The sequence below is a fragment of the Kitasatospora sp. RG8 genome (assembly GCF_017813315.1).
Taxonomy (GTDB): Bacteria; Actinomycetota; Actinomycetes; order Streptomycetales; family Streptomycetaceae; genus Kitasatospora.
Window position 1 is genome coordinate 1 of sequence record NZ_JAGIYX010000039.1, and the last position, 57671, is coordinate 57671.

General features: G+C 73.2%; 42 protein-coding genes (1 of these 42 running past the window's edge). 9 read left to right on the forward strand and 33 right to left on the reverse strand.

Annotated elements, in window-relative coordinates; genetic code table 11:
* Window positions 1–325: 325 nt before the first annotated feature.
* The 9 genes from J5Y04_RS36300 to eccD form a co-directional block, all read right to left on the reverse strand.
* Complete coding sequence (locus J5Y04_RS36300; RefSeq protein WP_209416802.1) at window positions 326–2011, reverse strand: ribonuclease J; 1686 nt, start codon at window positions 2009–2011, stop codon at window positions 326–328.
* A gap of 170 nt (window positions 2012–2181) precedes the next feature.
* Window positions 2182–3081 carry a 4-hydroxy-tetrahydrodipicolinate synthase gene (gene dapA, locus J5Y04_RS36305; protein ID WP_148645120.1) on the reverse strand — a complete coding sequence of 300 codons (900 nt, stop codon included), beginning with the start codon at window positions 3079–3081 and terminating at the stop codon, window positions 2182–2184.
* A 238-nt stretch (window positions 3082–3319) separates the two neighbouring features.
* Window positions 3320–4051, reverse strand: coding sequence for an FAD-dependent thymidylate synthase (thyX, locus tag J5Y04_RS36310; protein WP_209416803.1), 732 nt, complete (start codon window positions 4049–4051; stop codon window positions 3320–3322).
* Window positions 4048–4536 carry a hypothetical protein gene (locus tag J5Y04_RS36315; RefSeq protein ID WP_209416804.1) on the reverse strand — a complete coding sequence of 163 codons (489 nt, stop codon included), beginning with the start codon at window positions 4534–4536 and terminating at the stop codon, window positions 4048–4050. Before J5Y04_RS36315 ends, thyX begins: the two co-directional genes overlap by 4 nt.
* 7 nt (window positions 4537–4543) lie before the next feature.
* Complete coding sequence (gene dapB / locus J5Y04_RS36320; RefSeq protein ID WP_209416805.1) at window positions 4544–5290, reverse strand: 4-hydroxy-tetrahydrodipicolinate reductase; 747 nt, start codon at window positions 5288–5290, stop codon at window positions 4544–4546.
* A gap of 14 nt (window positions 5291–5304) precedes the next feature.
* Entirely contained in the window at window positions 5305–6681 is a 1377-nt protein-coding gene (locus J5Y04_RS36325; protein ID WP_209416806.1) for a pitrilysin family protein, read from the reverse strand.
* 85 nt (window positions 6682–6766) lie between these two features.
* A complete protein-coding gene (locus J5Y04_RS36330; RefSeq protein WP_209416807.1) occupies window positions 6767–8974 on the reverse strand; it encodes a polyribonucleotide nucleotidyltransferase in 2208 nt (735 codons plus the stop codon).
* 457 nt (window positions 8975–9431) lie between these two features.
* Entirely contained in the window at window positions 9432–9722 is a 291-nt protein-coding gene (rpsO, locus tag J5Y04_RS36335; RefSeq protein WP_209416808.1) for a 30S ribosomal protein S15, read from the reverse strand.
* Window positions 9723–9905: 183 nt separating this feature from the next.
* Window positions 9906–11366, reverse strand: coding sequence for a type VII secretion integral membrane protein EccD (gene eccD, locus J5Y04_RS36340; protein ID WP_209416809.1), 1461 nt, complete (start codon window positions 11364–11366; stop codon window positions 9906–9908).
* 452 nt (window positions 11367–11818) lie between these two features.
* Between eccD and eccCa the strand changes: the two genes are divergently transcribed.
* Window positions 11819–15766 carry a type VII secretion protein EccCa gene (eccCa, locus tag J5Y04_RS36345; protein WP_209416810.1) on the forward strand — a complete coding sequence of 1316 codons (3948 nt, stop codon included), beginning with the start codon at window positions 11819–11821 and terminating at the stop codon, window positions 15764–15766.
* A gap of 483 nt (window positions 15767–16249) precedes the next feature.
* The gene (locus J5Y04_RS36350; RefSeq protein WP_209416811.1) at window positions 16250–17656 is read left to right on the forward strand and encodes an APC family permease; all 1407 of its coding nucleotides are present in this window, start codon (window positions 16250–16252) and stop codon (window positions 17654–17656) included.
* 88 nt (window positions 17657–17744) lie between these two features.
* Here the strand turns inward: J5Y04_RS36350 and J5Y04_RS36355 are convergent, their stop codons facing one another.
* From J5Y04_RS36355 to J5Y04_RS36380, 6 genes are all read right to left on the reverse strand, one after another.
* Window positions 17745–18998, reverse strand: coding sequence for a hypothetical protein (locus tag J5Y04_RS36355; protein ID WP_209416812.1), 1254 nt, complete (start codon window positions 18996–18998; stop codon window positions 17745–17747).
* Between the two features lie 65 nt (window positions 18999–19063).
* A complete protein-coding gene (locus tag J5Y04_RS36360; RefSeq protein WP_148645111.1) occupies window positions 19064–19606 on the reverse strand; it encodes a SigE family RNA polymerase sigma factor in 543 nt (180 codons plus the stop codon).
* 91 nt (window positions 19607–19697) lie between these two features.
* Window positions 19698–20924, reverse strand: a complete 1227-nt coding sequence (mycP, locus tag J5Y04_RS36365) for a type VII secretion-associated serine protease mycosin (RefSeq protein ID WP_307853481.1) — start codon at window positions 20922–20924, stop codon at window positions 19698–19700.
* Window positions 20925–21039: 115 nt separating this feature from the next.
* The gene (locus J5Y04_RS36370; protein WP_209416814.1) at window positions 21040–21333 is read right to left on the reverse strand and encodes a WXG100 family type VII secretion target; all 294 of its coding nucleotides are present in this window, start codon (window positions 21331–21333) and stop codon (window positions 21040–21042) included.
* A 71-nt stretch (window positions 21334–21404) separates the two neighbouring features.
* Entirely contained in the window at window positions 21405–21701 is a 297-nt protein-coding gene (locus J5Y04_RS36375) for a WXG100 family type VII secretion target (protein ID WP_148645108.1), read from the reverse strand.
* A 181-nt stretch (window positions 21702–21882) separates the two neighbouring features.
* Window positions 21883–23565: a type VII secretion protein EccB gene (locus J5Y04_RS36380; RefSeq protein ID WP_209416815.1), complete on the reverse strand. Its 1683-nt coding sequence runs from the start codon at window positions 23563–23565 to the stop codon at window positions 21883–21885.
* Window positions 23566–23735: 170 nt separating this feature from the next.
* Here J5Y04_RS36380 and eccE point away from each other — a divergent pair, with 170 nt between their 5' ends.
* From eccE to J5Y04_RS36395, 3 genes are all read left to right on the forward strand, one after another.
* The gene (eccE, locus tag J5Y04_RS36385; protein WP_209416816.1) at window positions 23736–25139 is read left to right on the forward strand and encodes a type VII secretion protein EccE; all 1404 of its coding nucleotides are present in this window, start codon (window positions 23736–23738) and stop codon (window positions 25137–25139) included.
* Window positions 25139–25906, forward strand: coding sequence for a hypothetical protein (locus J5Y04_RS36390; protein WP_209416817.1), 768 nt, complete (start codon window positions 25139–25141; stop codon window positions 25904–25906). Before eccE ends, J5Y04_RS36390 begins: the two co-directional genes overlap by 1 nt.
* A 294-nt stretch (window positions 25907–26200) precedes the next feature.
* The gene (locus tag J5Y04_RS36395) at window positions 26201–28636 is read left to right on the forward strand and encodes a MinD/ParA family protein (protein ID WP_307853482.1); all 2436 of its coding nucleotides are present in this window, start codon (window positions 26201–26203) and stop codon (window positions 28634–28636) included.
* A gap of 76 nt (window positions 28637–28712) precedes the next feature.
* Here J5Y04_RS36395 and J5Y04_RS36400 read toward each other — a convergent pair whose 3' ends face one another.
* The 10 genes from J5Y04_RS36400 to rimP form a co-directional block, all read right to left on the reverse strand.
* Window positions 28713–29657: a bifunctional riboflavin kinase/FAD synthetase gene (locus J5Y04_RS36400; protein ID WP_148645104.1), complete on the reverse strand. Its 945-nt coding sequence runs from the start codon at window positions 29655–29657 to the stop codon at window positions 28713–28715.
* A 66-nt stretch (window positions 29658–29723) separates the two neighbouring features.
* Window positions 29724–33587, reverse strand: coding sequence for a serine protease (locus tag J5Y04_RS36405; protein WP_209416819.1), 3864 nt, complete (start codon window positions 33585–33587; stop codon window positions 29724–29726).
* A gap of 294 nt (window positions 33588–33881) precedes the next feature.
* The gene (truB, locus tag J5Y04_RS36410; protein WP_209416820.1) at window positions 33882–34811 is read right to left on the reverse strand and encodes a tRNA pseudouridine(55) synthase TruB; all 930 of its coding nucleotides are present in this window, start codon (window positions 34809–34811) and stop codon (window positions 33882–33884) included.
* 22 nt (window positions 34812–34833) lie between these two features.
* Complete coding sequence (locus J5Y04_RS36415; protein WP_209416821.1) at window positions 34834–35937, reverse strand: bifunctional oligoribonuclease/PAP phosphatase NrnA; 1104 nt, start codon at window positions 35935–35937, stop codon at window positions 34834–34836.
* Window positions 35938–35939: 2 nt separating this feature from the next.
* A complete protein-coding gene (gene rbfA, locus J5Y04_RS36420) occupies window positions 35940–36380 on the reverse strand; it encodes a 30S ribosome-binding factor RbfA (RefSeq protein WP_209416822.1) in 441 nt (146 codons plus the stop codon).
* Window positions 36381–36533: 153 nt separating this feature from the next.
* A complete protein-coding gene (locus J5Y04_RS36425; RefSeq protein WP_148645100.1) occupies window positions 36534–36830 on the reverse strand; it encodes a DUF503 domain-containing protein in 297 nt (98 codons plus the stop codon).
* A 134-nt stretch (window positions 36831–36964) separates the two neighbouring features.
* The gene (gene infB / locus J5Y04_RS36430; protein ID WP_209416823.1) at window positions 36965–40123 is read right to left on the reverse strand and encodes a translation initiation factor IF-2; all 3159 of its coding nucleotides are present in this window, start codon (window positions 40121–40123) and stop codon (window positions 36965–36967) included.
* Between the two features lie 250 nt (window positions 40124–40373).
* Entirely contained in the window at window positions 40374–40622 is a 249-nt protein-coding gene (locus J5Y04_RS36435) for a YlxR family protein (RefSeq protein WP_241002778.1), read from the reverse strand.
* 162 nt (window positions 40623–40784) lie between these two features.
* Window positions 40785–41819, reverse strand: a complete 1035-nt coding sequence (gene nusA / locus J5Y04_RS36440; protein ID WP_209416824.1) for a transcription termination factor NusA — start codon at window positions 41817–41819, stop codon at window positions 40785–40787.
* Between the two features lie 57 nt (window positions 41820–41876).
* A complete protein-coding gene (rimP, locus tag J5Y04_RS36445) occupies window positions 41877–42431 on the reverse strand; it encodes a ribosome maturation factor RimP (protein WP_209416825.1) in 555 nt (184 codons plus the stop codon).
* 304 nt (window positions 42432–42735) lie between these two features.
* On the opposite strand from rimP, the gene J5Y04_RS43055 reads away from it, so the two are divergent.
* A complete protein-coding gene (locus J5Y04_RS43055) occupies window positions 42736–43881 on the forward strand; it encodes a ferritin-like domain-containing protein (RefSeq protein ID WP_209416847.1) in 1146 nt (381 codons plus the stop codon).
* 181 nt (window positions 43882–44062) lie between these two features.
* Entirely contained in the window at window positions 44063–44980 is a 918-nt protein-coding gene (locus tag J5Y04_RS36455; RefSeq protein ID WP_209416826.1) for an aminoglycoside phosphotransferase family protein, read from the forward strand.
* Here J5Y04_RS36455 and J5Y04_RS36460 read toward each other — a convergent pair.
* From J5Y04_RS36460 to dxr, 5 genes are all read right to left on the reverse strand, one after another.
* Window positions 44953–45528 carry a GNAT family N-acetyltransferase gene (locus J5Y04_RS36460; protein WP_209416827.1) on the reverse strand — a complete coding sequence of 192 codons (576 nt, stop codon included), beginning with the start codon at window positions 45526–45528 and terminating at the stop codon, window positions 44953–44955. The two genes, J5Y04_RS36455 and J5Y04_RS36460, sit on opposite strands and share 28 nt — an antisense overlap.
* A 74-nt stretch (window positions 45529–45602) precedes the next feature.
* Window positions 45603–46478 (reverse strand): GNAT family N-acetyltransferase, encoded by an 876-nt coding sequence (locus J5Y04_RS36465; RefSeq protein ID WP_209416848.1) that lies wholly within the window; start codon window positions 46476–46478, stop codon window positions 45603–45605.
* A gap of 137 nt (window positions 46479–46615) precedes the next feature.
* Complete coding sequence (gene ispG / locus J5Y04_RS36470) at window positions 46616–47776, reverse strand: flavodoxin-dependent (E)-4-hydroxy-3-methylbut-2-enyl-diphosphate synthase (protein WP_209416828.1); 1161 nt, start codon at window positions 47774–47776, stop codon at window positions 46616–46618.
* Window positions 47777–47918: 142 nt separating this feature from the next.
* Complete coding sequence (locus J5Y04_RS36475) at window positions 47919–49223, reverse strand: RIP metalloprotease (RefSeq protein ID WP_209416829.1); 1305 nt, start codon at window positions 49221–49223, stop codon at window positions 47919–47921.
* A gap of 87 nt (window positions 49224–49310) precedes the next feature.
* Entirely contained in the window at window positions 49311–50540 is a 1230-nt protein-coding gene (gene dxr / locus J5Y04_RS36480) for a 1-deoxy-D-xylulose-5-phosphate reductoisomerase (protein ID WP_209416830.1), read from the reverse strand.
* A 68-nt stretch (window positions 50541–50608) separates the two neighbouring features.
* Here dxr and J5Y04_RS36485 point away from each other — a divergent pair, with 68 nt between their 5' ends.
* Window positions 50609–51274 (forward strand): NAD(P)-binding oxidoreductase, encoded by a 666-nt coding sequence (locus J5Y04_RS36485; protein ID WP_209416831.1) that lies wholly within the window; start codon window positions 50609–50611, stop codon window positions 51272–51274.
* Between the two features lie 82 nt (window positions 51275–51356).
* On the opposite strand, the gene J5Y04_RS36490 is transcribed toward J5Y04_RS36485, so the two are convergent.
* The 3 genes from J5Y04_RS36490 to J5Y04_RS36500 all read right to left on the reverse strand — a co-directional run bounded on the left by J5Y04_RS36490 (window position 51357) and on the right by J5Y04_RS36500 (window position 56699).
* Window positions 51357–52799 (reverse strand): aldehyde dehydrogenase family protein, encoded by a 1443-nt coding sequence (locus J5Y04_RS36490; RefSeq protein ID WP_209416832.1) that lies wholly within the window; start codon window positions 52797–52799, stop codon window positions 51357–51359.
* A 197-nt stretch (window positions 52800–52996) separates the two neighbouring features.
* On the reverse strand, window positions 52997–54562 hold the full coding sequence (locus J5Y04_RS36495) for a PucR family transcriptional regulator (protein WP_209416833.1): 1566 nt from the start codon (window positions 54560–54562) through the stop codon (window positions 52997–52999).
* A 235-nt stretch (window positions 54563–54797) separates the two neighbouring features.
* On the reverse strand, window positions 54798–56699 hold the full coding sequence (locus J5Y04_RS36500; RefSeq protein WP_307853483.1) for an ATP-binding protein: 1902 nt from the start codon (window positions 56697–56699) through the stop codon (window positions 54798–54800).
* Between the two features lie 435 nt (window positions 56700–57134).
* Between J5Y04_RS36500 and gabT the strand changes: the two genes are divergently transcribed.
* Window positions 57135–57671: the start of a 4-aminobutyrate--2-oxoglutarate transaminase gene (gabT, locus tag J5Y04_RS36505; RefSeq protein WP_209416835.1), read on the forward strand. It continues 819 nt past the right edge of the window; the window shows 537 of its 1356 coding nt (coding positions 1–537); its start codon is at window positions 57135–57137; its stop codon lies off the right edge, out of view.

A 57671-nucleotide genomic window follows, 5' to 3' on the forward strand; every position in this document is an offset into this window, starting at 1 on the left:
ACATATCTGGCGTTGACTTTTGGCACGCTGTTGAGTTCTCAAGGAACGGACACTTCCTTCGGACCGCCTTCCAGCGGGCCCTCCGGGCGCTTCGTTCTTTCGTGTTTCAAGCTTATCAGATGTTTTCCGCTCCGTTTTCCGGAGTTTCATTCATCGGATTTACTCGGGCCTTTCGGCGCTCCCGAACTCTATCAGAGTTTCTCGGGCCGTTTTCCCGCTCCACACTCGAATTTCATTCGAGTGTTCTTGCGGGGGCCGTCCCGTGGGGCAACCCGGAGAACATTACGCACCGGGCTGCCCCACGTCAAACCGACCAGCGGGAGGATCAGACCTCGACGACGACCGGCAGGATCATCGGACGGCGGCGGTAGTTGTCCGCCACCCACTTGCCGATGGTCCGGCGGACCAGCTGCTGGACCTGGCGAACCTCCAGGACGCCGTCGCCGGCCGAGCGGTCCAGCGCCTCCTGGAGCTTGGCGGCCACCGGGACGAACGAGTTGTCGTCGATGCCGGAGCCGCGGGCCTGGATGGTCGGGCCGCCCACGATCTTGCCGTTGGTGGAGTCGACCACCACGAAGACCGAGATGAAGCCCTCCTCGCCCAGGATCCGGCGGTCCTTGAGCGAGGCCTCGGTGATGTCGCCGACCGACGAGCCGTCCACGTAGACGTAGCCGGCCTGCACCTTGCCGACGATCCGGGCGACGCCCTTCTCCAGGTCGACGCAGACGCCGTCCTCCGCGATGACCGTGCGGTTCTTCGGCACACCGGTCGCGATGCCCAGGTCGGCGGCGGCCCGGAGGTGGCGCCATTCGCCGTGGACCGGCATCAGGTTGCGCGGCTTGCAGATGTTGAAGAAGTACAGCAGCTCACCGGCCGAGGCGTGGCCGGAGACGTGCACCTTGGCATTGCCCTTGTGCACGACCTTGGCGCCCCAGCGGGTCAGGCCGTTGATCACCCGGTAGACGGCGTTCTCGTTGCCCGGGATGAGCGACGACGCCAGCACGACGGTGTCGCCCTCGACGATGCGGATCTGGTGGTCGCGGTTGGCCATCCGGGACAGCGCGGCCATCGGCTCGCCCTGCGAACCGGTGCAGATCAGCACGACCTCCTTGTCCGGCAGGTCGTCCAGCTGCTTGACGTCCACGACCATGTTGCCGGGGACCTTCAGGTAGCCGAGGTCGCGCGCGATGCCCATGTTGCGGACCATCGAGCGGCCGACGAAGGCGACCTTGCGCTTGTACTCGTGCGCGGCGTCCAGCACCTGCTGGATGCGGTGCACGTGGCTGGCGAAGGAGGCGACGATGATGCGCTTGTCGGCGTTCGCGAAAACGTTTCGCAGCGCGGCCGAGATGTCCCGCTCGTGCGGGATGAAGCCGGGGACCTCGGCGTTGGTGGAGTCCACCAGCAGCAGGTCCATGCCCTCCTCGGCCAGCTTGGCGAAGGTCGGCAGGTCGGTCAGGCGGCCGTCGAGCGGCAGCTGGTCCATCTTGAAGTCACCGGTGGCGACGACCATGCCGGCGGGCGTGCGCACCGCGACGGCCAGCGCGTCCGGGATGGAGTGGTTGACCGCGATGAACTGGCAGTCGAAGGGGCCGATCCGCTCGCGGTCGCCCTCCGCCACCTCCAGCACGTACGGCCGGATGCGGTGCTCGGCGAGCTTGGCCTCGATCAGGGCGAGGGTGAGCTTCGAACCGATCAGCGGGATGTCCGGGTTCTCCCGGAGCAGGTACGGGACGGCGCCGATGTGGTCCTCGTGCCCGTGGGTCAGGACGATGCCGTCGATCTTGTCGAGGCGGTCCCGGATGTAGCTGAAGTCCGGCAGGATCAGGTCGACGCCGGGCTGCTCGTCCTCGGGGAAGAGGACACCGCAGTCGACGATGAGAATGCGGTCCCCGTATTCGAAGACCGTCATGTTGCGGCCGATCTCGCCGAGACCGCCGAGCGGGGTGATGCGGAGGGCGCCCTCCTTCAGTGCCGGGGGCGCGCCGAGTTCGGGATGCGGGTGGCTCAAAAGACTCTCCTCACGACGCACGCCATATGCCCGGGGTCCTCCCCCACGAGACATATGGCGTGCGTACTCAGTGTCGGTTTCCTACTGGGTCGGTGCTCTCGCGCCTTCGTCCGGTTCAGCGGCAGACCTCGGGGAGGTCCGGCGAGCCGGGGCGCGCACGTCTGTGTCTGCTACAGGTGTACCCCGCCTGCGGCGAGATCCTTCTTCAATTGCGCGACCTCCTCGGGGGTCGCGCCGACCAGCGGCAGCCGCAGCGGGCCGGCCGGCAGGCCCTGGAGCTCAAGGGCGGCCTTGGTGAGGATGACACCCTGCGTGCGGAACATACCGCTGAAGACCGGCAGCAGGCTCTGGTGGATCGCCGTGGCCTTGGCCACATCGCCGCCCAGGTAGGCGTCGATCATGCTGCGCAGTTCACCGGCGACCACGTGCCCGACCACGCTGACCACACCGGCGGCTCCGACGGACAGCAGCGGCAGGTTGAGGATGTCGTCCCCGGAGTACCAGGCGAGGTCCGAGCGGGCGATCGCCCAGGCGGCGGCGCCGAGGTCGCCCTTGGCGTCCTTGTTGGCGACGATCCGGGGGTGCTCGCCGAGCCGGACCAGCGTCTCGTGGCTCAGCGCGACGCCGCTGCGGCCGGGGATGTCGTAGAGCATGACCGGCAGGCCGGTGGCGTCGGCGATGTGCGTGGTGTGCCGGTACAGGCCCTCCTGCGGGGGCTTGCTGTAGTACGGCGTGACGACCAGCAGGCCGTGCGCCCCGGCGGCCTCGGCCTGGCGGGCCAGTTCGGCGCTGTGGTGCGTGTCGTTGGTGCCGACGCCGGCCACCACGTGGGCGCGGTCCCCCACGGCCTCCACCACGGCACGGACGAGCTCGGCCTTCTCGGCGTCGCTGGTGGTCGGGGATTCGCCGGTGGTCCCGTTGACGACGAGGCCGTCGTTGCCGGAGTCGACGAGGTGTGCGGCGAGGCGCTGGGCGCCGTCGAGGTCGAGCCCGCCGTCAGCGGTGAACGGCGTCACCATCGCGGTCAGGACCCGGCCGAAAGGCGTCTGGGGGGTGGAGGTCGGAGCCATGCGTCCAAAGCTACTCGTAGGCGGTGGGGCGATACCCAGGCCGGTCCAGGGTTCGGACAGGTGTAGCACTGTGCAGCGCGCGGCCGCGGCGCGCGGGGCGGCGGAAACATGGGATTCCGGTGCTGCGTGCTCGGGGGTTCAAGCAGCACCGGAATCCGTGTCACGAGCGTAGGGAGCGGCTAGAAAAGCCGCAATCCAGACATGCCAGGCAAGCCGCCCATATGCCTATCACCCCAGGTCAGGGGGCGACTCGGCCGTGCTTCTCGAAGGCCGCATGGGTGAGCGGCATGAGCGCGGCCCACTGCTCCTCCATCTGCTCGGCGACCATCTCGATCTCGCGCTGCGGGAAGGACGGCACGGCGGCGTTCTCCTTCTTGGTCCGCAGCGACAGGAAGTGCATCAGCGAGCGGGCGTTGCAGGTCGCGTACATCGAGGAGAACAGGCCGACCGGCAGCACGGCCCGGGCCACCTCGCGGGCGACGCCGGCCGCCAGCATCTCCTGGTAGCGGCCGTACGCCTCGCGGTAGGCCGCCTCCATCGCCCCGGTGACGGTCTTGTGCTGCTCCGGGGTGCCGTCGAGGAACTCGTACCGGCCGGGGCGGCCCTCCTGGACCAGCTTGCGGTCCTCACCCGGCACGTAGAAGACCGGCTCCAGCTGGCGGTAGCGGCCGGACTCCTCGTTGTACGACCAGCCGCTGCGGTGCCGGTGGAACTCGCGGAAGACGAAGATCGGCGCACTGATGAAGAAGGTCATCGAGTTGTGCTCGAACGGCGTGCCGTGCCGGTCCCGCATCAGGAAGTTGATCAGGCCCTTGGACTTCTCCGGGTCCTGCTGGAGCGCCTCCAGGGACTGCTCCCCCGCCGTCGAGACCCGCGCCGCCCAGATGACGTCCGAGTCGGCGGCGGCGCTGCGGACCAGCTCGACGGTGACGTCGCTGCGGAACTGGGGTGCCGTGGTTTCGTCGCTCACGCGTTGCTCCTCGCAGATTCGGTGGTGCTGGTGGTGCTGGTGGTGCCGGTGCTGCTGTGCAGCCGGATCGCGTGCTGCATGGTCTTGCGGGCGCGCGGGGTGTCGCCGGCGTCGGCGTAGGCCACCGCGAGACGGAAGAAGACCCGCCAGTCGCCGGGCGACTCCTCCGCCTCGGCCCTGCGGCGGGCGAACACCTCGTCGGCCGAGGCCCGGTCGATCCGGCCGCCGACCGTGCGCCTGAGCTCGTCGACCGGCAGCCCGCCCTCGGCCTCCAGCTCGCGGGCGAGCCGCTCACTGGCCCGGCCGAAGCGGACGGTCTGGCGCAGGAACCAGACGCCGATCAGCGGGATGACGAAGGCGCACACGCCCATGCCGATGCCGAGCGGCTTGCCGGTGGCGATCAGTTGGACGCCCTCGCCTATGCAGACCAGGGCGACCAGCAGCAGCACGCCGGACAGGACGAAGAAGCCGGTACGGGAGGTCATGCCGCGCTCACAGGTCCAGGAAGTGTTCGAGGCCCAGAGTGAGCCCGGGGGTCTCGACGACCTTGCGGACGCCGAGCAGGATGCCCGGCATGAAGCTGCTGTGGTGCAGCGAGTCGTGCCGGATGGTGAGGGTCTCGCCGGTGTCGCCGAACATCACCTGCTGGTGGGCGAGCAGACCGCGCAGCCGGACGGCGTGCACCGGCACCCCGTCCACGTCGGCGCCGCGGGCACCGGGCAGGCCGTGCGTGGTCGGGTCCTGCTGCGGCGGGAGGCCGGCCTCGGCGCGCGCGGCGGCGATCAGCTGCGCGGTGCGGGTGGCGGTGCCGCTGGGCGCGTCGGCCTTGCGGTCGTGGTGCAGCTCGACGACCTCGACCGACTCGAAGTACCGGGCGGCGGTCTGGGCGAACTTCATGCCGAGCACCGCGCCGATGGAGAAGTTCGGCGCGATCAGCAGGCCGAGCCCGGGCGCCTCGTCCAGCCAGCCGCGGACGGTGGCCAGCCGCTCGTCCGTCCAGCCGGTGGTGCCGGTGACCACGTGGATGCCGTGGTGCAGGCAGTAGTCGAGGTTGCCCATCACCGAGTCGGGGTGGGTCAGCTCGACGGCGACCTGCACCCCGGCGTCGGTGAGCTCCGCCGACTTCGAGTCGCGGCCGAGCGTGGCGACGAGTTCCATGTCCGGGGCGGCCTCGACGGCCTTGACGGCCTCGGATCCGATCCGGCCCTTGGCGCCGATCACGGCGACACGCAGCGTCATGAGCGAAATTCCCTTCAGACCAGCAGGTCGGCGAGCCCGGCGGCCCGCTTGGTGTTGACCGGGCCGATCAGCGCGAGCGACGGCCGGTGCGCGCCCAGCACATCACGGGCGACCGCGTGGACGTCGTCCAGGGTCACGGCCGCTATCTTCGCCAGCATGTCGTCCACCGAGAGGTGGTGGCCGTAGCTGAGCTCCGCCTTGCCGATCCGGTTCATCAGCGAGCCGGTGTCCTCCATGCCGAGCACGGTGGAGCCGGAGATCTGGCCGATCGCGCGCCGCAGCTCCTCCTCGGTGATGCCGTCGGCGACCACCTTGGCGAGCTCCTCGCGGCAGATCCGCAGCACCTCCTCGACCCGCTTGGGCTGGCAGCCGGCGTAGATGCCGAACAGGCCGCTGTCCGCGTACGACGAGGAGTACGAGTACACCGAGTAGGCCAGGCCGCGCTTCTCCCGGACCTCCTGGAAGAGCCGGGAGCTCATGCCGCCGCCCAGGGCCGCGTTGAGCACGCCCATCGCCCAGCGGCGCTCGTCGTGCCGGGGCACGCCGGGCACGCCCAGCACCAGGTGGGCCTGCTCGGTGGAGCGGTTGAGCACCTCGACCCGGCCGGCCGTGCGCAGCGCCTTGACGCCGCGGCGGGCCTCGGCGGGGACCGCGTCCGACTTGGCGAGCAGCGGTGCGAAGGCCCGCTCGACCTGCTTGACGACCTTGCGGTGGTCCAGGTTGCCGGCTGCCGCGACCACCAGGTGCTCGGGCTTGTAACGGCGGTGGAAGAAGCCGGCGATCTGGTCCCGGGTGAGGGCCTGGACGGTCTCCTGGGTGCCGAGGATCGGGCGGCCGAGCGGGCCGCTGCCGAAGATCACCTTGGCGAAGAGGTCGTGCACCACGTCGCCCGGGTCGTCCTCGGCCATCGCCATCTCCTCGAGGATGACGCCGCGCTCGGCCTCAACGTCCTCGGGGCGGATCAGCGAGCCGGTGAGCATGTCGCAGACCACGTCGATGGCCAGCGGCAGGTCGGTGTCCAGCACCCGGGCGTAGTAGCAGGTGTTCTCCTTCGCGGTGAAGGCGTTCATCTCGCCGCCGACCGCGTCCAGGGCGGCCGAGATGTCCAGCGCGCTGCGCCGCTCGGTGCCCTTGAAGAGCAGGTGCTCCAGGTAGTGGGTCGCGCCGTTGAGCTGCGGGGTCTCGTCGCGCGAGCCGACGCCGACCCAGATGCCGAAGGTCGCGGAGCGCACCGTCGGCAGGGTCTCGGTGACGACCCGAAGGCCGCCGGGGAGCACGGTGCGGCGCACCGTGCCGGCGCCGTCCGCGCCCTTGAGCAGGGTCCGGGTGGAGCCGGGGCGCTGCGTCGCCGCCGAGGCCTGGGCCACGGGGGTACCTCCGTAGAGAAACATGGGGGAACAACGGGACGCGGCCCGCACGCCGACGGGGGCGTGCGGGCCGCGATCGCGTCTACTGGATGGGGAGGCTAGCGGCGCTTCACTCGGAAGCGGCCTCGCCACCCTCCTCGCCCTCGATGACCGGGATCAGGGAGAGCTTGCCGCGCGGGTCGATCTCGGCGATCTCGACCTGGACCTTGGCGCCGACGCCGAGCACGTCCTCGACGTTCTCGACGCGCTTGCCGCCGGCCAGCTTGCGGATCTGCGAGATGTGCAGCAGGCCGTCCTTGCCCGGCATGAGCGAGACGAACGCGCCGAACGTCGTGGTCTTGACCACGGTGCCCAGGTAGCGCTCGCCGACCTCCGGCATGGTCGGGTTGGCGATCTGGTTGATCGTCGTACGGGCAGCCTCCGCCGAGGGACCGTCGACCGCACCGATGTAGATGGTGCCGTCGTCCTCGATGGTGATGTCCGCGCCGGTGTCCTCCTGGATCTGGTTGATCATCTTGCCCTTGGGGCCGATGACCTCACCGATCTTGTCCACCGGGATCTTGATGGTGATGATGCGCGGCGCGTTCGGCGACATCTCGTCGGGCGCGTCGATGGCCTCGTTCATCACGTCGAGGATGTGCAGACGGGCGTCCTTGGCCTGCTTCAGCGCGGCGGCCAGCACCGACGCCGGGATGCCGTTGAGCTTGGTGTCCAGCTGCAGCGCGGTGATGAAGTTGCGGGTACCGGCGACCTTGAAGTCCATGTCGCCGTACGCGTCCTCGGCACCGAGGATGTCGGTCAGCGCGACGTAGTGGGTCTCGCCGTCGATCTCCTGCGAGATCAGGCCCATGGCGATGCCGGCGACGGCGGCCTTCAGCGGCACACCGGCGTTCAGCAGCGACATGGTGGAGGCGCAGACCGAGCCCATCGAGGTGGAGCCGTTGGAGCTCAGGGCCTCGGAGACCTGGCGGATCGCGTAGGGGAACTCCTCGCGGGTCGGCAGCACGGGCAGGATCGCCCGCTCGGCCAGCGCGCCGTGGCCGATCTCGCGGCGCTTGGGCGAGCCCACGCGGCCGGTCTCGCCGACCGAGTACGGCGGGAAGTTGTAGTTGTGCATGTAGCGGCGACGCGTCTCCGGGGAGAGCGTGTCGAGCTGCTGCTCCATGCGCAGCATGTTCAGCGTGGTGACACCCAGGATCTGGGTCTCGCCGCGCTCGAACAGGGCCGAGCCGTGGACGCGCGGGATGGCCTCGACCTCGGCGGCCAGGGTGCGGATGTCGGTGACACCGCGGCCGTCGATGCGGACCTTGTCCTTGATGACGCGCTCGCGCACGACCTTCTTGGTCAGCGCGTTGTACGCGGCGCTGATCTCCTTCTCGCGGCCCTCGAACTCCGGCAGGAGCTTCTCGGCGGCGATCGCCTTGACGCGGTCCAGCTCGTTGTTGCGCTCCTGCTTGCCGGCGATGGTGAGCGCCTGGGCCAGCTCGTCCTTGACCGCGGCGGTCAGGGCGGCCAGCACGTCGTCCTGGTAGTCCAGGAAGACCGGGAACTCGCCGGTCGGCTTGGCGGCCTGGGCGGCCAGCTGCGACTGGGCGGCGCAGAGCACCTTGATGAACGGCTTGGCGGCGTCCAGACCGGCGGCGACGACGTCCTCGGTCGGCGCCTCGGCGCCGCCCTCGACCAGCTTGATGGTCTTGTCGGTGGCCTCGGCCTCGACCATCATGATCGCGACGTCGCCGTCCGGCAGGACGCGGCCGGCGACGACCATGTCGAAGACGGCCGACTCCAGCTCGCTGTGGGTCGGGAAGGCCACCCACTGGCCCTTGATCAGCGCGACGCGGACGCCACCGATCGGGCCGGAGAACGGCAGGCCCGCCAGCTGGGTGGAGGCGGAGGCGGCGTTGATGGCCACCACGTCGTACAGGTGGTCCGGGTTGAGCGCCATCACGGTGACGACGACCTGGACCTCGTTGCGCAGGCCCTTGACGAAGGACGGGCGCAGCGGGCGGTCGATGAGGCGGCAGGTGAGGATGGCGTCCTCGGAGGGCCGGCCCTCGCGACGGAAGAACGAGCCGGGGATGCGGCCCGCGGCGTACATCCGCTCCTCGACGTCCACGGTCAGCGGGAAGAAGTCGAAGTGCTCCTTCGGCTGCTTGGACGCGCTGGTGGCCGACAGCACCATGGTGTCGTCGTCCAGGTAGGCCACGGCGGAGCCGGCGGCCTGACGGGCCAGGCGGCCGGTCTCGAAGCGGATGGTACGGGTGCCGAAGGAACCGTTGTCGATCACGGCCTCGGCGTAGAACACGTTCTCTTCCACCTGGAAGATCTCCTCTTTCGTACGTCTCCGGGAGAGCGTCCCCGCGCATCGCCTGCCGGTGGCCCTGGACCCTCTTTCGCGAAGAGGAAGGCAGTCCTGGCCGGTCTTCGATCGAAGCCTCCGGTGCGCCCCGCTCGGTCTGCGGGACTTCCGGCGGCCACTACCGAGGACCGGCGCCTCTCGGCTGCCAGGCCTGGACGGGCGGTCCGCGTCTGGACGCTCTCTCGGATGCGGGCGGCTTCCGTTTGAAGCCTTCGTCCCGCGGGGGTTGGGGTCTTTCCGCCTGGGTGGCGCGCTGTCGCGCCATCACCCGGCATGCCCACAACCCTACGGTGCAATCCTCGGCCACCTGGGGAGGTGCGCGCGAGTTGTTATGTCAGGGTGCCGCGGGTCACCGGCCGCGGCATACGCGCGAGGGGCGGCTCCCCGGTGTGGGGAGCCGCCCCGAGCGGCGGTCTTAGCGGGCGCCGCCGGCGGCACCGCGGCGGATGCCCAGGCGGTCGACGAGCGTACGGAAGCGCTCGATGTCCTTCTTGGCCAGGTACTGCAGCAGGCGGCGACGCTGGCCGACCAGGATCAGCAGGCCACGACGCGAGTGGTGGTCGTGCTTGTGGGACTTCAGGTGCTCGGTCAGGTCCGAGATGCGGCGGGAGAGCATGGCCACCTGGACCTCGGGGGAGCCGGTGTCGCCCTCCTTCTGGCCGAACTCGGCGATGATCTGCTTCTTGACGTCAGAGGCGAGAGCCACTGCAACTCCTTCGGGGTGATACCGAGCGGTCCTGGTCTACGGCACAGGACTCTGTGAGAACTCGGTGTCGTCTGCGAGCACGGCCGGTGGTCTGCGACCCTCGTGGGGCGGACACACTGGTGCACTCGAAGGGCAAGCGTACCAGTGCCGCCCGGTGGCCCGGCGCCGGGCCACCGGGCCCGGTCAGCCGGTGATGCCGCCGCGGACCAGGCGGTAGACGTCCAGCACGCCCAGCGCCAGCGGCACGAGGGCCATCAGGGTGAGGCTGTCGACCAGGTCCAGGATGCGCCCCCAGAACGGCGAGACGCCGAGCCGCGGCACCACCAGGGCGATCGCGGTCAGGATCGCGGCGCCGAAGGCGATCGCGGTGCCCAGCCAGATGGTGCGCAGGTCGACCTCGGTCGAGCTGGCGGCCTTGAGGATGAACAGCGGGGTGTGCAGCGAGAGGCCGACGATCAGCAGCGACAGGCCGAGCAGGCCGGCGATGGTGAGGCTGAAGACCTGCGCGGTGTAGCGGAACAGCCGGGCCCGCAGCATGGTGGCGATGCCGAGGGTCAGTGCGAGCAGCTCGGGGAAGAGCTCGTCGGTGAAGCCGAGCACGGCGCAGGCGCCGACGATCACCGCGGCGCAGCCGCCGACCAGGCCGACCAGCACCTCGTGGCCGCGGCGGGCCTGGTGGGCGATCCGCTCGTACTGGACGGCCTCGGCGCGGCCGGCCTCCTCGTCGTAGTCGCGGCTGCGGGTGCGGGTCTGGCCGGGGGCGCTGAAGCCGACGGGCAGCCGGGCGAAGCGGGCCGAGAGGCCGGGCAGGAAGCCGATCACGGCGGTGGCGGCGACGCCGGTGACGGCGGCGATGTGGTTGGCCGGGGTGCCGGGCAGCAGCACGGCGGCGAAGGTGGCGAACGCGCCGGCGGCGGCCAGGAAGGCGGCGGCGACGAACAGCGAGTCCTTCTCGGGCAGCAGGCCGACCAGCAGGACGGCGACGACCAGCACGGCGACGCAGCCGGTGAGGAACTGGAGCCGTCCCGGGCCGTCCCACGCGTGGGCGGGGGCGATGATGCCGCTGCCGCCGATCAGGGCGTGGGGCAGCGCGCCGAGGCCGAGCGCGAGGGCGGCCCAGGCGTCCTGGTAGACCCGGGCGCGGACGCCGGCCAGGGCGGTGAGCAGGACGGCGGTGACGCCGGAGAGGACGCCGGGCAGGCCGTGCATGTCGTGGCGCAGGTCGGAGAACCAGAGCGCGAAGCCGAGCAGGGCGAGCAGCACGCCGGCGCCGATCAGGCCGAAGGCCCGCATCAGCTCGGGGCTCCAGAAGCGGCGGTCGGCCTCGACCGCGCTGGCGATCGCGTCGGCCACGTCGTCGTAGACGGCGGGCGGCAGCGACTCGGCGAAGGGGCGCAGGCTGAGCAGGTCGCCGTCGCGGACCTGCTGGGCGGCGAGCGGCAGCCCGCTGTCGAGCACGGTGCCGTCGCGGCGGACGAGGTGGAAGCCGGTCGGGGCGCCGTCCGGCTGGCTCTGCCCGGACAGCCGCAGCACCTCGGGGTAGACGTCCGCGAGCGGGACGTCCTCGGGCAGGGCGACGTCGATCCGGCTGTCCGGGGCGACGACGGTGACCCGGCAGAAGCCGGTCGTGGCGGAGGTACTCATGCCCGCACCCCGCTGACACACATCACTCGACGCACTTGGGCGCTCCCCCTCGTTGACGTGCCGCTCTGCCGGCGGCGGTCGGTCTGGCTGCTGCGCGGTGCCGGCCGGGCGGAACTGGCTCGATCCGGCCATGAGTTGGCGCGGCGTTACCCTACCCGCTCCGTTTGTGCCCACCACCGCGCAGGGGTGAGGGGGCGGGCGGGACGGGGGTGTACCGGTGGGGCCGCCGGGGCGACGGGGTGGGGCCGGTACGGGGCGCGGAGGTGCCCGGCTAGGATCGGCCCCTGCGCAAGGCGACGGGGGAAGGGGCCGCGCTCCTCCCCGGGTGCCTGCGGTCGGCGGAGCGGGGGCGGCGTCACACGGGGCGCCCTCACCCGTACGTAATCCAGTTGCGTGAGGGCTGATGCCGGGATGAACGAGAAGACCGTTCGAGGCCGTGGGGTGGGGTGCGCATGAGTGTCATTACGGTCAAACGCCCGGCGCGGGCCTATCCGCCGGCGGTGCCGGACGAGCCGGTCGAGCTGGTCACCCCGCCCGAGCTGCCGAGGTCGGGCGGCGAGGACTGGTTGATGAGCATCCTGCCGATGCTCGGCATGGGCGGCTCGGCGGTGTTCTTCTTCTCGCCGGGCGCACAGGCCCCGATGAAGATCATGGGCGGCCTGATGATCGTGTCGACGGTCGGCATGGCACTGGCCCAGATCGTGCGGGCGCGCAAGGGCGGTTCGACCGCCACCGCCGACGAGCGCCGTGACTACCTGAAGTACCTCCAGCAGATGCGCCGCCAGGTGCGCCGGACCGCCGAGCGCCAGCGCGGCGCGCAGCTGTTCCTGAACCCGGAGCCGGACCAGCTCTGGTCGATCGTCGCGGACGGCCGCCGGCTGTGGGAACGCCGCACCGGGGACGGCGACTTCGCGCAGATCCGGGTCGGCCGCGGGCCGGTGCAGCTGTCGACGCCGCTGGTGGCGCCGCAGACGGCGCCGATGGAGGAGCTGGAGCCGCTCTCGGCGGCGGCGATGCACACCTTCCTCAAGGCCCACGGCACCTTGCAGGACCTGCCGTTGGCGGTCTCGCTGCGCGCCTTCTACCACATCACGGTGTGCGGGGACCCGGACACCGTGTACGGCAACGTGCGGGCGATGATCGCCCAGTTGACGACGCTGCACTCGCCGGACGACCTGCTGGTGACGGTCGCGGCGGCGCCGGGTGCGGTGGAGGAGTGGGAGTGGACCAAGTGGCTCCCGCACAACCAGCACCGCAAGGAGAGCGACGGCGCGGGCTCGCGCCGGCTGATCGCGACCGGCCTCGGTGAGCTGGAGTACCTGCTCCAGGACGAACTGGCGGGCCGCCAGCGGTTCGTGCGGGACGCGGCGCCGTCGTCGGACCAGCCGCACATCATCGTCGTCATGGACGGCGCGTCGGTGCCTCACGACTCGGTGCTGGCCGGCGCGGAGGGCGTGCAGGGCGTGACCATCGTCGAGGTGGTCCCGGGCGACCTGGACGAGCCGACCGGCCACCTGATCGTGACGGTGACGCCGGAGGAGCTGGTGCTCCGTTCGGCGTCGGGCGCGACGTACTCCGGCAAGCCGGACACCCTCTCCGCCTGGCAGTCGGAGGCGCTGGCCCGGCAGTTGGCGCCGTACCGGATCTCGGCCGGCGGCGACGACGAGCCGCTGCTGTCCAACCTGGACTTCACCGACCTGATGAACTCGGGCGACCCGGGCTCGTTCGAGGTGTCGCGCAGCTGGCGGCCGCGGGCGCAGCGCGAGAAGCTGCGGGTGCCGATCGGGATCGGCGCCGGCGGCGAGCACGTCTACCTGGACATCAAGGAGGCCGCGCTGGAGGGCATGGGCCCGCACGGCCTGTGCGTCGGCGCGACCGGCTCCGGCAAGTCGGAGCTGCTGCGCACCCTGGTGCTCGGCCTGGCGATGACGCACTCCTCGGAGACGCTGAACTTCGTCCTGGCGGACTTCAAGGGTGGTGCCACCTTCTCCGGCATGGCGGACATGCCGCACACCTCGGCGGTGATCACCAACCTGGAGGGCGAGCTCACCCTGGTCGACCGCATGCGGGACGCGATCGAGGGCGAGATGAACCGCCGTCAGGAGCTGCTGCACCGGTCGGGCAACTACGCCAACCTGAACGAGTACGAGCGGGCCCGGGCGGCCGGCGCGGCGCTGGACCCGCTGCCGTCGCTGGTGCTGATCATCGACGAGTTCTCCGAGCTGCTGACCGCGAAGCCGGACTTCATCGACATGTTCATCCAGATCGGCCGGATCGGCCGTTCGCTGGGTGTGCACCTGCTGCTGGCCTCGCAGCGCCTGGAGGAGGGCAAGCTGCGCGGCCTGGACACCTACCTCTCGTACCGGATCGGTCTGCGGACCTTCTCGGCGGCGGAGTCGCGGGCGGCGATCGGCGTGCCCGACGCGTACCACCTGCCGCCGGTGCCGGGTGTCGGCTACCTGAAGTTCGGCACCGACGTGATGGAGCGGTTCAAGGCCGCGTACGTCTCCGGGCCGTACCGGGCGCCGGGGCAGCAGCGCTCCGTCGGCGGGCGGCTGGTGACGGCGCAGCCGGTGCTCTTCACGGCGGCCGAGGTGCCGGTGCTGGAGCCGCTGGTGCAGGAGGTCGAGCCGGAGGTCGAGGAGCAGGACGACGCGCTGGTCGACACCGTGCTGGACGTGTTCGTGCAGCGGATGGCGGGGCAGGGCCCGGCGGCGCACCAGGTGTGGCTGCCGCCGCTGGACGAGCCGCCGAGCATGGACGAGCTGATGCTGCCGCTGCAGGCGACGGCGGAGCGCGGGCTCACCTCGCCCGGGTCGGCCGGCCTGGGCCGGCTGCGGGTGCCGGTCGGCATCGTGGACCGGCCGCGCGAACAGAAGCGCGACGTGCTGGAGCACGACTACTCGGGTGCGGCCGGTCACGGCCTGGTGGTCGGCGGGCCGCGGTCCGGCAAGTCGACGGTGATCCGCACCACGGTGGCGGCGTTCGCGCTCACCCACACGCCGCTGGAGGCGCAGTTCTACCTGCTGGACTTCGGCGGTGGCGGTTTCCAGTCGCTCCAGGACCTGCCGCACGTCGGCGGGGTGGCCGGGCGGCTGGACGCCGAGAAGGTGCGCCGGATGATCAGCGAGGTGCACGGGGTGCTGAACCGGCGCGAGGAGCTGTTCCGGCAGACCGGGATCGACACGATCGCGACGTACCGGGCCCGCCGGGCGGCCGGCCAGCTGCCGGACGAGCAGTTCGGCGACGTGTTCCTGGTCGTCGACGGCTGGAACACCTTCAAGCAGGACTACGAGATGCTGGAGGGCGTGATCGGGGACATCGCCCAGCGCGGCCTCGGTTACGGCGTCCACCTGATCGTGACGGCGGCCCGGTACGCGGAGGTCCGCCCGGCGCTGAAGGACCTGCTGCAGAACCGGACCGAGCTGAAGCTCGGCGACTCGATGGAGTCCGAGGTGGACCGGCGGGTGGCGCAGAACGTGCCGGCCGTGCCGGGGCGCGGCATCACCGCGGACCGGCTGCACTTCCTGACGGGTCTGCCGCGGCTGGACGGCTCGCGTTCGGTGGACGACCTCCAGCAGGGCGTGGCCGGGCTGGTGGCGGCGGTCAACGCGGCCTGGACGGGCCCGCGCGCACCGCAGGTCCGGATGCTGCCGACGGTGCTGGACGGGTTCGCGCTGCCGAAGGGCTTCGAGTACCCGGAGCGCGGGATCGCGTTCGGTGTGGACGAGGTGGAGCTGGCCCCGGCGTTCGTCAACTTCGAGACCGACCCGCTGTTCATCGTCTTCGGTGACACCGAGTCCGGTAAGTCGGCGCTGCTGCGGATGCTGGTCAAGCAGATCACCGAGCGCTACACGCCGGAGCAGGCGGGCATCGTGGTCGGCGACTACCGGCGTGCGCTGCTCGGCACGGTGCCGCAGGAGTACCTGGTGGAGTACGCGGCCGCGCAGCCGGCCATGACCAGCATCGTGGAGATGCTGCGCGGGGCCTGCTCGCGCCGTCTGCCGGGCCCGGACGTGACCGCCGAGCAGCTGCGCAACCGCAGCTGGTACAGCGGCAAGGACATGTTCGTGATCGTGGACGACTACGAGCTGGTGGCGACGAGCTCGGGCAACCCGCTGGCGCCGCTGGCCGAGTTCCTGCCGTTCGCCCGGGACATCGGCCTGCGGGTGATCATCGCGCGCAGTGCGGGTGGTGCGGGGCGTTCGCTGTACGAGCCGGTGATGCAGCGGATGCGCGAGCTGGGCGGCCAGGGCGTGATCCTGTCCGGCAACAAGGACGAGGGCGCGCTGCTGGGCACGGTCAAGCCGCAGCCGCTGCCGCCGGGGCGCGGGGTGTTCGTGTCGCGCCGGGTGACCAGCGGGCAGATGGTGCAGACGGGCTGGCTGCCGTCCGCATAGTATGCGCGGCCGCCGCCGGCGGCCGTCACGGAAAGTGATCGAAGGGGTCGGGCTCCCGGAGCCCGGCCCCTTCCGCGTCCCACGTTCCGAAACGTTACCTAGATCTTTGGGGCCTGCCGCTGCGGTTCCCGTTGCCCTCGGCGGGCCGTTCGGGGTATTGGAAGGCACCTGGGCGAGTCGCCGTCACGCCCGACCGGGACCTTCGATTGGGTGGCTGCAATCTTCTGTTCACCTTGGATTCAAGCGCGATGTGGCCAAGGTAACAAGTCGGACATACGTGACAATGACCGCGGGTGATCACCGGATCGCATGTTTATGCCCTTCACCGCAACGGATTCCGAAGCAATTCGGCCGTTGACGCACTCATTACGGCCAAGGTTCCATTGCGGCCCGGGAGCGAAGAACCACAAGACCCAGAGCAACCAGCCAGCGGAGGCGATACCGCTCCCTCTCCAGGACCGCTCAGAGCCGATCGGAAGCCGCATGACCGACACGCTTCGCCCGCCACACGCCGTAGCCCCCGCTGCGGCCGGCGACGGCACCTCCCCCCAGACGCTCAAGCGCTCGATCGGCGTCGTGGGCGGCACGCTGCTCACGCTGTCCTGCGTCACCCCGGCCTCCACGCTCTTCGTGATCGTCCCGGAGCTGTTCTCCAGCATCGGCAGCGCCACCGCGCTGGCCATCGCGATCGGCTCGGTGCTCTGCATCGCCGTCGCCTTCTGCTACTCCGAGCTCGGCACGCTGATCCCCAGCGCCGGCGGCGAGTACGCGATGGTCGGCACCCTGGCCGGACGGCTGGCCGGCTGGCTGGTGTTCGTGCTCTCGCTGATCGTGGTGATGATCGTCCCCTCGGTGATCGCCCTCGGCACGGCCGACTACCTGGCCCCCGTGCTCCACGTCGACAAGCCGATCGCCGGCGCCGTCGTCATGCTCGCCGCCACCCTGGCCGGCCTGCTGGACCTGCGGGCCAACGCCTGGATCACCGGCATCTTCCTGGTCCTGGAGGTCATCGCCGCCGGTGTCGTCTCGGTGCTGGGCTTCGCCCACGCCAACGCCGGCGCGCCCAGCATGCTGCACGGCGTGGTCGCCGACGAGAGCGGCGCAGCCACCACGGTGAGCATCGGCGCCGTCGTCGGCGCCCTCGGCATCGCGCTCTTCATCACCCAGGGCTTCTCCACCGCGGTCTACCTCTCCGAGGAGCTGGAGAACCCGCGCCGCAACGTCTCGCGCACCGTGCTGTGGACGCTGGCCATCTCGGCCGCCGTCATCCTGGTCCCGGTCGTCGCCATCACCATGGGCGCCCCCGACCTGGCGACCCTGACCTCCGGCGACATCTCCGGCATGGTCACCGCGTGGAGCAACTCCGCGGTCGGCACCTTCATCAGCCTCTGCGTCGCGCTGGCCATCATCAACGCCGGCATCGTCATGGTCATCCAGAACTCGCGGGTGCTGTTCGCCTCGGCCCGCGACAAGGCCTGGCCCGAGCCGGTCAACAAGGCCTTCTCCACCCTGGGCCGCTTCGGCTCCCCGTGGGTCGCCACCCTGGCCGTGGGCCTGCCCGGCGCCGCGCTCTGCTTCGTCAAGGGCGAGCTGCTGAGCGAGATCACCGGCGTCGCCGTCACCGGGATGTACCTGCTGGTCGCGATCGCCGCGCTGCTCTCGCGCCGCAACCACCACAAGCACGCCGCCGCCTGGCGGATGCCGCTCTGGCCGGCCGTCCCGGTCGTCCTGATCGCGGTGCTGGTCTACGTCATCACCCAGCTGGACACCGAGCCGCTGCTCTGGACCGGCGGCATCACCGCCGCGGCCACCCTCTACTGGCTGTTCTACCTGCGCCCCCGGCAGGCCACCCACTGGGTGATCACCCTCCCCGAGGACCAGCAGGCCTGACGGCCGGGCAGGCCCCCCACCCCTCCCCCACACGGCAGTGCCCCGGGCTCCCCCTCGCCCGGAGCACTGCCGTCGGTCGTCCGCGCCGCTACTTGCCGGCCTTCCAGAGCGGGCTGGAGGCGATCGCCTTGAGCTGGTCGAGGGTCAGCACCGGCTTGCCGGTCGGTCCCTGGGCGACCATGACGCGCAGGCCGTCCCCGCGCCAGACGTCGGCCGTCGGCGGACGCTTGGCGTCGGTGCTCCCCACGCCGTACAGCTTGAGCCTGCTCCCGTCGGGCAGCGCGGTCGAGCCCTCGAACAGCTGCTCCGTCGACTTGTCGCCCGGCTCCAGCTTCTGCAGCCGCAGGACCAGTGAACCGGTGACCGCTCCCTGGGCCAGCCGGACGTCGGCGAAGATCTCGTTCCCGGTGATCCCGGTGACCGTCACCCCGGCCGGCAGCAGCTTCCCCAGGGCCGCCTGACGGTCCTCCAGGGTCATGCCGCTGGCCTGCGCCGCGTTGTCGACCCCGTCGTACTGGACGGCCGCGACGGTCCGGTCCCAGGACTTGTCGGTGACGACGGCCTTCAGCTGGTCCAGGGTGAGCGGCGGGTTCGGGCGGCTGTCGGGGGCGCCCTTCTCCTGCGCCGAGTTCCACTCGCTCAGCATGATCTCCCGGCCGTCCGGACCGGTCAGCGCCGCGAACCACTCCTTGGTGTCAGCACGGCCGTCCGAGTACTCGTGGCCTTGGCTCAGCACCAGCTCGGACCCGTCCGGCAGCTTCGTGACGGAGCAGGCGTCGATCCGGTTGATCTTGAGGTCCGCCGGGCAGGTGCGCGGCTGCGACTGGCCCTTGCGGTGCTTCTGGATCCCGATCTGCACCCGCGACTTCCCCTGGCCGTCGTCGAGGACCAGGTCCGCCCCGGCGAAGGTGCCGTGCAGCTCCGGGTCGTCGGTGCCGCGGCCCTTGGCCTCGGTGACCTGCCCCTTCGGGAGCAGCGCCTTGAGGGTGGCGAGCACCTCGTCACCGCTGACCACGGCCTGCGAGGCGGAGGGCGAGGCGGTCGGGGAGGCGGCGCCCCCCGTGCCGCTCGCGGTGGCGGCGCCACTGCCGGAGGCGGCCGCCGTGAGCGGCGTCCCGGTCATGGAGTCGCCGGCACCGCCGGCGAGGTACACCGCGCCCGTCCCGACCAGGGCCAGCGCGGCCGCACCGCTCACCACGGCGGCGGCCGAACGGCGGCGCCAGCGGCGGCGGCCGCGGGCCAGGCCGCCGGCGGCCAGCGGGGCCTGGTCGGGGCGGAAGCCCTCCCCCGTGCGGGTCATGGCGTAGAGAAGATCGTCCTCGAACTCGTCCTGTCCGGACATGCGTGATCACCGATTCCTTCGGTCACGGGGTGGATGGGCGGGCCCGTCGTACGGCGGTGCCGGGCTCAACGGGTGGCGAGCTCGGCGAGCGAGTCGCCGAGCAGGGCGCGCAGCCGGGCCAGGGCGCGGGTGCTGCGGGTGCGGACCGCGCCCGAGGAGGCGCGCAGCACCTCGGCCGTCTCCTCGATGCTGCGGTCCTCCCAGTAGCGCAGCACCAGCACCGCCCGGTCCTTGGCGGACAGCCGGCCGAGCGCGTCGAGCAGGGTCAGCCGCAGTGTGCTGTCCGCCTCGCGGCCCTCGGGCTCGGGCAGTTCGCCGGTGGGCCGCTCACCGCTGGAGCGGCGGCGCTGCTGGGCGAGGAAGGTGCGCACCATCACGGTGTGGGCGTACGCGCCGGGGTTGTCGATGCGGTGCCACCCGCCGGTCCACGCGCTGCGTCGCCACAGCACGTACATCCGGCTGAGGGCCTCCTGGACGAGGTCCTCGGCGTGGTGGGTGTCCCCGCTGGTGAGCAGGCAGGCCGAGCGGTACAGGTGACCGGTTCTGCTCGACACGAGCTCCAGGAACTCCGCGTCCTTGCTCTCGCGTGTGGCACCGATCCGCCCCATGGCCCGCATTCCCCTGCTCGGTTGTCGTCGACATCTCTTGGATGCGGCGGGCGGGGCCGGATGTTACAGGCGGGCGGGAAAGTCGTCCGGGTCAGTTCGAGGGGCGGCGGCGGTGGTCGCGCAGGACGGTGCCGCCGCCGACGAGGAGCGCGACGAGCAGGGCGCCGATGCCCAGCACGTAGGTCGCGGTGCGACCGTCGCGGTCGGCCTGGGTCTCGCCGAGGCCGACCGGCTGCGGCACGATCGGGGCGGAGGCCAGCTCGACCGGCGGGTCCTCCTGGGCGGTCTCCGGCGCCGAGTCGGGCGCCTTGGTGACGGCCTTGACCGGGTCGACCACGCCCCAGCCGACGTACTCGTTGGCCTTGCGGTCGGTGCGCTGCGCGGTCTGCTCGATCCAGGCGCGGACCTGCCGGGCCTTCCACTTCGGGTGGGCGCCCACCAGCAGCGCGGCCAGGCCGGAGACGTAGGGCGCGGCGAAGCTGGTGCCGTTGTCCACGCACTGGCCGCCGCGCGGGACGGTGGAGAGCATGTCGACCCCGGGGGCGGCGACGTCCACGAAGTCGCCGTACTGGGAGAAGGGGGCGCGCTCGTTGTTGCGGTCGGAGGCGCCGACGGCGAGCACGGAGGGGAACGCCGCCGGGTAGGTGTTGCCCTTCTGGCCGTCGTTTCCGGTGGAGGCGACCACCACGACGTCCTTGGCCTCGGCGGCGTCGATCGCCGCCTTCAGCTCCGGGTAGCCGGCGAACGCGGTGTCCCCGGCGCCGCGCACGTCCTGGGAGATGTTGATGACCTTGGCGCCCATCTGGAGCGCCGTGTTGATCGCGGTGGCCAGGGTGTGGACGTCGCCGCTGCCCTCCGCGTCGTTCTGGCGGAGGGACAGGATGCCGGCGCTCGGGGCGAGCCCGACGAAGCCGGTCTTGTCGCTGCGGGCGGCGGCGACGATGCCGGCCACCTTGGTGCCGTGGCCGACCGGGTCGACCTTGGCCCCGCCCTCGGGCTTCTGCCCGTCCTTCTCCTTGAGCAGCGAGCCGCCGTCGACGACCTTGCCCGCCAGCTGCGGGTTGGTGTCGTCCACCCCGGTGTCGATGACGGCGACGGTCACGCCGGCGCCGGTGGTCCGGCCGCCCTGCCAGAGCTCGTCGAGCACCATGCGCTGGAGCGACCACGGGACGGCCTGCACGTTCTGGGCGGCCTTGGAGCAGTCGCCGGCCGCGGCGATGCCGGGGCCGTCCGCGTGGGCCGGGGCCGCCAGCGGGCCGCCGAGCACCGCGAGCGCCGCCGCCGACGCGGCCGCCTTCCGGTACCTGCCTACGGACACCCTGCCACCCCTCATGTCGTCCACCCCGTGGTTGCGCGTCAGGGGCGGGTGCCCGGACCGGGCACCCGCCCCTTCGGCGGAGTCACTCATTGCCCCTGACGGGGCTCAGGCTCCGTCAGGTCCAGAGCTTCTTGTTGTTGTTCTCGGTGGTGTTGTAGCTCTCGGCCGCGGCGTCCAGAGCGGTGGCGATCTTCGCCAGCGTCTCCTGGAGGTGGGCGGCGCGCTGGTCCCACTGCGCCTGGTGGGCACGGTAGCCCTCCTGCGCGGCACCCTCCCAGCTCTGGGCGATCTTGTTGACGCCGTTCTTCAGCTCGTCCAGCTGGGCCTTGATCTGGTTGGCGGTGTTGCGAACCTGGGTACCGGCACCACGGACGGTCTCGAAGTTAACGAGAATCTGGCCGTCGGACACAATGTCTCCTTGTCGAGATGGCGACGTCGGCCCTCACGGGGACGTCGATGACTGACCTGGCAGGAAGCGGATCAGGCCTTGAACGCGGCCTGCTGGTCCGCGTCGGTCTGCGAGTACTGCTTGGTCGTGATCTCGATCGCGCCCTTGATCGCCCGCAGCGACTCGTTGAGCTTGGCCGCGTCGGTGTTGAAGTCGGTCTGGAGCTGGCCGTAGGCCGCGGCCGCCTGGCCCTTCCAACCGCCCTTGACCGAGTCGACCAGGGCGTTGAGGCTCTTGATCTCGCCGTCGATCTTGCCGATGACCTCGTCCATGTGCTTGGCGAAAGCCAGCATCTCCTGAGCGGTCGTCGTGAACTGACCCTGACCCATGCTCTACCGTCCCCCATGAGACAGACATTTGTGTCCGGGCGGCCGTTTCCGGCCACTCCGTCGCATCACGGTGTGATGTCCTGAAGCACTGTAGTCGGCACACGCAGCTCGCCCAACACCGGGCAACTGCTAGTTACGAGACCATGACACTGGGACCAATTCCTTTACGGGGCGCGGCCGGTCAGGCGTTCTGCTGCTGCGCGGCGCTCTTGGAATTCAGCGCCGGCCCGGCAGGCACCAGGTTCGACCACTGCTGCGGCACCGGGACCGGCTGGAGGCCCTGGTAGCCGAGCCGGGCCTGGTTCCCGCCCGCCTCCTCCTGCTGCTGGGGCGGCGCGGCCGGATCGGAGGGCTGGGCCGACGGGGTCTTCGTGGCGGCCGGGCTCGGCTGCCCGGGCGGCGCGGTCGCCGAACCGCCCTTGCCGCCGGTGCTGTTGGCCGGCACCGCGTAGCGCAGGCCGGTCTCGGTGATCAGGTAGTCGCTGCCCGAGCCGTCCACGCCGTTGTCCAGCGCCCGGTAGAACAGGCCCAGACCCGGCGTCACATGGGCCGAGACGGCGGCGGTGCCGACGTTGCGCACCGGGTAGTCCTGGCCGGCCCAGACGCTGCGACGGGGGGTCTTGCCGTCCTCCGCGACGCCGTCGAAGGTGCTGCAGACCACCGTCCTCGCGTCCTTCTGCGCCTGCCAGTTGTTGGCGGGCGCACCCGTCTTGACCGGCCAGTCCTTGGCGCCCTCGCCCATCAGCGGGGTGTCCCGCTTGAACGAGGCGTGGTCCGCCGGCGTCATCTCGTCGACCCGCGGGCTCTTGTTGGCGTCCTGGTTGTAGAGCGGCTGCAGCGCCGGGTTCTGACGGATCAGCTCGGCCTGGAAAGGCGTGATCAGGAACAGCTGGTCCTTGCCCACCACGTAGTAGCGCTCGCCGAACCGGACCAGCCGGCCGACCTTGCGGTCCTCCGGGTTCTGCAGCGCCACCGAGGAGTTGGCGGTCTTGGTGTCCGGCGCCAGTCCGTCGATCTTCGGGAAGACGATGTCGCTGCCGGGCACCAGCGTGTCCAGCCACTCCTTCTTCACCCGTTGGGGGGCCGCGGCCGAACCGAAGACCGCCCCCATCAGCTGCGTCTTGGTGCCGTCCGGGTCGTCCGGGGCGATGGCGTGCCGGCGGCCCTTCGAGTCGACCAGGAAGAGCTTCAGCTTGCTCTGGCCGGCCGCCTGCTGGCCCGTGCCCGGCTGCACCGTCACCTGCTGGTCGTCCATCTGCTGCACCAGCAGCGACTGGTCGACGTCGAGCACCTGGTCCTTGGCCTCCAGCACCTTGGCCTCGGCACCGCCCGCCACGAACAGCGCCTGGTTGACGGTCTCCTGCTTGTCGTCCGAGCCCGGACGGTCACAGACCGACCACTTCATCGCCTTGCTGACGTTGTCCTTGGTCGGCAGCTTGTCCGGCGCGTACGGGATGCCGATCGTCGGGCCGTGGTTGGGGTACTTGTCGAGCACGTCGTCGGCGACCACCACCACCTTGGCGTCGGCCGCCAGCACCAGCCGCGCCGAGGCCATGTTGAGCACCTGGTGCAGCCGCTTGGTCTTGCTGTCGGGGTCCGGCAGCACCACGTAGCGGGTGGTGCTCTGCTTGCCCTGGATGATGTTCTTGCCGTCGTCCCAGCCCACCGGCGCGCTCGGCTTGAACACGCCCCAGACCCCGAACCCGCCCACCACCAGGGCGCCCACGACGACACTCGGCAGGATCGCCTTGACCGGACGCGGCGCGTCCTCGTCGCTGCCCCCGCCGCTGGGCAGCAGAAAGGCCCCCACCGTGCGCTTGCGGGCGAACGTGTAGGCGTTCAGCTCGTCCCGGCGTGATGCCATCCTCGTCGTCTCCCCTGTCCGACCGACCTGCCCCGTTGGTCCGCACCCGCCGGGCGAGAGCGAGCTCGAACCCTCTACGATGCGGCAGCAGACGGTGAGTACGGTACGGGTACGGTTCGCGAACCGGCCAACCGGGCCGCGACAACTGATCAGAGAGGGTCACTCGGGGGATGCCAAGCCAGACCGCTCCAGGGCGCCGCAGCACGGCAGAGGGCAGGGGATCGCGCCGGTCCGGCCGGCGGGCGCAGCGCGACCCGGGCTCCGCCGCCCCGCCCCTGCCCGCGCCCGCCGGCGGGTCCGGCTCCCCCGTGCCGGTCCGCGTCCACCCCCGGCCCGGGCTGCTCGGCGGCCGCCTGAGGCTCCAGCAACTCGTGCTGGTCGAGGTCGCGGTGGCGCTGGTCGCGGTCGGCTGGACCATCAGCAAGCCGGTGGCCGGCGCCTTCGGCGCGGTCGCACTGGTCCTGGTCGTCCTCGCCCTGATCCCGCTGCGCGGCCGGACCATCCCTGAGCTGCTGCTGGTGCGCTCGGCCCTGAAGGCCCGTCGCAAGCAGGCCCGGACCAACGTCCCGCCGGCCGGCACCGACCCGGCCGTCGCCCCCGTGCTGGAGCTCGAACCCGCCCTGCGCACGTACACCCACGCCACCGAGACCGACTTCGGCGGCCGTCCGATGCGCCGTGAGACCGGCATGGTCGGCGACGGCACCTTCCTCAGCTCGGTCCTGCTCGTCCAGGCCAAGGACCAGCCGCTGCGGCCCGTGCGCACCGCGCTGCCGCTGCCGCTGGACGTGGTCTGCTCGGCGCTCCGGGTGGACGACATCACCCTGGAGTCGGTCCAGGTCGTCCAGCACACCCAGCCGGCGCCGGCCCCGCACCTGCCCGAGCAGTCGCTGGCCTCCCGCGCCTACCGGGAGCTGCCGGACGGCACCGCCACCCCCGGCCTGCGGCTGACCTGGGTCGCGCTCAAGCTCGACCCGGAGCGCGCCGCCACCGCCGTCCTCGCCCGCGGCGGCGGCGAGGAGGGTGCCCGCAAGGCGCTGCAGCGGGTCACCGACCAGCTGGCCGGACGGCTCAACAGCGCCGGCTTCAACGCCACCGTGCTGGACGAGCGCGAGCTGATCGCCGCACTCGCCATCTCCACCTGCGCCAACCCGATCGCCGTGGCCGGGCGCCAGGGCACCGGCAGCGGCGGCGGCAGCGGGCGCCGCACCCAGGAGAGCAACCGGTTCTGGCGGATCGACGACCGCTGGCACAGCACCTACTGGGTCTCCCGCTGGCCGCAGCTCGGCCGCCCCGGCGGCTCCCCCGGCCGGATCGGCGCCCCGGACCTGGTCAACCTGGTCACCGGCTCGCCCGCGCTGGCCAGCACCTTCAGCCTGACCGCCGGTCACGGCACCGGCGGCTCGGTGACGATCAGCGGCCACGTCCGGGTGACCGGCCGCAGCGAGAGCGAGGTGGCCCAGGTCGGCCGCCAGGTGGAGGCCCGGGCGCAGAGCGCCGGCCTCGGCCTGGCCCGGCTCGACCTGGAGCAGGCCCCCGGCATGCTCGCCACCCTGCCCCTGGGAGGTGTTTCCTGATGGCGTACCAGACCTATCCGGCCCCCGGCCCTCAGCCCGGCGCCGAACAGCCCCGGGTGCGGCCGCGCATCCTGCCCGGCTTCGGGCTGCGCGGCCCGCGCCGGGAGAAGCACGTGCTGACCGTCGAGGACCTCGGCGCGCTCTCGTTCCCGGTCGGTGACGACGGCGTGCTGATCGGCGAGGACGTGCAGCAGCAACCCGCCGTTCTCGGCCTGTTCCGCCCCAGCGCCTACGACCTGGTCCTGGTCGGCGGCGTCTGGACGGCCCAGATCATCGCGCTGCGGGCCGCCGCCACCGGCGCCCGGATCGCCGTCGAGACCGCCCGCTCGCAGCTCTGGGGCCCGATGGCGCAGGCCGCCGGCGGCGGCCAGCCGTGCGTGACGGTCCACCAGGTCGGCCGGCTCGGCCCGCAGGGCGCCTCGGTGAACTCGCCGGTGCTGGTGGTGCGTGACCTCGGCGTCCGCCCGCCGCGCAGCCGGCTCTCCGCCGCCCCCTGGCAGACCACGCTGACGCTGCTGCCGTACCTGGGCCCGAACGCGGCCCGGGTGCTGAACGCCGCCGACCTGGTCGGGGTGCAGCGGGTCTCGCCGCAGGAGGCCGAGCTGATCGGCCGGGTGCTCTCGCTCGGCCCGCAGGACATCGCCTCGCTGCCCACCCTCGGCGACGACATGACGCTCTGGACGACCCGGATGCGCCGCCAGTACGTCCGGGCCATCGCGGGGCAGGCCGAGCAGCAGGTCCTGGGCGGTCCGCGCCGGATGGACTGACCGCGGTACGCGCCCCCGCCGGTGCCCCGGTGCTCCCCCGCCGTGCTTCCGGCCGCGCCCCCGCCGCCTCGCGCCGCCACGGCCGTGCCCGCCCGGTCTCCCCCGGTCTCCCGCCGGTTCCCGCCCGACGATCGCCGGCTGATAGCCCGCTGATTGCCCGCTGATTGCCCGACGATCGGCCGGCGATCGCCCGGCGAGATGAGACTCCGCCTTCAACGGGGGGTGCTGCACGGCCTAGTCTTTGATGCGGCAACGGCACCGCGAAGAGCGGCGGCGAACACGAGGGAGCCCAAGGTGAGCAGCGATCGGGACGGCGTCTACGTCGGCGACAACGCGGCGGAGGACGACGACGACTGGTCCGACGCGCCCGACTACACTCCCCCGTCCTGGTACGTGCAGACGGAGGCCGCGGCGGCTCCGGCCGCACCGGTGGCACCCGGGCCCGCAGCCGGTACGGCGGGCGGCCCACCGGGCGCGGTGAGTGCTCCTGCGGCTGCCGCCGCGCCGGTTCCCGCGCCTGCACCGGTTCCCGGGCAGGGCCCTGCCCCGGTTCCCGCGCCCGAGCCCGCGCCGGTTCCCGCGTCGGCGGCGGCGCCGGCGGGCGCGCATGCGGCCGCTCCGGTTCCCGAGCCCGCGCCGACCGTCCTGGCCACGCCGCCCGTCGCCGTGGCGGCGGACGGCCCGGCCGGTGTTCCGGCGGACGGTCCGACGGGCCTTCCGGCCGGCGTTCCGGCGGCGGACGGACCTGCGGTGCCGCCCCAGGCGGTCGCTGCGCCGGCCCCCGGTCCGGCCCCCGTTCCCGAGCCGGTCCCGGCCCCCGCGCCTGCGCCCGCCACCCACGTCGACGCACAGCACGTCCCGTTCTCCGTGCCGCCGGCCGACGCCGCGACCGCTCCGGCCCCCGGTCCGGCGGCGGAGCACCCGCAGGCGGCGGCCGCACAGCCCTGGCCGCCGGCCACGCCCGTGGCGCACCAGCAGCCCCAGCCGTACGCCGACCCGCAGCAGCCGCCGTCCTACGCCGACCCGCAGCAGGTGCCGCAGGTCCAGCCGCAGCAGATCCAGCCGCCGCAGCCGCACCCGTACGCCCAGCCCGTGCAGCCGCAGGACCCGCAGGCCGCCGCCTGGCCCGCCGGTCCGCAGGCACCCGGCCCGCAGGCGCCCGGCCCGCAGGCCGCACCGGTCGACCCCCGGCAGGCCGGCTGGCCGCAGCCGCAGGCCTACCAGCAGCCCCCGCAGCAGGCGCAGCAGTCGGCCCCCGCCCCTGCTCCGGCCCCGGCCCAGCCGTGGCAGCAGGCGCAGCAGCAGCCCCCGCAGCAGGCCCAGCAGCAGGCCCCGGCCGCGTTCCAGCAGGCGTCCGCCCCGCAGCAGACCGCGCACGGCGCGCCGCTCGGCTACACGGCCGCGGTCGAGCTGTCCTCGGACCGCCTGCTGCGCAGCCAGCCGAAGCAGCAGCGCCAGCAGCCGCGCTTCCAGTTCGGCGGCAAGGCCGCCGCCGCCGAGAAGGCCCGCAAGCTGGAGGTCATCCGCACCCCGGTGCTGAGCTGCTACCGGATCGCCGTGATCAGCCTCAAGGGCGGCGTCGGCAAGACCACGACCACCACCGCGCTCGGTGCGACCCTGGCCAGCGAGCGCCAGGACAAGGTGATCGCGATCGACGCCAACCCGGACGCGGGCACCCTCGGCCGCCGGGTCAAGCGCCAGACCGGCGCGACCATCCGCGACCTGGTGACGGCCATCCCGCACCTGCGCAGCTACATGGACATCCGCCAGTTCACCTCGCAGGACCTGCACTCGGGCCTGGAGATCCTGGCGAACGACGTCGACCCGGCCGTCTCGACGACGTTCAACGACTCGGACTACCGCCAGGTGATCGACGTCCTGGGCCGCCAGTACCCGATCATCCTGACCGACTCCGGCACCGGCCTGCTGTACAGCGCGATGCGCGGGGTGCTGGACCTCGCCGACCAGCTGATCATCGTCTCCACGCCGAGCGTGGACGGCGCCTCCTCGGCCTCCACCACCCTGGACTGGCTCTCCGCGCACGGGTACGCGGACCTGGTGCAGCGGAGCATCACGGTGGTCTCCGGGGTCCGCGAGACCAGCAAGATGATCAAGGTCGAGGACATCGTCGCGCACTTCCAGACCCGCTGCCGCGGCGTCGTCGTGGTGCCGTTCGACGAGAGCCTGGCGGCCGGCGCCGAGGTCAACCTCGACATGATGCGGCCCAAGGTCCGCGAGGCGTACTTCGACCTGGCCACCCTGGTCGGCGAGGACGTCATCCGCGCCCAGCAGGCGGCCCAGCAGTCCGGCTGGCAGCAGCAGGCGGCCCCCGCGCCGTACCCGGGCCAGCCGCAGCCGTACGCGGACCAGCAGCCCTACGCCGACCCGCAGCAGCAGGGCTACCCGCAGCAGCCTCAGCCGCAGGCCTACCCGCAGCCGGGGCAGCCGGGCCAGGGCGGCTACCCGGGCGGCCAGCCCGCGCCCGGCGCACCGTGGTCCCCCCAGCCGGGGCAGACCCCGCCGCCCCCGCCGGGCTACGGCTACCCGCAGGCGCAGGGCCAGCCGCAGCCGGGCGCCCAGCCGCCGCAGCAGGAGTGGCAGCAGCAGCCCCAGCCGCCGGCCGGGTACGGCTACCCCCAGGGGCAGCAGCCCCCGGCCCAGGGCCAGCCGCAGCCGGGCGCCCAGCCGCCCGCCGGGTACGGCTACCCGCAGCCGCCCCAGCAGCAGTAGCAACGCGCAAGGGCCCGCCGGCCGCCTCGGGATCGAGAGCGGCCGGCGGGCCCTTCGGCGTCCGCGGACGCGGCCGTCAGGGGGCGTCGGTGAGTTCGCGGGCCCGCTTGACGTCGTCGGCCATCCGGTCCAGCAGCGCCTCGATGGAGTCGAACTTCTCCATCCCCCGCAGGTACGCCAGGAAGTCGACGGCGACGTGCAGCCCGTAGAGGTCCAGGCCGACGCGGTCGATCGCGTAGGCCTCGACCGTGCGGGCGGTGCCGTCGAAGGTCGGGTTGGTGCCGACCGAGATCGCCGCCGGCATCCGCTCGCCGTCGGCCGTCAGCCAGCCCGCGTAGACGCCGTCGGCCGGGATCGCGCTGTGCGGCACGGTCTCCACGTTGGCGGTCGGGTACCCCAGCTCGCGGCCGCGCTGCGCGCCGCGCACCACCGTGCCCTCGACCCGGTGCGGGCGGCCCAGCACCTCGCCGGCTCCGGTCACGTCGCCGGCCGCGACCAGCCGCCGGGTCAGCGTGGACGAGAACGGCTCGCCGTCCCCGGCCGCCCCGCGCACCTGGAGGTCGAGCACCTCGACGCCGCAGTCGGCCGCCCGGCCCAGCTCGGTGAGGAGCCGGACGTCTCCGGCCGCGCGGTGCCCGAAGCGGAAGTTGGGCCCCTCGATGACCAGGCACGCGTGCAGGGCGTCCACCAGCACCTGCTGGAAGAAGGTCTCCGGGGACTCCTGCGAGAACGCGGCCGTGAACGGCAGCACCAGCACGGCGTCCACGCCGAGCGCCTCGATCAGCTCGGCGCGGCGCGGCTGCGGGGCGAGCAGCGGCGGGTGGCTGCCCGGGCGGACGACCTCGCTCGGGTGCGGGTCGAAGGTGACGACGACCGAGCGGACGCCGCGTTCGCGGGCGCGCTCGACCACCCGGTTGATGATCAGCTGGTGTCCGCGGTGCACACCGTCGAACGAACCGATGGTGACGACGCTGCGTCCCCAGTCACCGGGGATCTCCTCCAGGCCACGCCAGCGCTGCACCCTGACCGCTCCTTGTTCCGTACGGCGCGTACCTTCTGTACGCTCAAACGCTCAAAACCCGAACCCCTATAGCGTGCCATGCGCCTGCCCCTGCTTCGGCACCGGAAGGCGGGTTGGGCGCACCGCCGGGCACCGGGCCACGGCGGCCGGTGTGCGAACGGTCACCTGCTCGTTGTCCCGGGCGTCTTCGCGCCCCGTGCCGCGCCCGGTTCCGCCACCCCCGCCGTGCCGTTCACCACGAGCGCCGCCACCGTTCCCGCCGCCGTTCCCACCACCGCCTTCACCGCGCCCGTACCGGCGTTCGGCGTCCGCGGCGGCGTCCTGCGGGTCGTGCCCGGCCGCCGACAGGGCCCGCAACCGGTCCAGCCGGGGCCCGCGCGGCAGGGACGGCCAGCCGTCGTCGGGCCACTGCGCCAGCAGCAGCGCGAACCCCGCGGAACGGACGGCGCAGCGCACCAGCAGCCCGTCCGCGTCCGGCAGGCCGTCCACCGCCCGGGCCAGCACCGTCCGGGCCCGGGCCGGCCGCTCGGCCGCGCAGTTCCCGGCGAGCCGCTCGACGACGGCGGTGAGCACCTCCGGGTCCCCCTCCGCGGCCAGCAGGGTGTCCAGCAGTTCGCACCGCAGGGCGTCCGCCGCGGCCTCCCCGACCGGCGCCGCCAGCACCTCGGCGAACGGCCTGCGCACGGCGGCCGCACGGGCCGCCAGGGCGCTGCCGAGCAGCAGCCGCAGCTCCAGCCGGGCGGCCGGCTCCCCGGCGGCCCCGCGTCCCAGCCGACGGCCCAGGTAGTCGACGGCGACCGCGCCGGCCGAGGCCGGCCGCTCCCGCAGCAGGCGGGCCGCCAGCTCCGCGCCCCGTCGGCCCACCGGCGGCGAGCCCGCGTCGGCCAGTACCCGCAGGATCTCGGCGACCGGCGCGCCGGGCCGCTCCAGCCGGTCCGCGAACGCGGCGAGCACCGGCTCGGGATCGCCCTCCAGCGCCGGGGCCAGCGCCCGTGCGGTGAGGAAGCGGTCGTCGCCCTGCCGGTGGAGGTCGAGCGCCGCGGGCAGGTGGGCGGCCCTGGTCCGGCCGTCCCGGACCAGCAGGGCCAGGGCGGCCCCGTGCAGACCGGGCTCCTCCTCCCGGGCGAGCAGGGTCAGCGCGGTGAACCGCAGCAGGTCCGCACCGGCGCCGCGGGCGTACGGGGCGGCCCGCAGCGCGTGCACGGCGGCGGCGACGTGGCGCTCGGGCCGCCGGTCGTGGCTCCAGCGGTCCACCGCCCGGCAGAGCGCGGAGGGTTCCTCGGCGGCGAGCACGGTGAGCAGCGCGTCCGCCCTCGGGTGCGCGGCGTCGGCCAGGGCCTCCGTCAACTCGTCCAGGGCGAGCGTGCGGTGGGCGTACAGCAGGTCGTGGGCGAGGTCGGCGACGGTGGTGCCGGGGCGGCCGGTCAGGCCGCGCGGGTCGTCGAACCACCGGCAGAGCAGCGGCAGCACGCCGGCCGGGTCGCCCCGCAGCCGGCCGGCCACGGCGGTGAGGAACGGCCGCCCGGGCCCGTCGGCGGTCACCAGCCGGCGCAGCAGCTCCAGCTCCTGCGCCGCGGGCAGGCCCAGGCCGGTCCAGAACGCGGGGCCGAAGCGTCCCAGTCCCTCGGCCGGAAGCCGTTCGAATCCGCCCGCCGCCGGGGCGACTTCGGCGATCCGGACCGCCAACTGGCCGAGCAGTGCGCGGTGTTCGCCGAGATCCGGGCTGGCCGCGAGCCCGGCCACCAGCAACCGCCCCGCCCACCAGCCGGGTTCGCTGCCCGGCGGGCGCAGGTCCAGGGCGCGCCAGATCCGGTGCAGCCACGGGTCCAGGGCGGGCGCTCCCCAGGTTTCCGCCAGCCGCCGCAGCGCGGCCGCCACCGGCCCGACCCGGTGCCGGGGCACCGAACGGGCCTCCCCCGGCGGCCTGGTGTCCTCGGTCTCGCCGAGCAGCAGCCGCAGTGCCGCGTCGAGGTCCAGGTGCAGGCCCTGCAGCCAGTCGGAGAACTCCCCGTGCGCGAACCGGTAGCCCGGACCGGCGGGCACGAACAGGCCCTCCGCCAGGACGGCGGCCGCCCAGCCGCCCGCCACCGGGAACAGCTCCTCGAACACCGCCCGGCCCAGGCCGCCCTGCTCCGCCCCCAGCATCCGCCGCCCCGCCTCGTGCACCCGGCCCGCCACCGCGGCCGCCAGCCGCCGCACCCGGCCGTGCGACGGCCCCGCCGCCTGCCCGGCACCCCGCCGGTGGGCACCCGGCCGCCTCGGCCGCCCGTCGGTGGCGAGCCGCTGGGCGACCCGCAGGCAGCGCAGGTCCAGCTGGGCCGCGAACAGCTCGCCGCGGCCCGGCGGCTCCCCGCGCACCCCCTCCGCCCACAGCTCCCCGGCCAGCCGCACCGCCAGCGGATGCCTGGCGTCCGCCGGGGCCGGCCACCCCGGCGGCAGCCCGTACCGGCGCCGCACGCGGTCCGCCGCCTCGGCCGGCAGCGGCCCGAGCCGGTGGACGGCGAGGGCCGGGCGGCAGAGGCAGGGAGCGCCGTCGGGCAACACGCCCCCCGGGCCGGCCGGACCTCCCGCGGCCCCGCCCGGCGCGTACCGCTCCCCCGCCCGCGGGCCCTCGGCGGAGGCGCACCGCCCGCCGTCGGCACCGCCCGGCGCACAGCGCCCGCCCTCCGCCGGGGCGCCGCTCCCGTGCCCGCCCGGGGCCAGCCGTTCCCAGGCCTCCTCCCCGCAGGCCAGGAGCAGCCGCGCCCCGGTGGCCGCCAGCCACTCCCCCGCCGCCCGCAGCCAGGCCGCGTCGAGCGGTACGGACGCCTCCTCGGGCCCGTCCAGGACCACCAGCAGCGGCCGCCCCGCCGCCGTGCAGAGCCCGGCCACGGTGTCCGGCCCCGGCGTCGGCCGGACTCCCAGGACCGCGGAGGCCGCCGCCAGCGTGCGTTCCACCGCGTCGGCGAGCGCGCTGGACTCCGCCCGCAGGTCGGCGCCGCGCAGCCAGAGCGTGGGCCTCGGACAGCCGCTGTCGGCGCGCCGGGCGGCGAGGGCGGCGAGCTCGGTGGTCCGGCCCGAGCCGGGCGCACCGACCAGCACGGTGACCGCCGCGACCGACGGCTCCTCCCCGGCCAGGCCGTCCGGGCGGTCGACCCGGTCGGCGGCCACGGCGCCCACCCGGCCCGGGCCCGCACCGGCGGACGCCACCTGGGCGGCGGTGAGCCGCAGGACGCCGGCCAGGTTGAGCGCGGTCCCGTACGCCGGGACGCCCGCGGCGTTCCGGTCCAGCGCCCCGGCGAGCTCCGGTGCGCCCGTACCCGCCCCGCCGCCGTACGCGGGGACGGCGGCGAGCGCGCCGGCCCGTTCGGGCGCGTGCACGCCCGGCGCGGCGACGCCGATCACCGCGCCGCTGCGGGCGTCCAGCACCGGCGCCCCGGCGGGTACGGCCGCCGCACCGCCGGCGGCGGACGGCAGGTCGAGCAGCAGCACGCCGCCGAGCAGGTGGAAGGGGCCCGCCCGACCGCTCCCCGGGGAGGGCGCGTAGACCGCCCCGGTGACGCCGAGGAGGCCGCCGCGCAGGGCCACCGCCCGCTCGTCCTCCCCGGTCGGCACCGGCACCAGCACGTCGCGGCAGGCGGGCGCGCCGGCCGGGCGCGCGACCGGCAGCGGCGGCACCGGCAGCCCGCCGACGCCGTCGGTCCGCAGCAGGGCGAGCCCGTGCGCGGGCAGCGGCAGGACGTTGTCGGGGCCGAGGACGCGGGTCTGCCCGCCGGGGGTGCGCAGGACGACCCGGTCGAGGCCCACGACGCTCTCGTGGGCGGTCAGGACGGTGCCCAGCGGATCGGCGACGAACCCCAGCCCGCGCAGCCGTCCGTCCAGGTCGCAGATCCTCAGCAGGTACCGCCCCGGATCGTCCGCCACCTCGTCGCCGTCCAGGATTCCCGGCATTCGCGCAGCCTCCCCGCAGGGCCGGCCGGCCCTGGAGCGGACTCGTCGCGGCGACCTGCTCGCCGCACGGGGTTCTGCCCGCCGTCGGCGCGCCCCGACCCCGCCCACGCCGCTCACCACTGCGGTTCACCTCGCGCGCTCCCCCGTGCGGGTGAACCCGTGCACCAGCCCGCCCACGCTCCCCGCGCGTCCCGCGGCCCGTGACCGCCGCGGACGGCTCCGCTGCCCGCACCCGGGCAGCGGAAAGCCCCCCGCCGCCCGCAAGGGGCGTCGGAGGGCTCGTGCCGCGGTGGCTCAGCCGACGAAGACCGCGACCGGCTTCGCCTGGCCGCCCTTCTCCTCCACCAGCGCGAGGAACCGCTCGTCCGGCCCGAACACGGCGATCGGCCCGTCCACGCCCATCCCGGGCGCCTTCAGCCGGGCGCCGTGCGAGAGCTGCTTGGCCTGGTCGGCGTCGAGGTCCCAGCGGGGGAAGGCCGCCGCGGCGGCGGCGCCGATCGGCAGCACCTCCAGCCCGGTGGCGGCCTCGCCGTGCACCGACTCCTCCAGCTGCTCCAGCGTCCGCGCCGACTCCACCCCGTACGGGCCCACCTTGGTGCGCCGCAGCGCGGTGAGGTGGCCGCCGACGCCGAGCCCGGCGCCGAGGTCGCGGGCCAGCGCCCGGATGTAGGTGCCGGAGGAGCACTCCACCGTGACGTCGAGGTCGAGCACCGGGGTGCCGTCCTCGGCGACGGCCTCGCGGTACTCGTGCACGGTGAAGGAGTGGATCGTGGTCGGCCGGGCCGCCAGCTCGAAGTCCTCGCCCTCGCGGACCCGCGCGTACGAGCGCTTGCCGTCGATCTTGATCGCGCTGACCTTGGACGGCACCTGCATGATCTCGCCGGTGAGCGCGGCGATCCCGGCCTCGACGGCTCCCCGGTCCACGCCGTCCGCCGGCGTGGACGAGGTGACCTCGCCCTCCCGGTCGTCGGTGACGGTGGTCTGGCCGAGCCGGATGGTCGCCTCGTACGTCTTGGCGGTGAGCATCAGGTGCCCGAGCAGCCGGGTGGCCCGCTCCACGCCGATGACCAGCACGCCGGTGGCCATCGGGTCGAGCGTGCCGGCGTGGCCGACCTTCCGCGTCCCGGCCAGCCACCGCAGCTTGGCGACCACCCCGTGCGAGGTGATGCCCTCCGGCTTGTCGACGATGACCAGGCCGTCCGGACCGGTGCCTTTGCGCTTCATCAAGTTCTTTCTCTAAGGATGGTCAACTGACGGGCCGCAACGCGGCCCGGAACCGCCCGACCACGGTCTCCACGTCGTCCCGGGCGCTGAACCCGGCCGCGAAGGTGTGCCCGCCGCCGCCGAGTCCCGCGCAGGCCGCGGCGACGTCCACCGCGCCCTTGGAGCGCGAGGAGCCGCGCAGGGTGCCGTCCGGGTCCTGCTTGAGCACCAGCGCCACCTCGGCCTCGGCCGGGCGGCGGACGATGTCGATCAGGCCCTCGATCTCCTCGACGGTGACGCTGAACAGCGCGAGGTCCTGGTACGGCACCCAGGTCCACACCAGGCCCAGGCCGCCGGCCGCGTCGGGCTCGTAGACGGCCCGGTCGAGCGCGCGGGCGAGCACCTTGAGGTAGCCGAAGGAGGAGGTGTCCCACAGCTGCCGGGAGATCAGGTCGTGCCGGATGCCGGTGGCCAGCAGCCGCCCGGCGAGTTCGTGGGTCGCGGGCGTGGTGGCCCGGTACTTGAAGGAGCCGGTGTCGGTGGCGACCCCGGTGTAGAGGCAGGTGGCCAGCGGCTGGTCGAGTTCGACGCCGAGCCGGCGCAGCAGCTCGTCCACCAGGACGGCGGTGGCCGGGGCGGTCGGGTCGATCAGCTGGTGGGTGCCGAAGCCCGGGTTGGAGGCGTGGTGGTCGATGACCACCAGCACGGGCGCGGCGAAGGCCTTGTCGTGCAGCAGGCCGAGCCGGCTCTCGGCGGCGACGTCGAAGCAGAGAACCAGCTCGGGGGTGTCGGGCACCTCGGACGCCGGCACGATCAGCTCCTGGCCGGGCAGGAACGCCAGCGACTCGGGCACGATCTGCGGGTCGTCACCGAAGGAGACCCGGACCTCGTGGCCGAGCCCGCGCAGCGCCAGGGCGGCCGCCAGGGCCGAACCGAGCGCGTCGCCGTCGGGGCAGATGTGGCAGATCAGGTCGATCGAACGGGCCCGCCCGATCTCCGCCACGACCTGCTGCCAGACCAGCTCGAAGCCGCTCTCCTCGGCGCGCGGCCCCGGAAGCACCGCGAGGGCACCCTCCACCGTGGTGGTGGAGGACGCCCCCGTGGTTGGTCCCGCTGTCGAACCGGCCGCCGCCGGCTCACCCGCCATGACTACTCGTCCTCGTCGTCACGCTCGGACGCCGGGACCTTGTACGGGTCGGCGTCGCCGGCGAAGGTCGCGCCCGCCGCGGTGGTGCGCACCGCGGCGTCGATGGCCCGGGCCCGGTCGAGCAGGTCGTCGATGTTCCGGGCGTTCTCCGGCAGGGCGTCCGCGACGAAGGTCAGCGTCGGGGTGAAGCGCACCCCGATCTTGCCGACCTCGGAACGGATCACGCCCTTGGCGCTCTCCAGCGCCGCGGCCGAGGCCTCGCGCTCGGCCTCGTCACCGAAGACGGTGTAGAAGACGGTGGCCTCGCGCAGGTCGCCGGTGACCCGGGTGTCGGTGATGGTCACGAACCCCAACCGGGGGTCCTTGATCCGGCGTTCCAGGGTCTGGGCGACGACCACCTGGATTCGGTCGGCGAGCTTGCGCGCCCTTGCGGTGTCGGTCACGTTGCCTCCTCGTGCAGTGGGCCGGGTACCCGGGCGTACTGCCTGCCCGTCGGGGCCCACGCCCCAAAGTACCGGCCCGCGCCCAGCCTTGTGGGCGCTCTCGGTCCTGATCTGTGTGAGAACGGCGACTCGCGCCGGTCCGTTCCGCAGACCTCATTCATCGTCGTCGTTGTGGTAGCGCCTCCTGGCGGAGAGCAGCTGTACCTCGGGGCGGCCGGCGACCAACCGCTCACAGCTGTCCAGGACCTCGGTGACGTACCCGGCTTCGCCGGACACCACCGCGAGGCCGATCTCGGCCCTGCGGTGCAGCTCCTGGTTCCCGGTCTCGGCAGCGCACACGCTGTACTTGCGCTGCAGTTCGGCCACGATGGGCCGCACGATCGAGCGCTTCTCCTTGAGCGAGTGGACGTCGCCCAGGAGCAGGTCGAAGGTGAGTGTTCCCACGAACATGTATGACAGGTCTCGCCGACCTGGAAGGCCTCGGGGACAGCCCTGAACCGGGCTGGTGTGAGGACCCTACACAGCGAGACCGGGGCCGGTCGACGGGAATTTCCACCCGCCGACCGGCCCCGGACACCACCCGCTTACGCGCGCGGCTTCTCGCGCATCTCGTACGTCTCGATGACGTCGTCGACCTTGATGTCGTTGAACGACCCCAGGGTCACACCGGCCTCGAAGCCCTCGCGGACCTCGGTCGCGTCGTCCTTGAAGCGGCGCAGACCCTCGATGGTGAGGCTCTCCGCCACGACCTTGCCGTCGCGGATGAGGCGGGCCTTGGCGTTGCGGCGCAGCAGGCCCTCGCGGACCAGCACACCGGCGATGTTGCCGAACTTGGAGGAGCGGAAGACCTCGCGGATCTCCGCGGAGCCGAGGCGCACCTCCTCGTACTCGGGCTTGAGCATGCCCTTGAGGGCGTTCTCGATCTCCTCGATCGCCTGGTAGATGACCGAGTAGTACCGGACGTCCACGCCTTCCTTGTCGGCCGCGGCGCGCGCACGGCCTTCGGCGCGCACGTTGAAGCCGATGATGATGGCGTCCGAGCCCATCGCCAGGTCCACGTCGGACTCGGTGATGGCACCCACACCGCGGTGCAGGACCCGGAGCTCGACCTCCTCGCCCACGTCCAGCTTGACGAGGGCGTCCTCGAGGGCTTCGACCGAACCGGAGACGTCACCCTTGATGATGAGGTTGAGCTGCTCGATGGAGCCGGCGGCGATGGCCTTGTCCAGGTCCTCCAGGGACACCCGGACGCGACGCTGCGCGAAGGCGGCGTTGCGGTCGCGGGCCGAGCGCTTCTCGGCGATCTGGCGGGCGGTGCGGTCCTCGTCGACGACGATGAAGCTGTCGCCGGCGCGGGGCACCGAGGTCAGACCGAGCAGCAGCACCGGGCGGGACGGGCCGGCCTCGGCGAGGCTGTTGCCGTTCTCGTCCAGCATCGCGCGGACGCGGCCGTAGGCGTCGCCGACCACGATCGAGTCGCCGACGCGGAGGGTACCGCGCTGCACGAGCACGGTCGCCATGGCGCCGCGGCCCTTGTCGAGGTGGGCCTCGATCGCAATACCCTGCGCGTCCTGCTCGGGGTTGGCCCGCAGGTCGAGCGAGGCGTCCGCGGTCAGGACCACGGCCTCCAGCAGCTGGTCGATGTTGAGACCCTGGCGCGCGGAGATGTCGACGAACATGGTGTCGCCGCCGTACTCCTCGGCCACCAGCCCGAACTCGGTCAGCTGACCGCGGACCTTGGTCGGGTCGGCGCCCTCGACGTCGATCTTGTTGACGGCGACCACGATCGGCACACCCGCGGCCTTGGCGTGGTTCAGCGCCTCGACCGTCTGCGGCATGACACCGTCGTTGGCCGCGACCACCAGGATCGCGATGTCGGTGGACTTGGCACCACGGGCACGCATGGCGGAGAACGCCTCGTGACCCGGGGTGTCGAGGAAGGTGATCGGGCGCTCTTCGCCGTTCACCATCGTCGCCACCTGGTAGGCACCGATGTGCTGGGTGATGCCACCGGCCTCGCCGGCCACCACGTTGGACTTGCGGATGGCGTCCAGCAGGCGGGTCTTACCGTGGTCGACGTGACCCATGACGGTGACGACCGGCGGGCGCGGGGCCAGCTGGTCCTCGTCGCCCTCGTTGGCACCGAAGTCGATGTCGAACGACTCCAGCAGCTCGCGGTCCTCGTCGTCCCGGCTGACGATCTCCAGGACGAAGCCCATCTCGTCCGCCAGCAGCTGCAGCGTGGCGTCGGAGACCGACTGGGTCGCGGTGACCATCTCACCCAGGTTGAACATGACGGAGACGAGCGCGGCCGGGTTGGCGTTGATCTTCTCCGCGAAGTCCATCAGCGAGGCGCCGCTCGACAGGCGAACGGTCTGGCCGTTGCCGCGGGGCAGCATCACACCGCCGACGGACGGGGCCTGCATGGCCTCGTACTCCTGGCGCTTCGCCCGCTTCGACTTGCGACCACGGGCCGGACGGCCACCGGGGCCACGGCCGAAGGCACCCTGCGTGCCACCACGGGCACCCGGGCCGCCGGGACGGCCGCCGAAGCCACCGGGACGCGGGCCGAAGCCGCCGCCGCCACCGGGGGCACCGCCACCGGGACGGGGGCCGCCGAAGCCGCCACCGGCCGGACGCGAGCCCGGACCGGCCGGACGACCGGCGAAGCCCGGACGGGCGCCACCGGCACCCGGACCACCCGGACGGCCGCCGGGGCCACCGGGGCCACGGCCGCCGGGGCCCGGACGCGGGCCCGGAGCCGGACGCTGCGGCATCATGCCGGGGTTCGGACGCGGCATGCCGGACGGGGTCGGGCCGCCGGGACGCGGACCGGCCGGACGGGGCATGCCGTCGGGACGCGGGGCACCACCCGGACGGGGGGCACCGGCACCCGGGGCACCGGGGCCGCCGGCACCCGGACGCGGACGGTCGCCACCGGGGCGCGGGGCGCCACGGTCGGCACCGGGAGCACCGGCCGGACGCGGACGGTCGCCACCGGGGCGCGGGGCGCCACGGTCGGCACCGGGAGCACCGGCCGGACGCGGACGGTCGCCACCCGGACGGGGACGGTCACCGGCGGGGGCACCGGCACCCGGACGCGCACCCGGCGCGGCCGGACGGCGGTCGCCGGGACGGGCCATGCCCGTGGCGCTGCCCGAGGTGAACGGGTTGTTGCCCGGACGCGGACCGGCCGGACGCGGGCCCGGACGGGCGCCGCCACCGGCGGGGGCGGACGCCGGGCGCGGGGCCTGGGCGGCCGGACGCTCGGCGGGAGCCTCGGCCGGAGCCGGCGAGGAGAACTCGGCCGCCGGAGCGGCCGGGGCCGCCGGAGCCGCGGGGCGGGCCGCCGGGCGCGGGCCCGGAGTCGGCGCGCCCGCGGGACGCGGGGCGGCGGCAGCCGGGGCGGCGGGCGCCGATCCGGCTGCGGGGGTCGGACGGGGGGCCGGCGCCGCGGCGGGGCGCGGACCCGGGGTCGGGGCACCCGGCTTGGGTGCGGCCGCACCGGCGGCGGGACCACCGGTGGGCTGGGGCGCCGCGGGCTTCCGCGGGCCAGGCTTGGCAGCGGAACCACCACCGGTGGGGGCCACTCCCAGAGCGTCAGTCAACTTGCGCACGACCGGCGCCTCGATCGTCGAGGACGCCGAACGGACGAACTCGCCGAGCTCGGTGAGCTTGGCCATGACGGCCTTGCTCTCCAAGCCAAGCTCCTTGGCGAGTTCGTAAACCCGGACCTTAGCCACTTCACTCCTGTCTATGAGTCCGGGGGGTCTCGTCCGCCGGACTGTCGCTACTTCATGGGCGTACCCATCGCGTACTCATCGCGTACTCATCGAGTGCTCATCGCAATCTCGACCTACTTCCACATCGCGAGGTACCTGACTGGTGGCACGGCGCGCGGCTGCCCGCGCACTGTGCTTGTTGCGGTGGTTCTCCGCCGCGTGGAGCGGCGGCCGTAACGGGGAGGTGCCCGCCGGGCCGGCCTGAGGAAGCTCAGGGCGCCGGGGTGTCGCCTGCCCGCTCCTCGATGTACCCGCGGAGCCGCTCGGTGTCGAGCGTGCCCTGGAGCCGGAAGGCCCGGGGGAACGCCCGGCGGCGGACCGCGAGGTCGAGGCAGGCCGGATCGGGGTGCAGGTGCGCGCCCCGGCCCGGCAGTGCGCCACGGGGATCGGGGACGCAGACGCCCTCGACCGCCGTGACACGCAACAGCTGGTGCTTGGCCGCTCGCTTGCGGCAGCCCACGCAGGTGCGTTCCGGGCGTGCTCGGACATGCGTCCGGCCAGACGAAGGCAAGTCTACCCCTCCGAAGGGACATGGCGCCGCCCCGCCGATCCGGACCGGATCGGCGGGGGGCCCGTGCATCGGTGTCATCCGTCCGGCTCCGGCCACTCGGCGGAGCCGCTGCTAGTTGTCGCCGTCCCGGCCGGCGCCGTCGGAACGGTCCTGCGACCGCTCCTCGGGCTGGCCCTCGGTGTCCGGCCGGATGTCGATCCGCCAGCCGGTGAGGCGGGCGGCGAGGCGGGCGTTCTGCCCCTCCTTGCCGATCGCCAGCGACAACTGGTAGTCGGGCACGATCACCCGTGCGGAGCGCTGGTTGTAGTCCACGATCTCGACGCTCGTCACCCGTGCGGGGGACAGCGCCGCGGCGACCATCTCGCGCGGGTCCTCCGACCAGTCGACGATGTCGATCTTCTCGCCGTGCAGCTCGCCCATCACCGCGCGCACCCGGCTGCCCATCGGGCCGATGCAGGCGCCCTTGGCGTTCAGCCCGCTCCGGCGCGACCAGACCGCGATCTTGGTGCGGTGGCCGGCCTCGCGGGCGATCGCCGCGATCTCCACGCTGCCGTCCGCGATCTCCGGGACCTCCAGCGCGAAGAGCTTCTTCACCAGGCTCGGGTGGGTGCGCGAGAGCGTCACCGACGCGCCGCGGACACCCCGGCGCACCGCCACCACGTAGCACTTGAGACGGGTGCCGTGCCGGTAGTCCTCGCCCGGGACCTGCTCCTGCGGCGGCAGGATGGCCTCCAGCTTGCCGATGTCGACCAGCACGTTCTTCGGGTCGTTGCCCTGCTGGACGACACCGGTGACGATGTCGCCCTCCTTGCCCGCGTACTCGCCGAAGGTCTGGTCGTCGGCGGCGTCGCGCAGGCGCTGCATCATCACCTGGATGCCGATGCTGGACGCGATCCGGCCGAAGCCGCTCGGGGTGTCGTCGAACTCCTTCGGCTCGACGCCCTCGTCCAGCTCCGCCGGGTCCTCCGTCGCCCACACGGTGACGTGGCCGGACCTGCGGTCCAGCTCGACCCGGGCCCGGCGGCGCGAGCCCTCGGTGCGGTGGTACGCGGTGAGGAGGGCCGACTCGATGGACTCGACCAGCAGGTCGAAGGGGATGTTCTTCTCGTTGACCAGCGTGCGCAGGGCACTCATGTCGATGTCCACGGCTACGCCTCCTCGTCTTTCGTCACGTTCATATCGGTCCGGTCGGTGCTGGGAGCGTTACTCCGCACCGTCCTCCCCCTCGTCGGTGGCGTCGTCGTCCGCGAAGTCCGGGGCCTCGTCGAGGAGCTTCTCGTCCTTGCGGTTGAACTCCACCTGGACGCGCGCCCGGTCCACCTCGGTGTACTCCAGACGGCGCTCCTTGGCGCGACCGCGGCCCTTCACCGGCTGCACCTCGACCAGCGCGCCGTCCTCGTCCGCCTCCAGCACCCGGGCGACGATCTCCCCGCCGTCGACCAGGTGGATCTTGGCCAGCCGGCCCTCGGCCCGGCGCCAGTGGCGGGGCTCGGCCAGCGGGCGCTCGGCGCCCGGCGAGCCGACCTCCAGCACGTAGGCGCCGGCGCCCATCACGTCGGACTCGTCCAGGGCCTCGCCGACCAGGCGACTGAACTCGGCGATGGTGTCCAGGTCCACGCCGCCGTCGGCGTCGACGTCGATCTGCACCTGCCGGCGGCTGCCCGCCTGGGTGACCTTCACGTCCTCCAGGTCCAGGCCCTCCCGGGCCGCCAGGGGCTCCAGCAACGCGCGCAGCCGGTCGATGTGGGTGGTGCTCATCCGGGTGGACTCCTCGGCCGCGTCTGCTGTTGTCAGGAGGGGGTACCGCACCCCCTGGCGCCGGACCGGCGCAGGCCGGGTCGCGGCAGCTCGGCCCAAAGCCTATCCGGTGAAGCCGCCAACCACCGATTCCGCACGGCGCGCGGCAGCCCCCGCGACACCCACTGCGAGCAAGCTCACACCGGCCGGGCCCGGCACCCGACAACCCAATCCATCCCCACGGACGTGGGGATTCTGTAATCATTCACGCCAACGAGGGCAGGCGGGCAGGCCGTCCTCCCGTACACGCCCCGGAGTGACGACGATGCAGCCGCCCAGCCGACGGACCTTCCTGGCCCTCGGCCTGCTCCTCACCACGGGCGGCGCGCTCACCGCGTGCACCGACTCGCACGACGGCAAGGACGCCACCGAGGGCGAGCGCCGCCGCCCCGACCCGGACGAGCCGGTCCGGCTGCGCGCCGTCGCCGCCACCGACACCCTGCTCGCCGGGTACGACGCCCTGCTGGCCGGGCCGGGGGCCGGGCAGGCGGCGCAGCTCCAGCCGCTGCGGGCCGAGGTGGCCCAGCACCGGGCCGCGCTGGCGGGGGCCCAGGCCTCGCCCTCGGCCGCCCCGGCGTCCGCCACCCCGGGTTCCGCCTCCCCGTCGGCCTCCTCCACCGGCGCGGCCGCGTCGGCGGTCACCAGCACCGCGGCGCTCGCCTCGCTGGAGCGCCAGACCGCGCAGACCCGGCTCGCCGACCTCGGCGCCGCCTCGCCCCAGCTGGCCCGGCTGCTCGCCTCCGTCTCCACCGCCGGGGTGCTGCACGCGGTCGCGCTCGGCGACACCGCCCCGCCGACCGTCCCGGCCCCCGGTCCCGCCTCCGCCTCGCCGTCCGCCTCCGGATCCCCCTCGCCCTCCTCGTCCGGCGCCGGCTCGTCCGCCTCCGGCTCCCCGTCCGCCGCCCCGTCCGGTGCGGGCGGTGCCCCGGCCGTCGGTCCCGAGGCCGTCACGGCCTTCCAGGCCGCCCTGAGCGCCGAGCACGCCGCGATCTACGGCTACGGCGTGGTGGGCGCCCGGCTCCCCGAGGACCAGCAGCGTGCCGACGCCCGGACCGCCTTGGCCGCCCACCAGACCCGGCGGGACGCCTGGCAGCGCCTGCTCGGCGGGGTCGGCGCCACCCCGAACGCGGCCGCCGCCGGCTACCAGCTGCCGTTCCCGGTCACCGACGGGGCCGCCGCCGGCCGGCTCGCCGCCCACATCGAGACCCGGCTCACCACGGTCTACGCCGACCTGGTGGCCGCCGTCGACGGCACCCAGCGCACCACCGCGGCCGACGCGCTGCGCGAATGCGCCCTGCGCGCCCGCCACTGGGGCGCCGCCCCCACCGCGTTCCCGGGCATCCCCGACCCCGCCACCGCCCCGGCCTCCGGCACCCCGACGGCGGCCCCCACCCCGGCCGCCACCGGCTGACGCCGCGGCCGCGCGGACGGCCGCCCGCCCCCGACACCACGTCACTCCCGCTCCCCCGCCGGACCCGCGGACACCGCCGTCGGCCGCCCCCGTACCCCCTCGTCGCTGACCTGCGGTTTCGCCGCCATGGCCGACAATGGACGGGTAGCACCACGGGGGAAGCACCAACCGGAAGGCCAGCATGTCGGAGGCACCAGGGCAGATCACCGTCCCCGAGTGGCTGGCGCGCAGCGTCGGCACGGACGAGGAGGGGAGGAGCTGGCTGGCGGACCTGCCGGCCCTGGTCGCCGACGGGCTGGCCCGCTGGGACCTCACCCTGGACCGGGTTCTCGACCCGGGCGGCAGCCTGAGCCTGATCGGCTACGTCCACCGCGACGACCTCAGCCCCGCCGTCCTCAAGGCCGGGCTGGTCACCGCCGAGACCGCCCAGGAGCACGCCGCGCTCACCCTGTGGGCCGGCCGCGGGGCCGTGCTGCTGCTGGCCGCCGACCCTGCCCGGGGGCTGCTGCTGCTGGAGCGGCTGCACGGTGACATCCCGCTGCGCTCGCTGGCCGAGCCGAAGGCGATGCTGGAGGCCACCAGCCTGCTGCACCGGCTCTGGGTGGAACCGTCCGAGGGCCACCCGTTCCCCACGCTCGCCGACCGGGTCGCCGACACCACCGAGCGGATGCGCCGGCACGACGCGCTGCCGGGAGCCGCCGAGGCGTCCGCCCTGGTGGCCGAGGCGGTGGAGACCGCCGCGGGGCTGCTCGGCTCCGCCACCGAGACGTTCCTGCTGCACGGCGACTTCCACCACGGCAACGTCATGGCCGCCGACCGCGCGCCCTGGCTGGCGATCGACCCCCGACCGCTGGCCGGCGAGCGCGCCTACGACCTCGCCCGGCTGGCGCTGGACCGGGCCGACACCCTGGTCGGCTCCCCGGGCGTGCCGGCCGCCGTGCGCCGCCGGCTGCACCAGCTCGGCGACGCCCTGGAGGTGGACCGGGAACGGCTGCGCGGCTGGACGCTGTTCCGCGCGGCCGACCTCGGCCTGCGCGCCCTGGCGGCGGGCCGCCGGGAGGACGCGGAGCTCTACCTGGAGTTCGCCGGCGCGCTCTGAGCCGTCGGCGGCTTCAGCAGCGGCAGCGGGGCTCCCATCACGGCGTAGAGGCGCTCGGTGTTGGGGAAGTGCACCGCGCGCGCGAGGTCCCGGTAGCCGAGCGAGCGGTAGAGACGGCGGGCCGGGGTCTCGGCATCGATCGCGGAGAGGATGCTGCGGCGCAGCCCGGACCGCTCGCAGAGGGTCCGGATCAGGGCGGAGCCGACGCCCTGGCCCTGGAAGTCGGGCAGCACGTGGAGTTCGGTGATCGCGAAGACCCCGTCCAGCCAGTCCCCGTAGCCGTAGGCCTCCAGGTAGGGCTGGATCACCGTGCTCCACCAGTGCTCGCGGCGGTTGGGCATGCCGTACCCGAAGCCGACCAGCCGCCCGCCGCTGAACGCGCCCAGGGCGATCACGCCGGGCTGCTGCGCGTGCCGTCCGACGATGTGCAGCCGGACCATGACCTCCTCGGGCGTCAGCCCGAACGCCACCGCCTGGACATCGAGCGCCTGCGACGCCCACGCCGCAAGGTCGATGGCCTCGATCGTCACCCCGGTCAGCTGATCCATGACCCGGACGTTACTACCGGCGACGGCCCGGCGCGGCCCTGGGAGGGGAACCGGGCGCCCGTAGGGCACCGGCCTCAGAAGAGGACGCTCATGAACGCGCCGACCTCACGGAAACCGACCCGGCGGTAGGCCGCGCGGGCGCGCAGGTTGTAGTCGTTGACGTAGAGCGAGACCACCGGGGCGACCTCGCGCAGGGCGATGTCGAGGACGGCGGCCATGCCGGTCTCGGAGAGCCCCCGGCCGCGGTGGGCGGGGTCGACCCAGACGCCCTGGATCTGGCAGGCCCCCTCGGTGACGGCACCGATCTCGGCCTTGAAGAGCACCTCGCCGTCCTCGGTGAACCGGGCGAACGAGCGCCCGGCGGCGACCAGTTCGGCGACCCGGGCCTGGTAGAGCAGGCCACCGTCACCGGCCAGCGGGGAGACCCCGACCTCCTCGGTGAACATCGCCACGCAGGCCGGCATCAGCGTCTCGACCTCGCCCCGCCGCACCCGCCGCACCAGCGGGTCGGGGGCGATCTCGGCGGACGGCACGGTGGCGGCCATCAGCGGCTGGTGGCCGCGGACCTCGCGGGCCGGGCCCCAACTGCGCTCCAGCAGCGCCCAGAGGGCCGCGGTGGACTCGGCGGGGCCGACGATCGAGGAGCAGCGCCGGCCCTGGCGGCGGGCCCGTTCGGCGAAGGCCTGGACGGCCTGCGGTCCGGCGTTGACCAGGACGAGGTTGGCGCCGGCGTAGCAGAGCGCGTCCAGTTCGCCGTGCTCGTCGTACCAGCCCCACATCTCGCCGCCGAGGCGCCACGGGTCCAGGCCGACGGCCTCCACCCGGGTGGCGACGAAGGCGTTGGCCACCGGGTCGCGGTGCAGCACCTCAAGGGTGTCCGCGAGGTCGGGGGCCTCCAGGACGCGCGTGGTCACCAGGGCGCGGGCGGCCTGGAACGAGCTGGGGAGCATCACACCTCGATCGAGCATCGAGACAGCACCTCACTGAGACGACTCTGGCCGCACCCTACTCCGTGGCCCCACCCGGCTACGGCCGCGGGGCCGTCCGCGCACGGACGGCCCCGCCTCCGGAAACTACTGTCCGCCGGTCACTCCGCGGCGGTCACGGTCGGGGCGCCGGACTCGACGCCCTCGGCCTGCATCTGCTCGGCGAGCTTGAGGGCCTCCTCGATCAGGGTCTCGACGATCTTCGACTCGGGAACGGTCTTGATCACCTCGCCCTTGACGAAGATCTGGCCCTTGCCGTTGCCGGAGGCGACGCCGAGGTCGGCCTCGCGGGCCTCGCCCGGACCGTTGACGACGCAGCCCATGACGGCGACGCGCAGCGGCACCTCCATGCCCTCCAGCCCGGCGGTGACCTCCTCCGCGAGCTTGTAGACGTCGACCTGGGCGCGGCCGCAGGACGGGCAGGAGACGATCTCCAGGCCGCGCTCGCGCAGGCCGAGCGACTCCAGGATCTGGTTGCCGACCTTGATCTCCTCGGCCGGCGGGGCGGAGAGCGAGACCCGGATGGTGTCGCCGATGCCCTCGGCGAGCAGCGCGCCGAAGGCGACCGCGGACTTGATGGTGCCCTGGAACGCCGGGCCGGCCTCGGTGACGCCGAGGTGCAGCGGGTAGTCGCATGCGGCGGCGAGCTGGCGGTAGGCGTTGATCATCACGACCGGGTCGTTGTGCTTGACCGAGATCTTGATGTCGCGGAAGTCGTGCTCCTCGAACAGCGAGCATTCCCAGAGCGCGGACTCGACCAGCGCCTCGGGGGTGGCCCGGCCGTACTTCTCCAGCAGACGCTTGTCGAGCGAGCCGGCGTTGACGCCGATCCGGATCGGGACGCCGGCGTCCTTGGCCGCCTTGGCGATCTCGCCGACCTTGTCGTCGAAGGCCTTGATGTTGCCCGGGTTGACGCGGACCGCGGCGCAGCCGGCGTCGATCGCGGCGAAGACGTACTTCGGCTGGAAGTGGATGTCCGCGATGACCGGGATCTTCGACTTCTTGGCGATGATCGGCAGCGCGTCGGCGTCGTCCTGCGACGGGCAGGCCACCCGGACGATCTGGCAGCCGGACGCGGTCAGCTCCGCGATCTGCTGCAGCGTGGCGTTGATGTCCGCGGTCACCGTGGTGGTCATCGACTGCACGGAGACGGGCGCGTCACCGCCGACCGGAACGTTGCCGACCATGATCTGCCGGGAGTAACGGCGCTTGGCGAGCGGCTTGAGCGGCAGGGACGGAATACCGAGCGAGATCGCGGTCATGTGCGCAGGGTTCCCCGGGGTTGAGGTGAGATCGGTCCGGCCGTTCGGGAAGGCCGGGGCCGGGCGTGCGGACGAACGCGCACCCGGCCTCCAACGGTACGGCACGGTGGTGGGCCCGGGCACACCAGCCGTACCCGCACCGTCAGCTGATCTTGACGGGGTTCACCAGGTCGGCGACCAGGACGAGCAGGGTGAAGCCGATGAAGATGCTGGCCACCACGTAGGCGAGCGGCATCAGCTTGGCCACGTCGAAGGGCCCCGGGTCGGGCCGCTTGAACAGCTGCGCGAAACGCCGGCGGACCGACTCCCAGAGCGCGCCCGCGATGTGGCCGCCGTCCAGCGGCAGCAGCGGCAGCATGTTGAACAGGAAGAGCGACAGGTTGATGCCGGCCAGCAGGTTCACGAAGAACGCGATCCGCTGGCTGCCGGGGATGTCGAGGGAGAACACCTCGCCGCTCACCCGGGCGGCGCCGACCATGCCGATCGGCGAGTCCGGGTCGCGCGGCGCGTCGTCCACGACGGCGTTCCACAGCCCCGGGATCTTGCCGGGCAGCGCGACCAGCGACTTCACCCCGTTCTCGGCCATGTCGTACATCCGGTCGACGGACTGGCCGAAGCCCAGCTGGACGACCCCGCTCGTGGGGGTGAACCCGAGGAAGCCGGCCTGCACGGTCTGGCCCTTCACCGGGAGGTTGTTGCCGTCGTACTTCTGCACGTCGTTGACGGCGATGGTGGGGGTGAGCGTCAGCCGCGTGCCGTCGCGGTCGACCACGACCGGCACCGTCCGCCCGGCCGACCTGCGGATGTCCGCCTGGAGCTGCTCGTAGTCGCGGATCCGGTCGCCGTCGAAGGAGACGACCTTGTCACCGGGCTTCAGCCCGGCCTGGGCGGCCGGCGTGAGCGGGGCGCCCGCCGGGCAGGTGTCCGTGGGCTGGCCGGCCTTGACGACGCACTGCGCGACCGTGCCGATCGTCGGCACCGGCATGTTGACGCCGAAGCCCATCAGGTAGGTCAGGAACAGCCCGAACGCCAGGACCAGGTTCATGAACGGGCCCGCGAACATCACGATGACGCGCTTCCACGGCTTGCGCGTGTAGAACAGCCGGTGCTCGTCGCCCTCCTGGAGCTCCTCGTACGAGGCCTCCCGGGCGTCCTCGATCATCGTCCGGAACGGCGAGCTGCTGCGCTTGGTGATCCGCCCGTCCTCGCCGGGCGGGAACATCCCGATCATGCGGATGTACCCGCCCAGCGGGATCGCCTTGAAGCCGTACTCCGTCTCGCCCTTCTTCCGGGACCAGACGGTCGGGCCGAAGCCGACCATGTACTGCGGCACCCTGATGCCGAACAGCTTGGCCGTGGAGAGGTGGCCCAGCTCGTGCCAGGCGATCGAGATCAGCAACCCGACCGCGAAGACCAGGATGCCGACCACCGTCATCACCGTTGCCACCGATGCTCCTCCGTCATGCCGCTCCGCCGTCGTCCTGTCCTACCGGATACCACCGCGGTCTGTCACCGGCCGCGGCGGCCGGGTCCGTCAGCCCGCCGCCAGCTCGCGGGCCCGGGCGCGGGCCCAGTCCTCCGCGTGCAGGACGTCCTCGACCGTCAGGGAAGTTCCCGCCGCGGGCGTTCCGTGCTCGGCCACGACCTTGGCAACAGTGTCCACGATCCCCGTGAAGGCGAGGCGGCCGTTCAGGAAGGCGTCCACGCACTCCTCGTTCGCCGCGTTGAAGACCGCCGGGACGGTGCCGCCCAGCGAGCCCGCCTCGCGGGCCAGCTCCACCGCCGGGAAGGCCTCGTTGTCCAGCGGGAAGAACTCCCAGGTGGCCGCCTTGGTCCAGTCGCACGCGGGCGCCGAGTCCGGGACCCGGTCCGGCCAGCCGATGCCCAGCGCGATCGGCATCCGCATGTCCGGCGGGCTGGCCTGGGCCAGCGTGGACCCGTCCGTGAACTCCACCATCGAGTGCACGACCGACTGCGGATGGACCACGACCTCGATCCGCTCGAACGGCACGTCGTACAGCAGGTGCGCCTCGATCACCTCCAGGCCCTTGTTGACCAGGGTGGCCGAGTTGATCGTCACCACCGGGCCCATCGCCCAGGTCGGGTGCGCCAGCGCGTCCTGCGGGGTCACGCCCGCCAGCTGCTCGCGGCTGCGGTTGCGGAACGGGCCGCCGCTGGCGGTGACCACCAGCTTGCGGACCTCCGCCCGGGTCCCGCCGGCCAGCGCCTGGAACAGCGCGGCGTGCTCGGAGTCCACCGGCACGATCTGCCCGGGCTTCGCGACCGCCTTCACCAGCGGGCCGCCGACGATCAGCGACTCCTTGTTGGCCAGCACCAGCACCCGGCCCGCCTCCAGCGCGGCCAGCGTCGGGCGCAGGCCGATCGAGCCGGTGATGCCGTTCAGCACCGAGTGGCACTGCGTCGCGGCCAGTTCGGTGGCCGCGTCCGGGCCCGCCAGCACGGCGGGCAGCGGCCGGCCCGCGGCCTTCGCCGCCAGCGCCTCGCGCAGCGCCGGCTCGGCCGCCGGGTCGGCGACCGCCACGGTGTGCACGCCCAGCTCGAGCGCCTGCTCGGCCAGCAGCTCCACCCGGCCGCCCGCCGCCGACAGGGCGACCACGCGGAACCGGTCCGGGTTGCGGCGCACCACGTCGATGGCCTGGGTGCCGATCGAACCGGTGGAACCGAGGATCACCAGCTCCCGGGGGGCGGAGGGGTCCTTCACCACGGGGGTGAAGCGCAACTGCGGGTGCGCGAGCGAAGTCATGCGCCCATTGTGTCCTGCCCGCGGGCCTCCCCAGGACGCCGGTCCGTGCTCCCGCTACCGTCGGAGCCATGCGTACCGTCATCGCCGGGGGCCACGGACAGATCGCGCTCAAGCTGGAACGGCTGCTCGCCGAGCGCGGCGACCGGCCCGCCGGGATCATCCGCCGCCCCGAACAGGCCCCGGACCTGGTGGCCGCCGGCGCCGAGCCGCTGCTGCTCGACCTGGAGGCCACCACCGCCCCCGAACTCGCCCAGGTGCTGGCCGGCGCCGACGCCGTGGTCTTCGCCGCGGGCGCCGGGCCGGGCAGCGGCGCCGACCGCAAGAACACCGTCGACCGCGACGCGGCCGTCCTGCTCGCCGACGCCGCCCGGCTGGTCGGCGTCCGGCGCTACCTGATGATCTCCTCGATGGGCGCCGACGCCGGCGCGACGTACCCCGCCGACCCGGTCTTCGAGACCTACCTGCGGGCCAAGGGCGCCGCCGACGACGCCGTCCGGGCGAGCACCGCGCTGGAGTGGACGGTGCTGCGCCCCGGCAGGCTCACCGACGGCCCCGGCACCGGCCTGGTCCGGCTCGCCCCGTCCGTCGGGCGCGGAGCGGTGGACCGGGCCGACGTGGCCGCCGTGCTGGCCGCGCTGCTGCACGAGCCGGGCACCACCGGGCAGACCCTGGAACTGGTCTCCGGCAACGCCACCGTGGCCGAGGCCGTCGCGGCGGCCGCCGGGCACGGCTGAGCCGCTCCCCCGTCCCGTCCGTCCCGGACACGTCGAGGGGCCCGGACACCGCTCCGCGGTGCCGGGCCCCTCGACGCTCGTCCTAGAGGTCCAGGCCGGTGAGGACCAGGACCTTCTCGACGGTGTAGTCGTCCATCGCGTACTTGACGCCCTCGCGGCCGACGCCGGAGTCCTTGACGCCGCCGTACGGCATCTGGTCGGCGCGGTAGGACGGGGCGTCACCGATGATCACGCCGCCGACCTCCAGCTCCCGCTGGGCGCGGAAGGCGGTCTGCAGGTCACGGGTGAAGACACCCGCCTGCAGGCCGAAGTCGGAGTCGTTGACGGCGGCGAAGGCCTCGTCGGTGCCGTCCACCTTGTGCAGCGACAGGACCGGGCCGAACACCTCGGCCTTGGCCAGGATCGCGTCGGCCGGCAGGTCGGCCAGCACGGTCGGGGCGTAGGTCGCACCCTCGCGGGTACCGCCGGTCAGCACCTTGGCGCCCTTGGCGACCGCGTCGTCCACCCAGGACTCCACCCGCTTGGCGGCGTTCTCGTCGACCAGCGGGCCGACGTCGGTGGCGTCCTCGTTCGGGTCACCGGTGACCTGGGCCCGGACCTTGGCGACGACCTTCTCCACCAGCGCGTCGTAGACGGACGCGTCGGCGATCACGCGCTGCACCGAGATGCAGGACTGGCCGCCCTGGTAGTTGGCGAACATCGCGATCCGGGTGGCGGCCCAGTCCAGGTCGGCCTCGGAGGACCAATCGGCGAGCACCACGGCCGCGGCGTTGCCGCCCAGCTCAAGGGTGGTGTGCTTGCGCGGCACCGAGTCCATGATCTGGTAGCCGACCTTGTCCGAACCGGTGAAGGAGATCACCGGCAGACGCGGGTCCTGCACCAGGGCGGGCATCCGGTCGTTCGGCACCGGCAGGACGCTCCAGGAACCGGCCGGCAGGTCCGTCTCGGCCAGGATCTCGCCCAGCACCATCGCCGAGAGCGGGGTCGCCGGAGCCGGCTTGAGGATGATCGGGGCGCCGACCGCGATCGCCGGGGCGACCTTGTGGGCGACCAGGTTCAGCGGGAAGTTGAACGGGGCGATGCCCAGCACCACGCCGCGCGGGAACCGGCGCACCACCGCGAAACGGCCGACGCCGCCCGGGTCGGTGTCCAGCCGCATGGTCTCGCCGTTGGTCCGGCGGGCCTCCTCGGCCGCCCAGCGGAAGACGGAGACGGCACGGCCGACCTCACCGCGGGCCCACTTGATCGGCTTGCCGTTCTCGGCGGTGATCAGCCGGGCGATCTCCTCGGTGCGCTCGGCCAGGCGCTTGGCCACGTGGTCCAGCGCGGCGGCGCGCACGTGCGCGGGGGTCGCGGCGAACACCGGAAGCGCGGCCACGGCGGCGTCCAGCGCCTCCTCGACCTGGGCCTCGGTCGGCACGCTGACCCTGCCGACCAGACGGCCGTCCCAGCTGTTGTGCACCTCGAAGTCGGCGTCGCCGCTAGCCCGGCGGCCGGCCAGCCAGAATTCGTACGTGGTGGTCACCGTGGTACCGGCCCTCTCCTCGTCGTCCTCACGGCCCCACGGACGTGGAACCTGGAACCGAGGGTAGGGCGGCGGCGCACCGACCCGGATTGGCCACGAAGTAGCGTTCGACCGGGCAGGCACTCCACAGCGTCCAGCCCAGGGATTTATTCCTCGCCGGAGCGCCGTGATCCGTTCCCCGCGGGAGCGCCGAGGATCTACTCCTCGCCGGAGCGCAGCGCCAGCCAGAGCTCCATCCGCACGTCGGTGTCGTCCAGCGAACGCCCGAGCAGCTCCTCGACCCGCCGCATCCGGTACCGCAGGGTGTGCCGGTGCACGCCCAGGTCGGCGGCGGCCGCGTCCCACTGACCGTGTCTGGACAGCCAGGCCCGCAGCGAGGCCACCAGGTCACCGCGCGCCGTACGGTCGTGCTCCCGCAACGGGCGCAGCAGCCCCTCCGCGAACGCCGTCACCGCGTCCTCCCCGAGCAGCGGCAGCAGCGAACCCGCCCCCACCTCCTCGTGGTCCACCGACCGGCGGCCGCCGCGCAGCGCCACCGCCAGGGCCCGCTCGGCCTGCGCGTGCGCCGTCCCCGCCTCCTCCAGCGCCGTCGGCGCCGAGACGCCCAGCGACAGCCCCTCGTGCTCCTCCACCACCCCGAGACAGGCCCGGTGCACCGCGCCGTTGTCCAGCGCCAGCACCATCAGCCGCTCCCCGTGCGCACCGTCCTCCCGCGCCACCAGCAGCTTCTCGCCCACCCGGGCACCGGCCTGCTCGGCCCGGTCACCCAGCTCGCCCAGCGCCTCCGCGGCGTCCACGCCCTGCCCGGCGCCCGCCACCATGACCCGGACCGTCCCCTCCGGCAGCCCGCCGAACAGCCCCGCAGCCACCTGCCGGGCCGTCCCCACCTCACCCGCCAGCACCATCCGCAGCAGCGCCGCGCCCATCCGCTCCTCCGCCTGCCGCAGCTCGCGCGAGCGCTCCAGGGTGAGGGTCAGCAGCGCCACCGCCGCGTTCAGCACGTACCGCTCGGTCGGCGTGATCCGGTCCTCGGTCCCCACCGCCAGGAAGCCCCGGGCCCGCCGGTCCGCCCCCAGCGACTGGACCACCACGTAGTCCTCGTCCGCCGTGTCTATCCCCGGCGCCCGTCCCTGCAGCGCGGCACTCGACGGCGCCGGCCGGCGACGCAGCCGGTCCACCTCGGCCGCCAGCCGCCCCGCCCGGCGCGCCGCCCAGTCGGGCGCCACCACCGACAGCGCACCCGACCCGTCGTACAACGCCGCCCAGCCACCGAGCCGCGCCGCCAGCCGGCGCACCACCGCGGTGGTGCCGTCCTTGCCCAGCGCCGCCCGGGTCAGCTCCTCCTGCGCCTCGAAACTGGTCGTCACCGCCTCGTACTGCTCGGCCGCCAGCGCCGCCGACACCACCTTGCTGATCGCGATGAACGGCGTCGGCTCGGGCACCCGCAGCAGCGGCAGCCCCCGCTGCGCCGCCGCGTCCACCAGCGGCTGCGGCACCTCCGTGTGCGACAGCCCGACGCCCAGCCCCAGCCCCACCACGCCCGCGTCGGCCAGCCGGTGCACGTACGCCTGCAGCTGGGCGGCGGTACGGCCCAGCTTGATGCCGGTGGTGAGCAGCAGCTCGCCGCCCTCGAGGAACGGCGTCGGGTCGTCCAGCTCGCTGGTGTGCACCCAGCGGACCTGCCGCTCCAGGTGGTCCGCACCGGCGAGAACCGTCAGATGGAGCGAGGTGTTGCGGACGACGGAGGCGAGTGTGGGAGGCATGGCACCTTCGAGGGAACGACCTGACCGCGCCGTTGCGGCCGGGCGAGGAGAGGGCAGCGGGAGCTGGGGACTACGTGGGCTACGAGGACGTCGGGGCTTCGGGGCCCTGTCGGCTTCGGGGCCTCTGTGGTTCGGGGCCTCTGTTTCGGGGCGTCGGGGCTGAGGGAGGGGTCTCTCCTCTCATTATGGACGCCCCGGACAACCGGCACTGCCGAATCCACCTCGAAGGCGAGCTTCAGCCCCGCAGATCCACCAGCAACGGCGGTACCTGCTCCCCCGACACCGCCGTCAACGACACCACCGCGTGCCCCGCCGGCAACGCGTGCGCCAGGTCCGACGGCGACCAGCGCAACCGCTCCACGTCCCGGGTCGTCACCGACTCGGTCTGCGCGGTCGTCCCCGACAACGCCTTCCGGCCCAGCCGCCCGGCCCGCCGGAGGGCACCGCCCTCCGTCAGTGGGGCATGGGTGACGACCTTCTCGTGGATCACGTGAGTGCCCCAGGCTTCCGAGAAGAACTTTCCGTCCCAAGGCGCGATACCGGGGAAGACCATTCGGCATCCGACGGCACCGAACAATGGCGTCCGTAGCACCTCGGGCAGGTCCATGAGCGTGCGCAGCAACAGAACCGCTCCGGCGTTGGCTCCGCGCATCCGCTGCAGCCCTCGCACCGTGCTCGCATCGAGTGCCGCCGACGCGTCGTCCACCACCAGGCCGGCGAAGAGCGAGCGATCCTCACGGGCAGCCGCCGCCAGCACGAACTGACCGACCACCAGCCGCGACAGGATGCGCGCCGCCTCCGGGTGGCTGCGCTCCGGCAGCTTCACCCTGACCCGGAGCGGGTGGTCGAGGGCACGCATCGCGAACGGCGGCCGACCGGTGCCGTCAGTCATGAACGCCCCTTCGAACGCCGGGCGGTCCAGCAACGCGAGCCGGTCCGCCAGCAGCGCCCCCGGGTCGTCCGCCCGTCCGCGTTGCAGGTCGCGATGTTCCAGGTCCCGCTCATAGGTTGCCAGTCGGCCTGCCGCGCGCAAGGCCTTCACCAGCGTCTCCTTGACGTCCGCCTCACCCGAGAGCAGCCCTCGCAGCTCTCGCACGCCGGGATAGCGGCCATAGGCGGCGTGGAACGGGCCGACCACCTGCTGGAGAGCCATCCGGGCACTCTCCGCGCGTGCAGTCAGCTCGTCCGGCAACAGTGCGTCCGCCAGCCGGGCGGCCGCCTCGTCCGGGTCCTGCGTGGCACCGTAGAGGTCCAGTCCGTAGACCGAACCAGGCTCCCCCGGCACGATCACCACGTCGTACCAGGAGTCCGGGCCGAGATCGGCGTCCGCGGCCCCGATCGCCACCACGCACGCCGTCCCCGCCAGCGCTTGGAGGCAGAGCGCCTCGACGGCGGGCCGGGCCAGCCGCGCTGTCTTCCCGGTCCCCGCCGGGCCGACCGCAAGGAGCGAAGTGCCCAGCAGCGTCGGATCAAGCGCGAATCCAGTCGTCCGGTAGGCCTGAGGGTTCTTCGGAACATCCTGAGTCGTCCCGAGCCGCACCTGCTGCACCAGCAGGTCGTGATGCGCAACCCGCCCGGTCAGTTCCCGGCTACCGGACGGGTGACTGAACGCCGCCGCGCCACGAGCCATCACCTGTTCCACAAAGGCCGGTACGAACACGTGGTCGGCCTGGGCCGACTCCCACGCCCGCTGGATTCGCACGTAGTCGACATCCCCGACCGGTTCCCCGTCGAGCCTCCCCGCTGCAGCGCCAGCACCGCCAACACGTTGGGCGAACCACGGGTCCGCGACCGGTGGCGCCTCCGGCGATGCCGTCGGCTTGGCGGGGCCCGACCCCTCATGGGTGATCGCCCGTGCGAGCACAGGAGCGATGTTCTGCTGCCAGCCGGCTCGGGTCAGGAATCGACGGGCCACCTCCCGCCAGCGGCCCGTCCGCCAGAAGACCGCCGCCGCACAGCTGATGGTGACCAGATTGATCAGGATCTGCACCGCGTTGAACTGGTCGGGCGAGGTCCCGTCGAACCAGCGGAAGAGGAATCCCGCCGCGTACATCAGCACCACAGTGCCGACGTAGTACGTGGCGACGGTTGCGACCACGTTCAGCGCAGCCCGGAGCAGCAGCGGCCCGGTTGGCACCTTCGCCTCCTCCGCCCGGTCCGGGTCGACCTGTTGGTAGCCCTGGCGGTAGATGCCCGGGGGGGCTTCGGGGCGGGGGGCGGCGACCCAGGCGGGGAGGTCGAAGGGGGGGTGGTGGGGCCGGGGGTGGGGCAGGGGTGTGGGGGGTCTGGTGGTGGTCCGCTCGCCGTGGCCCCGTGCCCCGTCCAGTTCCATGTACGGCCCCGCTCCCTCGCCCGCCCGGCCCGACCGTCGTCGGTGCCGCCATACCCATGCCGCCGTACCGGCGACACGCCCGCGCTCAATGTAGTGGAGCGGAGCCTCCGGGTAGTCGCACCACCCGCGCTGGCCGCCTAGGACAAGTCGGACGGCCCAGTGCTACCGAGTGGCGCATGCCTGGCCGGGGAACGCGGCCGTAGCCTGCGAAGCACCGAGCCGAGAAGTCTGGAGAAACCCATGAGCGCCGCAACGCCGCTCCCGCAGGAGCGCCGCCTGGTCACCGCGATCCCCGGTCCGAAGTCGCAGGAGCTGCAGGCCCGCAAGCTGGGTGCGGTGGCGGCCGGCGTCGGCACCACGCTGCCGGTGTACGTGTCCCGCGCCAACGGTGGCGTGCTGGAGGACGTGGACGGCAACTCGCTGATCGACTTCGGCTCCGGCATCGCCGTGACCAACGTCGGCAACAGCGCCGAGGCCGTGGTGGCCAAGGCGACCGAGCAGCTGGCCGCCTTCACGCACACCTGTTTCATGGTGACCCCGTACGAGGGTTACGTGGCCGTGGCCGAGCAGCTCAACGAGCTGACCCCGGGTGACCACGAGAAGCGCACCGCGCTGTTCAACTCGGGCGCCGAGGCGGTCGAGAACGCGGTGAAGATCGCCCGCGCCTACACCAAGCGCACCGCCGTCGTGGTGTTCGACCACGGTTACCACGGCCGCACCAACCTCACCATGGGCCTGACGGCGAAGAACATGCCGTACAAGCAGGGCTTCGGTCCG

What these genes read in the sequence shown, in the direction of transcription:
- J5Y04_RS43055 (WP_209416847.1), top strand. Translation starts at nt 42,736, where the DNA reads ATGCAGCCGCCCAGCCGACGGACCTTCCTGGCCCTCGGCCTGCTCCTC.
- eccCa (WP_209416810.1), top strand. Translation starts at nt 11,819, where the DNA reads ATGAGTGTCATTACGGTCAAACGCCCGGCGCGGGCCTATCCGCCGGCG.
- J5Y04_RS36415 (WP_209416821.1), bottom strand. Translation starts at nt 35,937, where the DNA reads ATGGCGGGTGAGCCGGCGGCGGCCGGTTCGACAGCGGGACCAACCACG.
- eccE (WP_209416816.1), top strand. Translation starts at nt 23,736, where the DNA reads ATGCCAAGCCAGACCGCTCCAGGGCGCCGCAGCACGGCAGAGGGCAGG.
- ispG (WP_209416828.1), bottom strand. Translation starts at nt 47,776, where the DNA reads ATGACCGCGATCTCGCTCGGTATTCCGTCCCTGCCGCTCAAGCCGCTC.
- dapA (WP_148645120.1), bottom strand. Translation starts at nt 3,081, where the DNA reads ATGGCTCCGACCTCCACCCCCCAGACGCCTTTCGGCCGGGTCCTGACC.
- J5Y04_RS36405 (WP_209416819.1), bottom strand. Translation starts at nt 33,587, where the DNA reads ATGCCGGGAATCCTGGACGGCGACGAGGTGGCGGACGATCCGGGGCGG.
- J5Y04_RS36455 (WP_209416826.1), top strand. Translation starts at nt 44,063, where the DNA reads ATGTCGGAGGCACCAGGGCAGATCACCGTCCCCGAGTGGCTGGCGCGC.
- J5Y04_RS36325 (WP_209416806.1), bottom strand. Translation starts at nt 6,681, where the DNA reads ATGTTTCTCTACGGAGGTACCCCCGTGGCCCAGGCCTCGGCGGCGACG.
- J5Y04_RS36350 (WP_209416811.1), top strand. Translation starts at nt 16,250, where the DNA reads ATGACCGACACGCTTCGCCCGCCACACGCCGTAGCCCCCGCTGCGGCC.
- dxr (WP_209416830.1), bottom strand. Translation starts at nt 50,540, where the DNA reads ATGACTTCGCTCGCGCACCCGCAGTTGCGCTTCACCCCCGTGGTGAAG.
- truB (WP_209416820.1), bottom strand. Translation starts at nt 34,811, where the DNA reads ATGAAGCGCAAAGGCACCGGTCCGGACGGCCTGGTCATCGTCGACAAG.
- J5Y04_RS36375 (WP_148645108.1), bottom strand. Translation starts at nt 21,701, where the DNA reads ATGGGTCAGGGTCAGTTCACGACGACCGCTCAGGAGATGCTGGCTTTC.
- J5Y04_RS36355 (WP_209416812.1), bottom strand. Translation starts at nt 18,998, where the DNA reads ATGTCCGGACAGGACGAGTTCGAGGACGATCTTCTCTACGCCATGACC.
- J5Y04_RS36460 (WP_209416827.1), bottom strand. Translation starts at nt 45,528, where the DNA reads ATGGATCAGCTGACCGGGGTGACGATCGAGGCCATCGACCTTGCGGCG.
- eccD (WP_209416809.1), bottom strand. Translation starts at nt 11,366, where the DNA reads ATGAGTACCTCCGCCACGACCGGCTTCTGCCGGGTCACCGTCGTCGCC.
- J5Y04_RS36315 (WP_209416804.1), bottom strand. Translation starts at nt 4,536, where the DNA reads ATGACCTCCCGTACCGGCTTCTTCGTCCTGTCCGGCGTGCTGCTGCTG.
- rimP (WP_209416825.1), bottom strand. Translation starts at nt 42,431, where the DNA reads ATGAGCACCACCCACATCGACCGGCTGCGCGCGTTGCTGGAGCCCCTG.
- dapB (WP_209416805.1), bottom strand. Translation starts at nt 5,290, where the DNA reads ATGACGCTGCGTGTCGCCGTGATCGGCGCCAAGGGCCGGATCGGATCC.
- J5Y04_RS36380 (WP_209416815.1), bottom strand. Translation starts at nt 23,565, where the DNA reads ATGGCATCACGCCGGGACGAGCTGAACGCCTACACGTTCGCCCGCAAG.
- J5Y04_RS36360 (WP_148645111.1), bottom strand. Translation starts at nt 19,606, where the DNA reads ATGGGGCGGATCGGTGCCACACGCGAGAGCAAGGACGCGGAGTTCCTG.
- J5Y04_RS36495 (WP_209416833.1), bottom strand. Translation starts at nt 54,562, where the DNA reads ATGCCTCCCACACTCGCCTCCGTCGTCCGCAACACCTCGCTCCATCTG.
- J5Y04_RS36485 (WP_209416831.1), top strand. Translation starts at nt 50,609, where the DNA reads ATGCGTACCGTCATCGCCGGGGGCCACGGACAGATCGCGCTCAAGCTG.
- J5Y04_RS36425 (WP_148645100.1), bottom strand. Translation starts at nt 36,830, where the DNA reads ATGTTCGTGGGAACACTCACCTTCGACCTGCTCCTGGGCGACGTCCAC.
- J5Y04_RS36390 (WP_209416817.1), top strand. Translation starts at nt 25,139, where the DNA reads ATGGCGTACCAGACCTATCCGGCCCCCGGCCCTCAGCCCGGCGCCGAA.
- J5Y04_RS36465 (WP_209416848.1), bottom strand. Translation starts at nt 46,478, where the DNA reads ATGCTCCCCAGCTCGTTCCAGGCCGCCCGCGCCCTGGTGACCACGCGC.